Below are 53,009 nucleotides of genomic sequence, written 5' to 3'. Positions count from 1 at the left end.
GTCGCCGGCGGCCGCGGTCGGGAAGCGTACGTCGTGCACCTTGGCGTCGATGATTTTCATGACTGTCCTACTCGGAAGATCTTCTTGGGCAGGTGCTCGCGGGCGGCGCTGGTGGTGAAGTGGCCGTTGCGGCCGGCGCGCCACAGGCCCCACAGCGCGAGCAGCGCCGCGACCAGCAGCGGGCCGCCGTCGCGCACCAGGCCGTCCGTGCCCAGCAGCAGCGCGCACAGGGACAGGTGCACCAGCAGCACGGCCAGCGTCAGGCCGACCAGCAGCACCCGGGCCCAGCGCTTGCCCTTGACCAGGAAGATGCTCAGGAACAGGGACATGTAGCTGACCACGAGCGCGAACACGAACCACGCGGCGATCACCGGCAGCAGCACCGGGCGGCCGTCGAACACCAGCCCCAGCGCCACCACGCAGGCGACCAGCATCAGTGCGCTGTAGCTGAACGTCGCGACCCGCGTCGTCAGCACCCAGCCGGGCACCTGCGGCTTCGGATCGACCTGGCGGCGCCTGATCCCGTCCCGCCCGATCCACCACCGCATGCGCGGGCGCGTCAGGTACTCCCGCACGCTCGCGGACCGGTACAGCAGCAGCACGACGCTCAGGCACAGCGCGGCCACCACGGCGAAGCCGACGATCCCGGGCAGCGCCGGATACCCCTGCTTGGGCACCACCAGGCGGGCCAGCGCGAACACCGTCGTCACGGCCAGGATCAGCCCGAACGGCGCCGCGCCGTGGCGCCCCCGCCACAGGTGGAAGATCAGCACCAGGAACAGCAGCGAGCGCAGCAGCGCCCAGGCGGTGCGCACGGACAGCGCGTACCCGCCGTCCTCGGCGTAGAACCAGTTCAGCCACTCGACCGCGGCGGTGGCCAGCGCGGTCACCCCGAGCAGCGCCGTCAGCAGATGTACGGCGGCGGGCCGGGTCTCGGTCGTCGGGGCGGCAGCGGACACCAGTCAATGATGCCCACGGAGCACAATGGCAACCATGTGCCGGAGCATCAAGACCCTTCGCCCGCCGTTCCAGGAGATCGTGACCGAGGAGGACATGCGGGCCGCCGCCCTGCAGTACGTCCGCAAGATCTCGGGTTTCCGCGCCCCCGCGGCGCACAACGCCGAGGCGTTCGACCAGGCTGTCGAGGCCGTGTACGCGGCTACCGCGCAGCTGCTCGCCACGCTGCAGGTGCGCCGCTGACCGGTGCGCCGTCGATCCGTGCCCCGGGTCGCCCGTTCTCGGTTTGCCGACGGCGTACGCGGGGATGATGGGAGGCATGGTTCTGCGGCGCATCCTGAGCAGCCTCGGCTTCGGCGGCCTCGAGGTCGACACCGTGCTGTCCACCCCGGCCGCCCGGCCGGGCGGCGCGTTCTCGGGGCAGGTGCGCCTGCACGCCAAGGGCGACGTCGAGATCACCTCGGTGCAGGCGCTGCTCGTGGCGAGCGCGAACGGCGCCGAGACCGAGCTGGCCCGCTACCCGGTCGCCGACCGGTTCGCGCTGCGCGGCGGCACCGGCCACGCGGTCGGGTTCCACCTGGCCATGCCGTACTTCGCACCCGTCACCCTGGTCTACGGGCACCCGATGCCGGGAGTGACGGTCGGCGTGCGCACGGAGGTCAGCGTCGCCGCGGGCTCGGCGAAGACCGACTTCGACCCGCTCGGCGTCGAGCCGACCGAGATCCACCAGCATGTGCTGGACGCGCTCGGCACGATCGGCTGCCGCTTCGTACGAAGCGAGCTGCGCCCCGGCAGCCCGCCCGCCCAGGCGATCACGTTCTACGCGCCGGTGCCGCAGGGCCAGGCACTCGGGCCGAACATCCCGCAGCTGGTGTTCACGCTCGCCGCCGATCCGCAGGGCGTCACCGTGTCGGCCGGGCTCTCCGGCCGCGGCGGGCCCGGTGACGTGCACCGCGTCACCGCAGAGCAGTCCCGCGAGCTGTCGGCGGACCCGGCGCGCTGGATCGAGCTGGTCGACGGCTGGGTACGCAAGGCGCTGGACCAGCTGACCGCCGCGCCGCAGCAGGACCCGGGCGCGTTCATGCGCCCGCCCGTGCACGCCCCCGGCCCGCCGCACCACTCCGGCCACCCGAACAGGCCGTACGCGTACCCGGGCCAGGGGTTCGGCGGCTACCGGTACGGCGGGTACCGCGGCACCGGGTCGATGATCGGCGCGGGGCTGGGCGGCGCGGCGCTGGGCTTCCTCGGCGGCATGGTGATCAGCGACATGATCCACGACGCGCTCACACCCGACGTCGCCCCCGACACCGGCGCCGCGGACGCTGCCGGCGCGGACACCGCAAGCGCGGACACCGCCGGCGCGGACGCCGGAAGCGGCGCGGACGGGGCGGCCGCCGATGCGCAGCCCGACCCGGCCGCCGACGGAGCGGGCGTCGCCGACACCGGCTACGACCAGGGCTATCAGGACGCCGGCGCCCAGGACGGCGGCTACGACGCGGGCGGCTGGGACCCCGGCGGGTACGACTCCGGCGGCTTCGACTCCGGCTTCGGCGACTTCGGCGGCGACTTCTGAGCGTCACCCGATTCCGACCACCACCCGGTTCCCGGCGCACCCGATTTCTGAGCTTCACCCGATTTCTGAGCGCCGCGTCACCCGATTTCTGACTACGACCCGTTGAAGATCGCTGTCTGCGGTCAGAACCTTTAGCCGGACCACACCTTCTGACCGCAGACAGCGATCTTCGCCCGGCGCCGCACCGAACCGGGCGCCGCGGTGGGGCGCGGGGGTGGCGCCGTCCATCCGATCAGGAACTTTTGGCCACGACACGCCGCCGAACCGTGCCATAAGTTCATGATCAACCAGCGTGGGGGCTGGGGGTGGGGGTGCCGGGGAGGGGGGCGCGGGGGTGCGGGATGGCGGTGAGGGCGGCGGGGCGGTACTGGGCGAGGGTGCGGCCGGCCAGGTCGTTGACGGACGAGGAGTTGGCCCAGGCGCCGAAGATGATGGAGGCGAACGGGATCGCCTTCGCGGCGAGTTTGCGGACCGCGCGCATGCCGGCCATCTGGGCCAGCTTCCAGCTCAGGCGGCCCAGCGCCCGGCCGACGGGGGCGCGGCGGCCCGCGGTGCCCGACGCCCTGGCCAGCGCGCTGCCCACGCCCTCGCGGCCCTGCGCGACGCCGAGCGCCAGCCGGGCCGCTTCGGTGGCCTTGTGCACGCGCTGGAGCACCAGCAGCTCGGTGGCGCGGTCGGGGTGGGTCGGGTCGACGCCGTACACCGCGGCCAGGTGCAGCACCAGGCGGGACTGCGTCCAGGCCAGGGTCGCCAGGTCGACCACGGCACCGGGCAGGCCGATCGAGCCGGACACCGCGCCGGTGAACCGGGCGTGCCGGCGGAACCGCTTGATCGCGAGCTGGGCCAGGCCGTCGGGGTGCATGTGCGGGTACGTCGCGCGCATGCGGGCGGCCCAGGCCGCGGCCTGCGGGCCGATGCGGCGCACCGCCTCCAGCGCCAGGTGCTCGGGCGCGTACTGGGGGTCGGCCTTCATCTGCCGCCAGAGGCTCGCGGGCGGCGCCTCCCGCACGTCGAGCTCGATCCCGCTCGGGGTGATCGCACCGGGCTCCGTCATCGCAGGACCTCCGCAAGCTCCAGCAGGGACTCGTCGGTGCCGGGGGCGCCGACGAGGCACAACCCGACCGGCAGGCCGTCGACGTGGGCGCCCGGCACGGTGAGTGCGGGCAGCCCGGCGACGCTGGCGATGCCGGTCAGGCCGAGGATGGGGGCGCGCAGCGGGCCGGTGTCGGCGCCGCGCGCGGGCGCCGGGGCGGGCGCGGTGGGGATGGCCAGCACCGTGCCGTCGAGCACCCGGGCCATGGTGGACTTCACCGCGTTGATCTCGCGGTCGGCCGTGCCGAGCTCGTCGAGGGTGCGCCGGGACGCGATGCGCACCCGCTCGCCGACGCCGGGGCCGAAGTGCGGGTTCTCGGCGCGTACCCACTCGCCGTGGCGCTGCCAGAACTCCCAGCCGGTGCGGATCGCGTAGGCGAGGCGGTAGTCGGGCGCGGGGGCGGCGCCCCACAGCGGCTTCTCCTCGGTCGGCAGCACGCCCGCGAGGGTGGCCAGCGCGGGCGCCAGCGCGTCGCGCACCGCCGGGTCGGCGAGCTCCCACAGGTCGGCGGGGGCGTGCACACCGCGCAGCGGCTTGGTCTCGGGGCCGCTGGTCAGCAACACCCCGGTCGCGGTACGCAGCAGCGCGAGGTCGCGGGTGAGCAGGCCGGGCACGTCGAAGGAGCCGCACAGCGGCACGACGCCGGACCGGCTGACCCGGCTGTGGCTGGGGCGCAGCCCGTAGAGGCCGCACCAGCCGGCGGGGATGCGCACCGAGCCGCCGGTGTCGGTGCCGAGGCCCAGGTCGGCCGAGCCCTCGGCGACCGCGGCGGCGGTGCCGTTGGACGAGCCGCCGGTGATGTGGCCGGGCGCGGCCGGGTTGTCCGGCGCGCCGTAGTGCTCGTTCGTGCCGAACAGGCTGTATGCCATCTCGTCGGTGTGCGTCTTGCCGACGATGCTCGCGCCCGCGCCGGTCAGCACCGCGACCGCGGCGGCGTCGCGCAGCGCGACCGGGTGGGTCGCGAGCCAGGTCGGGTTGCCCGCGCCGGTCGGCAGACCGGCCACATCGAACAGATCCTTGACGGCCAGGCGTACGCCGCGCAGCGGCCCGTCGGACTCCGGGCGCGCCGGGACGGCCGTCACCCAGGGCACGTAGGGTCCGGGGGTCGCGAGCTCGGTCATCAAACACTCCTACCACGAGCGCCCACCGGGGAGAGCGGACGCACCACGTAGCTTAGAGCCCTATGACCGCCGTGCTCAGTCGCCAAACACTCAACCGGGCGCTGCTGGCGCGCCAACTGCTGCTCCGACGTGCGGACATGCCCGTGTACGAGGCCGTGGCGCACCTCTACGGCCTGCAGGCGCAGGCCCCGAACCCGCCGTACCTGGCGCTGTGGAACCGGCTCGCGGGCTTCGACCCGGCCGCGCTGTCGCAGCTGATCACCGACCGGCGGGTGGTCCGCATCTCGCTGATGCGCTCGACGATCCACCTGGTCACCGCCGAGGACTGCCTGGCGCTGCGGCCGGTGCTGCAGCCGATGCACGACCGCGGGCTCGCCGCCGGCTACGCCAAGCAGCTGCCCGGCCTGGACCTCGACCACGTCGCGGCGTACGGCCGTGAGCTGGTGGAGCAGCAGCCGCGCACCTTCGCCGAGCTGCGCACGCTGCTGGCCGAGCGCTTCCCGGGCCACGACGCCGAGGCGCTCGCGCCGGTGGTGCGAACGCGGGTCCCGCTGGTGCAGGTGCCGCCGCGCGGGCTGTGGGGCTCCGGCGGCCAGGCGGCGCACACCTCGGCCGAGGCGTGGCTGTCGGCGGCGCTGCCCGAGCCGGACCCGGCGGCGATGGTGCTGCGCTACCTGGCCGCGTACGGCCCGGCGAGCGTGCCGGACGTGCAGGCCTGGTCCGGGCTGACCCGGCTGAAGGAGGTCGTGCAGCGGCTGCGCCCGCAGCTGGTGACCTTCCGCGACGAGCGCGGCGTCGAGCTGTTCGACCTGCCCGACGCGCCCCGGCCCGGCGCGGACGTGCCCGCCCCGCTGCGGCTGCTCGGCGAGTTCGACTCGGTGCTGCTGTCGTACGCCGACCGCAGCCGGATCATCTCCGACGACGGCCGCAAGCGGGTGTTCACGGTGAACGGGATCATCAAGGCGACGGTGCTGGCGGACGGGTTCGTGGCGGGCACCTGGCGGGTCGAGCGCACCCGTGCCCGCGCCGTGCTGACCGTGCAGCCCTTCACCGAGCTCACCGACGCGCAGCGTGCGGAGCTGGTCGAGGAGGGCATGCGGCTGCTGCCGTTCGTCGCGCCGGACGCGCAGGCGTACGACGTCGATCCGGGCTGAACCAGAGACGCTGTTCGGGATCGGACACCGGCTTGACGGGCAGCGATCGATCGCGAAGGATTCTGGCGTGCTTGACCCGGGGATGACGCTCGGCGGCCGTTACGAACTCGTGGATCTGATCGCCCGCGGCGGGATGGGCGAGGTGTGGCGCGCCGACGACCTGGTGCTCGGCCGCCGGGTCGCGGTGAAGGCGCTGCTGCCCAACCTCGCCGCCGACCCCGGCTTCGCCGCCCGGTTCCGGGCCGAGGCGCGGGCGATGGCGGCGCTCAGCCATCCCGGCATCGTCGAGATCTACGACTACGGCCACGCCGACGAGGTCGCGTACCTGGTGATGCAGTTCGTCGAGGGCGAGTCGCTGAGCTCGCTGATCGGCCGGGACGGGGCGCTGGCGCCCGGCCCCGCGATGCGGCTGCTGGCCCAGGCCGCCGACGCCATCCACGCCGCGCACGTGCGGGGCATCGTCCACCGCGACGTCAAGCCCTCGAACCTGCTGCTGCGCCCGGACGGGCGGCTGGCGCTCACCGACTTCGGCATCGCCCGCATCGTCGCCGCCGACCGCCTCACCGCCGCCGACGAGATCCTCGGCACCGCGTCCTACCTGGCCCCGGAGCAGGTCACCGGCGACCCGGTCGGTCCGGCCACCGACGTGTACGCGCTCGGCGTGGTCGCGTACGAGCTGGTGACCGGCGACCGGCCGTTCACCGGGGACACCCCGCTCGCGGTCGCGCTCCAGCACGTCAACGACGACCCGCCGGAGCTGCCGCCGGGCGTGCCCGCGCCGGTCCGGGCGCTGATCGTGCGGGCGCTGGCCAAGGAGCCCGACCACCGCTGGCCCACCGCCGCCGCGCTCGCGCGGGCGGCCAGGGCGGCGGCGCACGCACCCGCCGAGCCGCTCTCGGCGACCGGGCGGTCCGGCGGCGGCGCGACGGTCCCCGGCACGTCTTCCGACGAGGCACGCATAACGTCGGCCCACGGCAGGACACCTGCCCCGCCCGGTGGCACGGAAAGCGGGCCCCGCGGCACGAAGGAGGTGCCGCCTGCGGGCAGCCGGGCGCTCGCCCGCGCCGGTCTGGCCGGCACGCGTCGGCGCGGGGCGCTCGCCGGGGCCGCGGCGGTGCTGGTGCTCGCGGCGGTCGCCGGCTATGCCCTCACCTCGGGCACGGACCAGGATCCGCCCGCGGCGGGCTCCGACCGTCCCACCCCGACGGCCACCGCCGCCGCGACCGACGCCCCCGCCACGGGGGCGGCCGCCCCGAGCGCGACGCGGGCACCGCGCGCCACGCCGACCGCGTCCGGCCGGGCCGGGACGCCCAGGCCGTCGTCGACGGCGGCCGCGAACCCCGCCGCGACCAGCCCCGCCGCCCCGGCCAGCCCCGCCGCGTCGACGCGGAAGGTGCCCGGCATGTACGGCTGGCGGGAGGTCGAGGTGACGGCGGAGCTCAAGCGCCTCGGCCTGATCGGGCGGATCACGTACCGGGCCACGCCCGACCAGTGCTACGCCATCGAGCAGACCCCGGCCGGCGGCACCGTCGTGGCCCCGGGGACCACCGTGGATGTCGTGATCGCGACCGCGACCGACATCTGCAAGCAGGTCTGACCACACGGCCCGGCCACGGCTGCTGGGCCGACGGCCGCACCGGCCGGTCCTTCCGCAGGATCCAGCAGGTCCGGGGGGTGCGGGCCGGGGGTCGCGCCCCGGCCCGCACCGCTGCGCCGGTCAGTGGTGCCCGGCGTGGGCCAGGTGCGCGCCGTGGTCGATCACGCCCGGCTTCCCGCCCGGCGGCACCACCACGAACTGCCCCATCATCCCGGCGTCCTCGTGGAACAGGACGTGGCAGTGGAACATGTACGGCGTGTCCGCGTCCGCGTAGTCGGTGAACTTCATGATCAGCTCGAAGGTCTCGTTCGGCGGCAGGTAGACGGTGTCCTTCCAGCCCGCCAGCTGCGGCGGCGGCGCGGCGCCGTTCCTGGTGAGCACCTGGAACTGCACGTCGTGCACGTGGAAGTTGTGCGGCTGGCCGTCGTTGTTGACCACCTTCCAGATCTCCGTGGTGTCCTTCTCCGGCGCGAAGTCGACCCGCGTCATGTCCATCTGCGAGCCGTTGATGTTGTGGCCGCTGAGCTTGAACGCGCGCTGCTGCGCCGCGTCGGCGCGCGCCAGCCGGGGCACCGCGACCAGCCGCTGCGGCACCTCCGGCCGCGCGGCCAGCGTGCCCGCCGCGCGCAGCTGCAGCACGTCGAACGTGTCCTCGCCGCCGGTGAACCGCCCGAACACCCCCGTGCCCAGGTCCGGCGGGTAGCTGCGCAGCACCGTGCGCTCGCCCGGCCGCACCGTCACCACGATCTCGGCCCGCTCCCCGGGCGACAGCATCACCCGGTCGGTCTCGTACGCCGACTCCAGCAGCCCGCCGTCCGTGCCCACCAGCGCGAACCGGCGGCCGTCGGCGAACCCGAAGTCGTAGGCGCGGGCGTTGGACCCGTTGAGCAGGCGCAGCCGCACCCGCTGCGTAGTGACCTGAAGGTACGGCCCGACCGTGCCGTTGACCGCGATCGTGTCGCCGAGGATGCCCACCCCGCCGAAGACGCCCGGGGCGTCGTCCAGCTTGCCGTCGCCGTCGAAGTTCTTGTCCTGCACGATCACCGGGATGTCGTCGACGCCGTACTCGTGCGGCAGCGCGGCCGCCGACGTGGCCGGGTCGTCGATCAGGAACATGCCCGCCAGCCCCTGGTACACGTGCTTGGCGGTCTCGCCGTGCAGGTGCGGGTGGTACCACAGCGACGCGGCCGGCTGCTCGATCCGCCAGCTCGGCGACCAGGTCTTCCCGGCGGCGACCAGCTGGTGCGGGCCGCCGTCCATGTCCGGCGGCAGGTGCATGCCGTGCCAGTGCACCGTGGTCGTCTGGTCCAGGGCGTTGGTCACGTTGACCACGACCTGCTCGCCGCGGGCGGCCCGCAGCGTCGGGCCGAGCAGGTCGCCGTTGAAGCCCCAGGTCGGCGTCGCACCGCGGCCGAAGTCGTGCGTGCCCGCCTGCGCCCTCAGGTCGAACACCCGCTTGCCGTCCTCCATCCGCGACGGCGCCAGCGGCGGCACCGCCAGCGGACGGGTGAAGTCGACCTCGCCGGTGGTGTCGACCACCTGGATGTTCCAGATCCACACCCCGGCGCCCGCGCACACCGTGCACAGCAGCGCCACCACGATCCCGAAGACCGCCAGCACCCTCCTGAGGCGCACCCTGATCCTCCCCCTTCCACAGGTCCCGTTGAGCGCAGACAGGGTGCCGGGGCGCACGCGGGCCCGTCGAGGGATCGACGCGGATACCCGGGGCGGGCCAGGGGATTCCCCCCGGTTGTGGGCGAGTTCACCGGGGAAACCCTGACGGGTTCTCCCGTGCGAGCGCTTACCGTCGAACGGTGAGCGCCACGACCCACCCCGCCACCGCCCGCCGCGAGCCCTGGCCGCTGGCGGGCTTGCTCGTCGTGGCGGCGGGCACGTTCCTGTCGGTGACCACCGAGATGGTGCCGATGGGCCTGCTCAGCTCGATCAGCCGCGGCCTGGGGGTGTCCGAGCCCACCGTGGGCCTGCTCGTCACCGGGTACGCCCTGATGGTGGCGCTGTTCGCCGCCCCGCTCGGCCGGCTCACCGCCCGCTTTTCGCGCCGCAACCTGCTGGTCGGCACGCTGCTGGCGTACTCCGCCAGCAACGTGCTCATGTCGCTCAGCACCGCGTACCCGATGGCCGCCGCGGCGCGGCTGCTCGGCGGGCTCGCCCACGGCGCGTACTGGGCCATGTGCGCCGGGTACGTCGCCCGCATGGTCTCCCCCGACCGGGTCGGCCGTGCGGTGACCCTGGTGTTCAGCGGCGGCACGGTCGCCATCCTGGTCGGCGTGCCGGTCGGCACCGCGCTGGGCGTGGCCGTCGGCTGGCGGGCCGCGTTCGTGGTGCTCGCCGTGGTCGGCGTGGTGCTGGCGCTGGTCGGCTGGCGGATGCTGCCCGACTTCCCCGGCGAGCAGGCCGGCAACGGCATGAGCCTGCTGCACGTGCTGCGTACGCCGTCGGTCGCGATCGTCGTGGTCACCACGGCGGTGACCATGCTCGGCTACTTCAGCTTCTACACCTACATCTCGCCGTTCCTGCAGTCCACGGGCCTGGCCGAGGAGCAGCTGAGCCCGGCGCTGCTCGGCTACGGCGCGGCGGGCGCGGTCGGCCTGCTCGCCGCCGGGATGCTGGTGGACCGGCGGCCCCGGCTCGCGGCGCTGGGCGGGGTCGTCATCCTGACCGCCGCGCTGGGCGTGCTGAGCCTGTCCGGGCACTCCCCCGCGCTGGCGGTCGCGGCCGCCGCGCTGGCCGGGCTCGCGCTCAACGCGCTGGCCACGCTGGTGCAGGCGGCGATCCTACGGGCCGCCCCCGCGGGCGCCGCCGACACCGCGGCCGCGCTCAACGCGTCGGCGTTCAACGTCGGCATCGGCGGCGGCGCGCTGCTCGGCGGCCTGGTCCTCACCGGCTGGGGCCTCGCCGCGCTGCCGCTGGTCGCGGGCGTGCTGACCCTGGCCGTCGCCTGCGGCGTGGTGTACGGCCGCCGGGAGGGTTTTCCCGCCACGGTGCCCCTGTGAACTGCGGCGGCCTGCGAACGGGCAGAATGGCGGCGTGACGACGTCCATTGCGCAGCGCATCGCCGAGGAGCTCGGCGTACGGCAGAACCAGGTGAACGCGGCGGTCGAGCTGCTCGACGGCGGGGCGACGGTCCCGTTCATCGCCCGCTATCGCAAGGAGGTCACCGGCGCGCTGGACGACGAGCAGCTGCGCAACCTCGAGGAGCGACTGCGCTACCTGCGCGAGCTGGAGGAGCGCCGCGCCACGATCATCGAGTCGATCCGGTCGCAGGGCAAGCTCGACGACGCGCTGCTGGCGCAGATCATGGCGGCCGACGCGAAGGCCCGGCTGGAGGACATCTACCTGCCGTACAAGCCGAAGCGGCGCACCAAGGCCATGATCGCCCGCGAGGCGGGGCTGGAGCCGCTCGCGGACCTGCTGCTCGGCGACCCCTCGCACGACCCGCAGACCGCCGCCGCGGCCTACGTCGACGCCGACAAGGGCGTCGCCGACACCGCCGCCGCGCTGGAGGGCGCGCGCTCGATCCTGGTCGAGCGCTTCGGCGAGAACGCCGACCTGATCGGCGGGCTGCGCGAGCTGATGTGGACCCGCGGCCGCATCGTCTCGAAGATGCGCGACGGCAAGGCCGAGGAGGGCGCGAAGTTCTCCGACTACTTCGACTTCTCCGAGCCGTACGCCAAGCTGCCCAGCCACCGCATCCTCGCCATGTTCCGGGGCGAGAAGGAGGAGGTGCTCGACCTGGTCATGGAGCCGGACGAGCCGCAGCCCGAGGGTGCCCCGGCCGGCCCGACCGTGTTCGAGCAGCGCATCGCCGCCGCGTTCGGCATCGGCGACCGCGGCCGCCCGGCCGACAAGTGGCTGAACGACACCGTGCGCTGGGCCTGGCGCACCCGCATCCTGGTGCACCTGGGCCTCGACCTGCGCAACCGGCTGTGGCAGGCCGCCGAGGAGGAGGCCGTCCGGGTCTTCGCGATGAACCTGCGCGACCTGCTGCTGGCGGCCCCGGCCGGCACCCGCGCCACGATGGGCCTGGACCCGGGCTACCGCACCGGCGTGAAGGTCGCCGTCGTCGACGCCACCGGCAAGGTCGTCGCCACCGACACGATCTACCCGCACGTGCCGCACAACCGCTGGAACGAGTCGCTGGCCAGCCTCGCCAAGCTGTGCGCGGCACACCAGGTCGAGCTGATCGCCATCGGCAACGGCACCGCCTCGCGGGAGACCGACAAGCTCGCCATCGACCTGATCAAGCTCGCGCCCCAGCTCAACCTGACGAAGATCGTCGTCTCCGAGGCGGGCGCGTCGGTGTACTCGGCCTCGGCGTACGCCTCGCAGGAGCTGCCCAGCCTCGACGTGTCGCTGCGCGGCGCGGTGTCCATCGCCCGCCGCCTGCAGGACCCGCTCGCCGAGCTGGTGAAGATCGACCCGAAGTCCATCGGCGTCGGGCAGTACCAGCACGACCTGTCCGAGGTGAAGCTGTCGCGCTCGCTGGACGCCGTGGTCGAGGACTGCGTGAACGGCGTCGGCGTCGACGTGAACACCGCGTCCGCGCCGCTGCTGGCCCGGGTCTCCGGCATCAGCGCGGGCCTGGCCGAGAACATCGTGCTGCACCGCGACGCCAACGGCCCGTTCCGCTCGCGCACCGCCCTCAAGGAGGTGCCGCGTCTCGGGCCCAAGGCGTTCGAGCAGTGCGCGGGCTTCCTGCGCATTCCCAACGGCGACAACCCGCTCGACGCGTCCAGCGTGCACCCCGAGGCGTACCCGGTGGTGCAGCGCATCCTGAAGAACAACGGCGTCGAGATGGCCAAGCTCATCGGCAACGGCTCGCTGCTGCGCACCCTCAAGCCGGCCGAGTACGCCGACGACGTGTTCGGCCTGCCGACCGTCACCGACATCATCAAGGAGCTGGAGAAGCCCGGCCGCGACCCGCGCCCGGCCTTCAAGACCGCGTCCTTCAAGGACGGCGTCGAAAAGATCTCCGACCTGCAGCCCGGCATGCTGCTGGAGGGCGTGGTCACCAACGTGGCCGCGTTCGGCGCGTTCGTCGACGTCGGCGTGCACCAGGACGGACTGGTCCACGTGTCGGCGATGTCGCGCAACTTCGTCAGCGACCCGCGCGAGGTGGTCAAGTCCGGTGACGTGGTCAAGGTCAAGGTGCTGGACGTGGACATCCCGCGCAAGCGCATCTCGCTGACCCTGCGCCTGGAGGACGAGGCCGCCCCGGCGGGCGGCGACCGCGGCCAGCGCGGCAGCGTCGGTGGCGGCGGTGACCGCGGCCAGCGTGGCGGTGGCGGTGGCCAGCGCGGGGGCGGCGGTGGCGGCCAGCGTGGTGGTCAGGGTGGCGGCCAGGGTGGCCAGCGCGGGGGCGGTCAGCCGCGCCAGCGCAACGAGCCGATCGCGAACAGCGCGATGGCCGACGCCCTGCGCCGCGCGGGCCTCGACAAGCTGCGCTGACGCCGGGGCCGGCGAGTCCGTCCTTTTCATAGACGTTGGCCTATCTGGATGACTTCGATCGACGAATCGTCATTCAGATAGGCCAACGTCTATTTGGGCCGGCCCTGCCGCGCCGGGTGCGGTGGGCGCCGTCCGGTGTAGAGCACGTCACAACCGAGGGGTGTCACACGGGGGTGCGGGCGGACGTCAGGCAGGTGAGCGCACACATCCCCCGCCCGTGAAGGAGCGCACACCGTGTACACCGCCCACATCGTCGTCACCGTCCTCGCCGCCCTCTGGGTCGGCTTCTCGTCGATCTCCCTGTTCCGCCGCGCGGACTTCGTGACCGCGCCGCTGGTCGGCTACGGCGTCCCCCGCTCCTGGTGGCCCTGGCTTGCCGCGGCCAAGGGCGCGGGCGCCGTGGGCCTGCTCGCCGGCCTGCTCGTCCCCGCCGTCGGCACGCTGGCCGCCATCGGCCTGATCCTGTACTTCACCGGCGCCGTGATCACGGTGCTCCGCGCCCGCTCCTACCGGACCGTCGCCTTTCCCGTCCTGTACCTGGCCCCCGTCGCAGCGGCCCTCGCGCTCGGGATGGCCGCCTGACCACGGTCCCGACCTCGGCCGCCCTAGCTCGGCACGCTGACGCGGCGACGGCGGCGGGTGACGACGACCAGGGCCGTGCCGCCCACGGCCATGGCGAGGCCGCCGAGGGCCACGACCACGTTGCTGCCCTTGTCATCCTCGATCTCGGCGATGTACACCTGCCGCCACCGCATCTCCTCCTCGCCGGCCGCCTCGGCCAGCAGCCGCTCGGCCCGGGTCTGGTCGGCGTCGAGCTGCGTGTAGCCGTACACGCTGCCCACTGCCAGGAACAGACCCAGCCCGACGATCAACACACCCACGACGTACGACACTCTCCACATCGCGCCTCCCGGCCTAGCGTTCCGCTGACACGCGGAACCTAGGCGCGGCCGGGTGCCCCACCCGCTGCCGGCTTCCATAGCCGCAGGTCGGTGGCGTGCGAACGTTCCCGGAGCGGGCCGGTGCGGGGCGTCACCGGCGGGCGTGCCGGTTGCCGTCCTCCTTGACCACCCGGTGCTGCACCACCTGCGCGTTCGGGGAGGTGCGGCTGTGGGAAGGAGCACGGGTGTGCGGAGGACTCCCCCGGCGGCATACGGTCGGCGGTATGCGTGACTTCCGGTTCTCGTCCAACGTCTTCGCCGTCGCGTCGCAGGAGTCCTTCGCGGACCGGTGCCGGCTGGCCGAGCGCCTCGGGTACGACACCGTGTTCGCCGCCGACCACCTGGGCGCGCCCGCGCCGTTCCCGGTGCTGGTCGCGGCCGCGGCGGCGACCGAGCGGCTGCGGGTCGGCACGCTGGTGCTCAACGTGCCGTTCTGGAACCCGGCCCTGCTGGCCCGCGAGATCGCCACGACGGACCTGCTCACCGGCGGGCGGCTGGAGGTCGGCCTCGGCGCGGGCCACATGAAGTGGGAGTTCGACGCGGCCGGGATCCCGTTCGCGCCGTTCGGCGCCCGCACCGCGCAGCTCGCCGCGACGATCGGCGAGCTGGGCCGGTGGTTCCGGGCCGAGGACACCAGGCCGCTGCCGGGCGGCGCACCACCGCTGCCGGTGCAGAAGGCGGGCTTCGGCGGGTACGGGCCGCCGCTGATCGTCGGCGGCACCGGTGACCGCGTCCTGCGCATCGCCGCCGAGCACGCCGACATCATCTCGGTGGCCGGGGCGTACCAGGTCAAGGGCGCGCAGCCGGGCACCTTCCGGCTGGGGACGGCCGCCGAGGCGGACGAGCGGGTCGCGTTCGCGCGGGCGCACGCCGGGGACCGGGCCGACCGCATCGAGTGGCACGCGCTGATCCAGCTGGTGGTCGAGACCGCCGACCGAGCGGCCACCGCGGCCGAGCTGTCCACGCGGGCGGGCATGTCCGCGCAGGACGTGCTGGAGTCGCCGTTCCTGCTGCTCGGCACGGTCGATGAGATGGCCGCGCAGCTGGTCCGGCACCGCGCGCGCTACGGCTTCTCCTACCTGACCGTGCACGACCCGTACCTGGAGGCGTTCGCGCCGGTCATCGCGGCGCTTCGCGGCTGACTGCACCGCGTGCCACCATGGACGGGTATGCGCATCGCGGAGAACGTCGAGGGCGTTCCGGCGCCGCAGCTCCGGCCGTACGTCAAGCGGTACGTCGGCTACCACTACCGGGGCTTCGCGCCCGGAGTCCATCTCGGCCTGCCGTCGTCCGAGCTGACGGTCGTGATCAGCTTCGAGGAGCCGACGCTGGTCGCGCTCACCCCCGGTGCGCCGCCGACCGGGTACGCCGCGCTGGCCAGCGGGCTGACCCTGGCGCCGGCCTTCATCCACCACGACGGCACCCAGTTCGGAGTGCAGCTCGGGCTGACCCCGGCGGGCGCCCGCGCCCTGTTCGGCATGCCGGCCGCGGCACTGGCGGCGGCGGTGCTGCCGCTGTCGCTGGACGCGCTGACGGACCGCCTGCGCACCGGGACGTGGCGCGAGCGGTTCGCGCTGCTCGACGCGGCGCTCACCCGGCGGCTCGACCCGGCCGAGCCCGCTGCCGAGCTGGCGTACGCCTGGCAGCGGATCCTGTGCTCCGGCGGCGGGCTGCGCGTGGGCGACCTGGCCGCGGAGACCGGCTGGAGCCGCCGCACCCTGTGCGCCCGGTTCACCGCCGAGTTCGGCGTCGGCCCGAAGGACGCGCTGCGCATCGCCCGCTTCGACCGGTCCCAGCGGCTGATGCGGCAGCCGCACCGTCCGGCGCTGGCCGAGATCGCCGCGACCTGCGGGTACTACGACCAGGCGCATCTGGCCCGGGAGTGGCGCGAGTTCGCCGGGGTGGCGCCGTCGCGCTGGCCGCAGGTCGAGGAGCTTCCCATTCTTCCAAGCCACGAGGCCGCCGCGGCCGCGACGCTGGAGGCATGACCGATAACCGCGCCATGGTGTGGCCCTGCCTGACCTACCCCGACGCCCGTGCCGCCATCGCGTTCCTGGAGGACGCGTTCGGGTTCACCGCCACCGCCGTGCACGGCTCCGGCGACACCGTCGACCACGCCGAGCTGCGCTGGCCGCCCGGCGGCGGCGTCATGCTGGGCAGCCCGCGCCCCGACAACGTGCACGACATCCCGGCCGGTCAGGGCCTCGTCTACGTCGTCACCGACGAGCCCGACGCGCTGTTCGCCCGCGCGACCGCCGCCGGGGCGACGGTGATCCGCGAGCTGCGCGACGAGGACTACGGCTCCCGCGGGTTCAGCGTCCGCGACCCGCAGGGCGTCATCTGGAGCTTCGGCACGTACGCCGGGGAGTGACACCCCGCGCGGCCCAGGGGCGTGGGCCGCGCGGGCAGGGCCGGGGCGTGCTGCGGACCGGGTCACGCCGCGGGCGGCGGACGCTGCGGCGGGTCACGCCGCGGACCGGCCCGGCCGGACGGGGGGGCGCGGCGGGTACGCAGGTGCGGACCCCGCCGCGGACAGGCTGCCGACGTGACCGGCCGCGCCTGTTCCCGAGTCCCCCACCGCCGGCCCTAGCCGACGCTGACCGGTTCCGCTGCGGCCGGGAGGGGCTCGGGCGCGCGCCGCGACTGCCGCCAGGCGGGCAGGTAGAGCGGGGCGGCCACGGCGAGCACCGCGGCGCCGACCAGCATCGCGGTGCTGATGCTGGTCGCGGCGGCGAGGCTGGTGAGCGCGACCCCGCCGACGGCGCTCGCGGGTTGGCCCATCATCGAGTTCAGCGAGATCACGCTGGTCCGGTACGGCCCGTCGACCTGGCGGTGCAGCAGCGCCGTGTGCAGCGGGTTGGACGCGCCGTGCACGGCGTAGCAGCACAGGTACGCGGCCAGCAGGCCGGCGGGGCCGGCGAGCAGGCCCATCGCCACGACGGTCACGCCCTGCAGGATCCGCAGCAGCGCGGCCGACGGCGCGGCGCCCGGCCAGCGCAGCAGCAGGGGTGTCAGCGCGGCGCCGGCCGCCGAGACGAGCCAGGCCGCCGAGTTCGCCGGGCCGAGCAGCGCACCGGCGCGGTCGGCGTCGCCGACCACCTCGGCGAGCCGGACCGGCAGCAGCGTCTCGAAGGTGACCATGCCGAATCCCCAGAACAGCTCCACCGCCACCAGCGCCAGCAGCACCCGCGAGCGGCGCAGCAGCCCGAACGCCTGGCCGATCATGCGGGGGGCCTCGCGGACCGAGGCGCGCAGGGCGGCGACGCCGCGCGCGGGCCGGGTCTCGGCCAGCAGTCGCAGCAGGACGATCAGGGCGACGGCCTGCAGCGCCGTGGCGGCGAGCACCGGCACGGTGAGCGCGCTGACGCCGCCGAGCGGGCCGAGCGCGACCAGACCGCCGCTGAGCAGCGCACCGGCGGAGATCGCCACGCCGATGACGGTGCCCGCGTGGCCGAGCCCTGCCTCGTACTTCGCGTCGGGGTCGGCGGCGAGCGTGGCGTCGACGTACCAGGACTCCAGCGGGCCGCTGTCGAGCGCGCGATGGATGCCCTGCAGCGCCCAGGCGGCGACGAACATCGCGAACGAGTCCGCCACCATGAGCAGCGCCAGGGAGAGCAGGTTGACCGTCCACGACGCCGCCAGCACGGGCTTGCGGCCGAGCGCGTCGGCCAGGCCGCCGGTCGGCAGCTCCAGTGCGAGCACGATCAGGCCCTGCGCGGTGGCGGCCAGCCCGATCTGCGGCAGGGTCAGCCCGCGCTCCTGCATGAGCAGGATCAGGACCGGGATCAGGAGGCCGGTCGGCAGCCAGCGCAGGCCGTGCAGCAGCAGGTATCGCCGGTGCACCTGGCGGACGGTCAGCGTGCTCACCGGATCTCCTCCGCCCGGGGGAAGCTCGCGAGGAACACGTGGATCTGCGCGGCCTCGGGCTCCTCGCGGAGCGCGGGGTCCTGGCGGTACCGCTCGATGAGGTCCCAGAGCTCGTCGTTCAGCGCGCGCAGGCGGGTAGGCGAGAGGGTCAGCGTCGCGTCGCCGATCATCGCGGCCTCGCGCCAGGCGAGCGGGGCCGTCTGCTGCGCCGCGACCCAGCTCTCCGCCTGCTCGGCGAGGAACCGCAGCTGGTGGGTCTCGATCCACTCGGCGGCGGCGCGGGCGTCCGGGTCGTCGTCGAAGTCGGTGGGCCGCCAGGTGCTGGCGTCGTGCGCGGCGCGCCAGAAGCGCTGCCGGCCGGTGCCCAGGTCCGTCTCCTCGGCCACCAGCCCCACGTCGGCGAGCTGGCGCAGGTGGTAGCTGGTCGCGCCGGTGTTGGTGGCGAGCAGCCGGGCGAGGGTGGTCGCGGTGGCCGGACCGTCGACCCGCAGCAGGCCCAGCAGGCGTGCTCGCAGGGGGTGGGCCAGCGTGCGGATCTGCGGCCCGTTCAGGTGTACGACGCGGTGCGGGATCGGCTCCTCCATGAATGCACGATAACTGTGCACATAACTTATGCACAATAGTTGTGCAACGCACTGGGCTGAGCTGGGTCAGCGGCGGGCGAGCAGGTCGGCCGCGAGGCGGGCGGCGCCCACCTCGCCCGGCCCGGCGGTCGGCGCCGCGACGGCGGGCAGTCTTCCCGCGAGCAGCCGGATAACCGCCTCCCGCACCGGCCGCGAGCCCAGCAGCACGCTGCCGGCGAGCACCACCGGCCCGTCCCGGTGCACCTCGGCGACGGCGTCGACCAGGTGCGCGGCGGCCCGCTCGACGAGCGCGGCGGCCGCCGGGTCCCCCGCCTCGGCGGCCTCGGTGACCAGCGGCGCGAGGCGGGAGAGGTGGCGCGGCTCCTGGGCGTGCAGCGCGCCGATGAGGTCGTCGGCGGCCTGCCGGGACGCGGCGGCGGGCACCGCGCCGAGCACGGCCGTCGCGACGGCGCGGGTCAGGTGCCCGTCGGGGACGCGGGTGTACAGCTCGCGGGCGGTCAGCGCGGCGGCCTCGCGGCCCAGCCAGAAGCCGGAGCCCAGGTCGCCGAGCAGCCAGCCGATGCCGTCGGCGGTCGTGGTCATCACGCCGTGCTCGATGCGCGCGGCGATCGCCCCGGTGCCCGAGATCAGCACCGTGCCGCGCGGTTCCGCCGTGCCCGCGGCGTACGCCACCTCGACGTCGCCGACCGGCCGCACCGGCACGGTCAGCCCCAGCTCCGCGAACGCCCGCCCGAAAGCGGCCGCCACCATGGGGTCGGCGAACCGGCCGGTGCCGGCGATGCCCATCACCGCCGACCGCACCGCGGCAGGGTCCAGGCCGGACAGTGCCGCCCGCACGGCCGCCGCGACCGAGGTCACGGCGTCGGCGAGCGGCACGGACACCGGGTTGCCGGCACCCGCCCGGCCGGAGCCGAGGCGGGTGCCGTCGCGGGTGGTGATCAGCGCCCGGGACGACGTGCCGCCGACGTCGAGGCCGAGGACGAGGGTCACGGGCGCTGATCCTTTCACTTCATCCGAACCTGGGGAACCCGCTCAGCAGCGGCCCAGGTCCTCCCACTGGACGGTCCAGCCGGGCTCGGAGCCCTGCGTCCACCACTTGGCGCGCCACAGGTGCACGCCGTCACCGGACTTCGGGCCGCTGGGGTTGCCGTTGGCGCTGCGCTCCCACTTGACCTGGTTGCCGGTGGTGTAGACGCCGTTGACGGTCCACGTCGCGGCGTTGGCGCAGCCGGTGCCGCCGGTCGGCGGGGCCGACGGGGAGGGCGACGGCGGGCGCGGGGACGCCGAGGGCGAGGACGACGGCGGGGTGCTCGGGCCGGTCGACGGCGAGGCGGTGGGGCAGGTGCCGCCGCCGGTGCCGACGGTGTCGGTGTGCGCCACGTTCTGCGCCCGGTACGACCCGACGCGGGCGTTGACCTGCGCCGGGGTGAGCACCTCGTGCTGCGAGTACAGCACGTAGTCGACCTGCTGGCGGTAGGTCGACATGCCGCCGGTGTGCGCGGCCGCGTCGATGAACCACAGGTTGAAGTTGATCGACATGTTGGTCTCGGGGCAGTAGATGCCGCTGTGGTCGGCGACCAGGTTCCCGTCGATGTAGTACTTCACGTGCCCGGCCGAGACCGTGAACACGAGGTCGTGCCAGCCCGCGTAGGACTGCCGCTGCTCACCGTGGGCGTTGACCGCCTCCCACGGGTCGGGGCGGTAGGTCTCCCACGTGGTCTCGTACATGATGTTCGACGGCTCGCCCCACCCGCCGTTGGGCAGGTACTCGAAGTCGATCTCGCCGTAGTTCGGGTCCATCGGGGCGGCCAGCGGGGTGATGGTGAAGAACGTCTCCACCAGGTGGTCGCCGTCGTTGCCGGAGACCGGCGCGTCGGTGAACTTGACCCGCGAGGCGTACGTGCCCTCGAAGAACTTCTGCTGGTGGTACAGCTCCGCCTGGCTGGTGCCGCCGGCCGTGCCGTCGGTGGACGCCTGCAGCTGCAGGGACTTGGCGCCGTCCACGGTCGGGAACGAGACGTTGGTGGTCGGCCAGGAGGCGCCGGGGATGCCGGGGCCGCCGGAGTAGGTGCGCACGGTCCAGCCGCGCTGGCTGATCAGCGGGTCGCTCGGCCCGCTGTAGCTGAAGTCGTCGAACAGGGCGTTGCAGGTCGCCGCCGCGGCGACCGCGGTGGTGCCCGCGGTCAGCGCGACCAGCGTGCCGGCGGTCAGCGCCAGTGCGGTGGCGCCGATCGCGGCGACGATGGGACGTCGGAGGGACACTTGTTTCTCCTTTCGGGGTGGCGGACTACGGTGGGTGGCACCCCCGGGCGCGCCGCGTGAGAGGCGGCGCGCCCGGGGCCTTGGTGCCCTGTAGGTTCCGTGCGGAGGTGCCTTCTTGCGGGCACGGTCGAGCACGCCGAAGAGCGCACTCTCCCCGAGTTCGGCGTGGGCGCTCGCCCGTGCGGTCTGTGGTGTTACTTGAGGGCGCCGGAGGTCAGCCCGGCGCGGATCTGCCGTTGGAAGAACACGTACGCGAGCAGGACCGGCAGGATCGCGATGATCAGCCCGGCGAACAGGCCGCTCCAGTCGCTGCCGTAGCCGCGGCTGACCGCCAGCTCGGCCAGGCCCTGGGCCAGCACGTAGTGGTCCGGGTCGGGGTTGAGCACCTTGGGCAGCAGGTACTGGTTCCACAGGCCGAGGAAGTTGAAGATGCCCACGCTGACCATGCCGGGCCGGGCCATGGGCAGCATGACCCGGAAGAACACCCCGGCGTGCGAGGCGCCGTCGATGAACGCGGCCTCGGCGACCGCGCCCGGCAGCGACCGGAAGAACCCGTGCAGGAAGAACACGGTGAACGGCAGGGCGTACGCGGCGTACACGAGGGTCAGCCCGTGGTACGTGCCGAGCATGCCGAGGTTGTCGACCACGAAGAACAGCGGGACCAGCGCGAGGAACACCGGGAACAGCATCCCCGCGACCAGCGTGTAGTACAGCAACCGGTTGCCCGGGAACTCGTAGCGGGCCAGGCAGTACGCCGTGAGCGCGCCGAGCAGCATGGTCAGCGCCAGCGCGCCGCCCACCACGATCACGGTGTTGAACAGGTACTGCCCGATCGAGGCCTGCTCCCAGGCCCGCGACCAGTTGTCGAACCGCGGGGTCGCGGGCGGCGTCCACGGGCTGTCGAAGATCTCCGCGTCGGTCTTGAACGACGACATGAAGGCCCACAGCAGCGGCAGCGTCACCAGCGCGGCCCACAGCGTCAGTACGGCGTGCTTGATCCTCATGCCAGCTCCACCCGCTCGCGCCGGGTCACCCGCAGCAGCAGCACCGCGATCGACAGGGTGAGGAAGAAGATCGTCACGCCCATGGCCGAGGCGTAGCCGAACTTGGCGAAGTTGAACGCCGACCGGTACAGGCCCAGCCCCATCACCTCGGTGCTGTTGTCCGGCCCGCCCGGCCCGACCGTCATGATCTGCACCAGGGCGAACCCGTCGAGCGCCGCGATGCCCAGGTAGATCCAGCCGACCTGCACGCTCTCCCAGATCAGCGGCAGCGTGATCCGCCGGAACACGGTCACCGGGCCGGCCCCGTCGATCGCCGCGGCCTCGGTGATGTCCTCCGGCACCGACTCCATCGCGGCCGAGAACAGCACCACGTAGAAGCCGACCGACGACCAGATCATCACCACGATCACGCACCACAGCGCCAGGTCCGGCTCGGCCAGCCAGGAGCGCCGCCACGAGTCGAGGCCCAGGGCCGACAGCGCGCCGTTGAGCAGCCCGCTGTTCGGGGTGTACACGAACTGCCAGAGCACCGCGATGATCGCGACGCTGAGCAGCTGGGGGAAGAAGTACACCACCCGGTACACCCGGGTGCCCTTGGTGGCGGCGGCCAGCGCCAGCGCCACCGCGATGACGGCCAGCGGCACGACAAGCAGCATCAGCCCGTTGTGGCGCAGCCCCGCCAGGAACAGCGGGTCACTCCACAGCCTGCTGAAGTTCTCCAGCCCGATGAACTCCGGGGCGCTGTCCACGCCGTTCCAGTTCGTGAGCGAGAGCTGGAAGGCCTGGACGTACGGCGACAGCACGAACACGCCGTACAGCGCCAGGGGCACGATCAGCGCCCCCACCAGGAACCGGTACTTGCCGTGCCGCATGGCCGATCACCGCTTGTGCTTGACGACGGACGAGTCCTTGGCGACCGCGTCGGCGGCCTTCTGCACGCGCTCGGCCCACTGCTGCGGGTTGATCCGCTTGGTGGCCAGCTCGCCCGTGGCGTCGTCGACCGCCTTGGACAGCGGCGCGTACCAGGTGCGGAACTTGTAGCTGAACATGTTCGGCCCGGCCGCCTTGGCCGCCTCCGCCACCGACCCCAGGCCGCTGGTCAGGGTGAGGCCGTCGGTCGCACCGGCGACCACCGGCAGCGCCTTGGCGCTCTCCACGAACCCCCGCGCGACCTGCTTGGAGAACAGGAAGCGCAGGAACTCCAGGCCGCCCTGGGGGTTCTTCGCCTTGGCGGGCACCAGGTAGGACTCGCTGCTGGCCGCCATCACGGCGCCGTCGGCGAGCTTGTCCGAGCCGGTCAGCGCCGGCACCGGCGCCATCACCATGTCGAACCCGGCCGGGGTGACCTTCTGCTGCTCACCCTCCAGCCAGGAGCCGCACGGGATGAACGCGACCTGGCCCTTGCACCAGGCGTTCTGCGCCTCGGTGTGGGACAGGCCCTCCGAACCGGGCAGGATGTGGCCGCGCACCGCGAGCTGGTGGATCGCCTCGGCGGCGGCCAGCATCGCCGGGCTCTGCCACGCCCCGGAGTCCAGGTTGTCGACGGCCTTGACCAGGTCGAAGCCGCCGGCCTTGGCCGCCATCGACAGCAGCGGGTCGTTGAGGTACTCCGGGTACTTGCCCTGCCAGGTCCACGGGGCCAGGCCGGCCTTCCTGATCTCGTCGTTGAGGGTGAGCATCTCGTCCCACGTCTTCGGGAACGTCCACCCGTGCCTGTCGAACAGCGTTTTGCTGTACCAGACGCCCCACAGCACCGACGAGTAGTTGAGCACCAGCGGCTTGCCGTCGAAGGTGCCGTCCTCGATCACGCCCGGCAGGAGCGTGTCGCGGACCTTCTTGCCCGGGTCGTCCACGGCCGGGGCGTCGAGCAGCTCGGACAGGTCCTTCAGCTTGCCCGAGGCGACCAGGGTGGCCAGGTCGAGGCGGCCCGCGCCGCTGTTGTCGACCACGTCCGGCGGGCTGTCGGCCACGAAGCGCGGCTGCAGCACCTCGCCGACGCCCTGGATGCCCTTGTGGTCGATGGCGACCTTCGGGTGCTTCTCCTTCAGCCGGGTGCCCGCGTCGATCGCGTACTGGTCGCCGTACCCGCCCTTGAAGACCACGACCTCCAGGCCGGCGTCGGCCGGCACGCCCAGCGGGTTCTCCGCGCTGACGTCGCCCTTGCCCGCGCCCTCGTCGTTGCCGCCACCGGAGGTGGCGCAGGCGGCCAGCGAGGTGGCTGCCGCCGCGGCAGCCGCGCTGAGCAGCGCGCCGCGTCTTGTAAGGTTCATGATGTCGCCCTTCGGTTGCACACAGGGGTTGATGGGTTAGGCGATACGCCGGATGCGCCCGGCGTATCGCGCTTCCAACTGCTGGTTGTGCTCATAGCCGCCGGCGATGTTGGCGGACAGGTAGATCGGCGGGGTCTGCCCCGCCTCCTGCAGGCGCCGGACCACCTCGGTGACCACCATCTGGGCCAGCACGGCCGCGGTCACCGACGACACGGCGCCGGTCTGGTTGGCGAGAATGACGTCGCCGTACGGTGCGCCGTTGTCGAGCACCACGTCGGCGATCTCGGACAGTCGCTTGCCGGACGGGTGGCGCGGCTGCGACTGCGCGGTGTGCTCCAGGGACGTCACCGCGATCAGCCCGTGCCCGCGCTCCTTGATGAGCAGGGCCAGCTCGACCACCACCCCGTTGATGCCGGAGTTGGAGGCCAGCACGAACACGTCCGCGGGCTGGATCGGGGCCAGCTCGTAGAGCCGGTGCGCCACCTCGGTGCGCCGTTCGAGCAGCTGGTCCTCCAGCACCGTGCGGGGCTCGCCGCCCCACAGCACGATGTCGCGCAGCGCGATGCGGTTGGTCGGCACCAGGCCCCCAGCGCGGCCCGCGATCTCCATCGCGAGCGCCTCGGAGTGCCCGCTGCCGAAGGCCTGCACCACGCCGCCCGCGTTGAGGCTGTCTGTGATCAGGTCGGCGGCCCGCTGCACGTTGGCCGCCTGCCCGGTGCCCACCTTGCCCACCAGCTCGGTGATGGCTTCCAGGTACGTCTGCGCGTTCATCTCGCTCCTCGTGTTGCTCGGCCGTGGTCCGGCCTCGGTGTCGTCGCCGCCGGTGCGGCAGCCCGGCCGGTCACTCCGCCGCGCCGCGCGGCGGGGCGACCGGCTGCACAGCGGCCTCCCGCACCGTTCGGCGCCGGTGCGAGGTGGGCTCGTCGTGCAGCCGGTGGGCCTCCACCGCCCGCGCGGTGACCTCGAACGCCTCGGTGGTCCGCGCGTACGTCCGCTGCGCCACCGCGACGTAGATCAGGTCGACGGCGACCAGCTGGCCGTGCAGCGCCGACAGCGCCGCGAGCCGGAACGTCGTCTCGTGCACGGCCGTGGTCAGCACCACGGCGGCGGCCTCGGCCAGCGGCGACTTGTCGAACGAGGTCACCGCGACGGTCAGCGCGCCCTGCTCGGCCGCCTCGGCCAGCACCTCGATCACCTCGCGGGTGCGGCCGCTGTGCGAGAAGCCGATCGCGACGTCGCCGGGGCCGAGCAGCGCGGCGTTGGTGAGCGCCTTGTGCGCGTCCTCGCGGTGCCAGCAGGGCACCCGGATGCGCTCCAGCCGGAACTGCATCTCCCGCGCCGTGGTGCCGCTGCTGCCCAGCCCGAACAGCTCGACCCGGCCCGCCCCCGCGATCGCGTCGGCGACCCGCGCCACCTGGGCGAGGTCGAGCCGGGCCGCGGTCTCCTGGATGGCGCGCGCGTCGGCGCTGGCGATCACGCCGAGCACCCGGTCCATCGGGTCGCCGGGCTCGATCTCCCGGTCGATGTCGGTCTCCCAGCGCGCCTGCGCCTCGCGCCCGCTCTCGGTCGCGATGGCCACCCGCAGCGCCGCGTATCCCCGGAAGCCCAGCACCCGGCAGAACCGGGTCACCGTCGCGGTGGAGGTGCCGGCCCGCTCGGCGAGGTCCACGATGGACGCCTGCGCGGCCAGCGCCGGGTCCTCCAGGATCTGCTCGGCCACCCGCTGCAACGCGTCGGGCAGGTTGGGCAGCTCCATCCGCATACGACCGATGACACCCTGCACGAGAATTCCCTTCACCACGATCCGTTGATGAAGAAAATTACGATCGATCGTCCACAGTGTCAATGCCATCCAACAAAAATTTTGACGCCAAACTCCCCCACACCCCAGCAATAATTATGATCACCAGGTCGCGAGTGGACGAAGATCGTCCGACTTGCCGGGCAGATGGGCGTATCTTGGCGGCGTATACGCCCAGGTGCCAGGCAAGTCGGACGATCATGGACGGCCGGCGGGCGCGTCAGATGCGGACGAAGCCGATCATCGCGAGGCCGATGCCGGCCTGGACCACGGAGGAGGCCACCACGAGGGCGACCGGCCAGAAGCGCTCCGTGCGGGCGCACAGCCAGGCCGCGCCGATCTGCAGGAACACCGCCAGGAAGATCCACAGCCGGACGGTCTCGCCCCGGTTGATGCCCCACAGGTCGAGCACCACCAGCACCGCCAGCCCGGACAGGGTCAGCACCGCGGCGGGGTGGGCGCCGCGGCGGCGGACCGCGTCGACCGCCGCCACGGCCAGCAGCACACAGGACGCGAACCCGGCGGCGATCGCGAGGTACCACAGGTTCCGGGTCACCCACATCCCGTACGGCCGGTGCCGGGCGTTGAAGTCGTTGGCGTCGGCGAGCACGTACCCGAAGTTGTCGAACAGGTCGTAGCCGAAGCCCAGCCGCAGCGCGGCGTGGCAGGCGGCGAACCCGGCCACGGTCCAGCCGACCAGGCGCAGCGCGTCCCGCCAGGACACCGCCCGCCGCCACAGCGCCGCCCCGAGCACCGCCGCGAACACCAGCCCCATCACCAGCGGCAGCGCCTCGAAGAAGACCACCAGGAAGAGCGCGCCGCCCAGGCCCAGCGCCCAGCCCGCCCGGCGGGTACGCAGGAACCGCACGTGCAGCCACAGCGCGAGCAGGATCGGCACCGGCGCGACCGCGTTGAGCACCGGCGTGAAGTACAGCGCGCCCGGCAGGAACAGGCCCAGGACCAGGGCGTACAGCGCGATCCGGCGGTCGCCGGTGAGCTCGCGCACGATCAGCCACAGCAGCACGGCGGACAGGTTGGCCAGCACCAGCACCGCCACGCCCATCGCGGCCGGGCTCAGGCCCAGCGCGTCGAGGCCGAAGTAGAGCAGCGTCTTGCCGGGCATGTTGGTGCGCGCATGCGGCGGCAGCTGCTCGACCAGCCCCATGTAGTCGCCGAGGAACTCGCCGAACCCCCACCGCTGGGACGGGGAGTAGAACGAGTTCGCGCGGTCGCTGACCACGATCTGGCCGAGCGACGGCAGCGCGTACGTCCGCAGCAGCAGCTGCACCGGGACGGCGGCGACGAACCAGCCCGCCACCACGGCGCCGTCGAGGCGCTCGGGCAGCCGGCGCGACACCCACAGCAGGCCCAGCACCACCGGCACCGCCACCGCGACCGGCCACACCACGTGCCACTGCCCGGCCAGGCGGTCGTAGGGATAGGTCCAGCCGGCCGCCCGCGACCCCGTCGGCAGCAGGCGCAGCAGCATCGCCAGCACGACCAGCGCCGTCAGCCCGGCCCCGGCGAGCGCCGCCCACGCCACGGCCCGGGGCACGCGCGGCCCGTCCGCCGCCGCGGGAGCGGCCGCCGCCCGCTCCTCGAGGAGTACCTCGTTCACCTGTCGCCCTCCGTCACGCGTCCGTCCGGTCCGCAGAAGCTAACGAGCCAGGACGCGAAGAAGGCCCCGGCGCGTGGCCGGGGCCTTCTCGAACGGTGTGCGGTTCAGGCGGCGGTGGTACGGGTCTCGCTCATGATCGCGAGAATCTCCTCGACCGAGACGTTGGCCCGGCACGCCACATGCTCGATCGGAACGTTGCTCGCGATGGCCTCGCGGATGGCGGACCGCCAGACCTTGTCGTCGTCGTCGCGATCAGCGGCCACCCGGTCCACCAGGCACAGCGCCAGGTCGGATGTGTCGAACACGGCTCTCCCCTCCAGGGACGCCCGCTCCGGGGCGCCACGAGACCGCCCGGTGAACCGGGTCGAACTCGCAGGGACAACACTGCGCCATCCACGCACCCGAAACATCCGCCACCAAGCGGAAAGCCGCCCGCGAACAACCGGATAAATCTCCCGTTAAGGCACCATATGCCCCCAACAGGTGCGTCTGCCGGCGCGCCGGTGCTCCTTCTGCACGCGCCGGGCTCCTCCCTCAAGGGCGCCGACGCGCTCCTTCTCCGAGCGCGCCCACGCCGAGTGGATCGAGGCGGGGTCGACGGCCAACATCGCATCGCACCATTCACCGGGCGACACGAAAATGAGCGTGAGAGCGCTCTCACGCGCATCCGCAAAGCGCGGATGCCGGGTGCCGCGCCGACTTAAGGTAAGCCGCTCAAGGATTAACTCTCACGCCATCGTAGCGAAACATTGACGTATTGAGCGGTTGCCGCTAACTTCGGCGCTCAGAGAGCGCTCTCACATGCGCCCGGCACCACCGCTCCACCGCTCCTCCGTTCTCCCTGCCATGACAGCTCCAGCCCCGGAGGCCATGCACATGGAAATGACGATCCGGTCGATGACACCGGGTGGCGCGTCCCGCCGCCCAGGTCACCACCGCCGCAGCTGGGCGCACCGGCGCGCCCTCGTCCTCGGCGCGGTCGCCGTCCTGACCGCCGCCACGTTCGGGCTCGCCGTGGCCCGCACCGCCGAAGCCGGCACGGTCGGCGCCGGCAGCTACGCCGATACGCTGCCCGCCGGCCGTGCCCTGCCCGTGGGCTGCGGCAACCTGACCAACAACCCGCGGCAGTACGTCACCGCCAACGCCCCGGCCGGCGGCGTGCCCACCAACGACTGGTGGTCGTCGCTGCTGTTCAAGAAGTTCGACTGCTCCTACAGCGAGCCGCTGCACGCGCACCCGACGTCGTACGACACGTTCGCGGGCGGGCTCGGGTTCTCCTACAACACCACCGCGGCGATCAGCGGCTCCGCGACCGGCCCGGGCGAGTTCCACTACCCGTACGTGCAGGACATCCTGGTCGGCGTGGCGGGCCTGAACTCCCCCGACACCAAGGTCGACGGCTGGAGCGACTGGACCGTCACGCCGTACTGGAGTGACGGCGCGCGGACCATGAAGGCGACCATCGGGCACGGCCTGCCGTTCTCGTACTTCCAGATCACCGGCGGCAACGCGCAGATCACCGCGGTCGCCACCCCGACGGTGTGGTCGAACACCGGCGGCCAGCTCGGTTTCAACGTCAACGGCCGTGACTACGTCGCGTACGCGCCCAGCGGCTCGACCTGGACCGTCAGCGGCACGACGATCAGCTCGACGCTCAACGGCCAGGGCTTCTTCTCCGTCGCGGTGCTGCCCGCCGGCGCCGACCGTGCCGCGCTGGCCACCACGTACGGCCAGTACGCGCACGCCCACGTCACCGGCACCCGCGTGTCCTACAGCTACAACCAGGCCGCGAGCACGCTGAACACGACCTACACCTACCTCACCACGGCGCGCCAGGGCTCGCAGACCGCCACGGTCGCCGCGCTCTACCCGCACCAGTGGAACCACCTGACGGGTGCGAGCCCGCTGGCGGCCACGTACACGTCCGCCCGCGGCCAGATGAAGATCCTCACCGGCATCGGCTCGTTCACGACCTCGATGAAGTACACCGGCGTGCTGCCGGAGATCCCGGCGGTCGCGGACAGCTCCGGCGGCGACCTGACCACGATCACGAACTACCTGAACGCGGTCGCGGGCAACCCGGCCGACTTCCGCGGCGACGACACCTACTGGACCGGCAAGGGCCTGGGCCGCGCCGCCCGCATCGCCGAGATCGCCGACCAGCTCGGCCTGACCTCGGTGCGCGACACCGCGCTGTCCACGATCCGCACCCGGCTCAACGACTGGTTCACCGCCTCGGCGGGCAAGACCAGCCGCGTCTTCTACTACAACAGCGCGTGGGGCACCCTGATCGGCTACCCGGCCTCGTACGGGTCCGACCAGGAGCTCAACGACCACCACTTCCACTACGGCTACTACGTGGCCGCCGCCGCGACGCTGGCCAAGTTCGACCCGACCTGGGCCACCAACAGCCAGTACGGCGGCATGGTGGACCTGCTGATCCGCGACGCCAACAACTACGACCGCAACGACACCCGGTTCCCGTACCTGCGTGACTTCGACATCTTCGCCGGTCACGACTGGGCGGCCGGGCACGGCGCGTTCGGTGCGGGCAACAACCAGGAGTCCTCGTCGGAGGGCATGAACTTCGCCAACGCCCTGATCCAGTGGGGCCAGGCGACCGGCAACACCACCGTGCGCGACGCGGGCATCTTCATCTACACCACCCAGTCCGCGGCGATCGCCGAGTACTGGTTCGACGTGCGCAACCAGAACTTCCCGGCCGCCTTCGGGCACAACACGGTCGGCATGGTCTGGGGCGACGGCGGCGCGTACGCGACCTGGTTCTCCGGCGAGCCGGAGATGATCCAGGGCATCAACATGCTGCCCATCACCGGCGGCCACTTCTACCTCGGCGACAACCCCGCCTACGTGCAGACCAACTACAACGAGCTGGTCACCAACAACGGCGGCGCGCCGACGGTCTGGCAGGACATCCTGTGGGAGTTCCTCGCCCTGGGCAACGGCCAGACCGCGCTGAACAACTTCAACGCCAACCCCGGGTTCACCTCGGAGGAGGGCGAGAGCAAGGCGCACACCTACCACTGGATCCGCAACCTGGCCGCACTCGGCAACGTCGACACCACGGTCACCGCGAACCACCCGCTGGCCAAGGTGTTCACCAAGTCGGGCGTACGCACCTACGTCGCGTCCAACATCGGCAACAGCGCGATCACGGTGACCTTCTCCAACGGCACCACGCTCAACGTGCCCGCCTGCAAGACGGTCACCTCGGGCGCGTTCACCTGGAGCGGCGGCGGCGCCTGCGGCGGCACCAACCCGTCGCCGTCGAACCCGCCGTCCTCGCCGCCCGCCTCGCCGAGCCCGTCGCCGTCGGCCCCGCCGTCGCCGAGCCCGTCGACCTCGCCCAACCCGCCCGGCAACTTCGCCGCGACCCGCTACCTCACCTCCGGTGGCGGCCTGCCCGGCACCGCGGGCGCGGCCGGCTCGGTCACCGTGGCCGCGGCCAACGGCAACTGGGACGGCAACCCGCACAGCCAGCAGACGTTCACCGCGACGGGCCTGTCCGCCAACCACAACGGCGGCGCCACGAACTTCGACATGTTCGTGGACGCGGGCACCGGCGTCGGCAACGCCACGCAGGTCCGGGTGTCGTACGACTTCACCGGCAACGGCAGCTGGGACCGGCTGGAGACGTACAACTACTTCCCGACCGACCCGGTCGCCGGGTACGAGCACTACACCCAGGCGTCCGGCGTGAAGACCACCAGCGGCGCGTTCGCGAACCTGGCGAACGGCTCGGTGCGGGTCGAGGTGTGGAGCGCGATCGGCAGCACGTCGACCACGCTCGGCATCGGCAACCAGTCCCGCGTGGTGCTGCCGTACACCGGCACCACCAGCCAGCCCTCGGTGAACGTGGCGCTGAACAAGCCGACGCTGACCTCCAGCAACGAGTCGGCGACGTACGGCGGCCCGCAGGCGGTGGACGGCAACGCCACCACCACCCGCTGGTCCAGCACGTTCAGCGACCCGCAGTGGCTGCGCGTCGACCTCGGCCAGACCTACTCGATCAGCCGCGTGCGGCTGGTCTGGGAGGCGGCCTACGGCTCGGCGTACCAGATCCAGACGTCACCCGACGGCAACACCTGGACCACCATCCGGTCGGTCACCGGCGGTGACGGCGGCGTCGACGACCTCACCGGCCTGTCCGGCAGCGGCCGCTACGTCCGCGTCAACGGCACCACCCGCGCCACCGCCTGGGGCTACTCCCTCTTCGAGTTCGAGGTCTACGCCCCGTAGCAAATGAAAGGAAGGGCACCTTCTTAACGCTATGCGTGGTAGAAGGTGCCCTTCTTAACGCTCCCGGTCAGGTCGCGCAGATGGCGTACGCCGTGGCCGTCCAGTTCTCGGCGAACCCCGTCTGGTCCTCGATGACCGCGACGTCCGAGCCGGAGACCGCGCCCGGCCCCCACAGCCCGATCCGGTCGAAGTGCGCCTGGCCCCCGGCCGTGTGCGAGCCGCCCGTGCCGTGCAGCTTCTTGCCCGCCGGGCACGCCACGCTGATCCCCTTGCTGATCGAGTTCTCGGCGGTGGTCGCCGACACCCGCTGCTGCCCGGCGACCGGGTTCACGCAGATCGCGTACGCGTACGCCGAGTACGCCCCCGACGACACCTCGTCCCCGCCGACCTCGACCGACAGGCCGGTCAGGTCCGCCGACGGCACGATGCTCCGGATCAGGAAGTGGGCGCCGCCGACCGCCGCGCCGCCGGTGCCGATCACCTTCTTGCCCGACGGGCAGGACAGGTGCACCCCGACGACGTTCGTGCCCGCGCTGGCGGTGTACGAGCCGCTGACCAGCTGCCAGCCGGTGACGCCGGTGCCGCAGATCGCCCAGGCGTACATGGTCCAGTTGCCGGCGAAGCCGCCGTCCTCGCGCGCGACGGCGTAGTACGAGTGCGTCGGGTAGCCGGCCGCGGCCGGGATCATCGACGAGATGTGCACCTCGGCGCCGCCGTCGACGATGTCCGCGCCGCCGCCGAGCAGCACCTTGCCGGCCGGGCACACGGCGTTGGCGGTCTTGAACGACTCCGACCCGGTCAGATCGCTCCAGTCGATGGTGACGATCAGCCCGGTCACGGCCTGGGCCGGGGCCGCCGCGACCAGGGACGCCGCCGCGCCGAGCAGTACGGCGGCCAGACCGGCCAGGAGTTTCGAGCTTCGGGTGAGGGACATGGCGCACCTCGACTCTCGGGCGGCCTGTCGCGGCCGCGGGCCCTCACCGTAGGAGCCGTGCCGGGCCACGGCACGGCTCCCGCGCCAACCCGACAGCGGCTCGGGATCGCAGCCGGCAGGACGCGTCAGGAAGGGCACCTTCCTCCACGGAAAACGATAAGAAGGTGCCCTTCCTTCGTCAGATGACGTCAGGCGGCTGGGATGCGGAACAGCGTGGTGTCTCCGAAGTGGTCGCAGCGCGCCTGGGGGTAGCGGCGGCGCAGCAGCGCGGCGAAGAAGTCCGGGCCGGTCAGCACGGGCAGATCCGCGGGCAGGGCCTTCACCCCCGGCCCACGGGTGTACGCCAGCACGACCTCGCCCGCCTGGCGCAGCCCCAGCCGCAGGAACCGGGACAACTCGCGCTGCTCGAAGAAGCGCCACACGTCCACGCTGACCACGGCGTCGAACGCGCCGTCGGGGAACGGCGACCACACCCCGAGCAGGTGCAGGTTGCGCTCGGACAGCGGCCGCCCGTGGTCGTAGGTGACGGCCCGCTCCCCCAGCGGCACCTCGTCGGTGCCGAACGCCTGCCACAGCACCGGCCGATCGCCGCCGAACTCGGCGGCCAGCAGCGGCCACACCTCGGGCAGCCGGCCCACCCCGTGCTCGGCGCAGCCGGCCAGGGTTTGGCGGTAGTGCCTGATCTTGCGGGTGACGTCGGTCGGCGCGGGCAGGTCGACCAGCTCCGCCTCCAGGCTGCGGTGCCGTTCGCGGAACAGCTCCAGGTTGACGGTGTAGTCCTGCTGCAGGTTGGTCAGGTCGCGCACCGCGGGCACGTGGAACCCCGCCGCGAGCGGGTCGTAGCCGAACCCCGCGTCGCCCAGCAGCCGGTGGATCCGGTACGCCAGGTCGGTGTCCTCGAAGCCCCAGCGGGTGCCGTACGCCTCGTCGAACCCGCCCGCGTCGAGCACGGTCCGGCGCGGCAGCGACACGTTGTTGGTCAGCGCGAACACCCACGGCGCGCCCGCCAGCCACTGCTCCGGCGACTCGTCGCGGCCCGGCACCCGGAACCGGAAGTCCTCGTGCCGCGGACCGGCCAGCTCGTGTGTCAGCGGCGCGCCGTCCAGCGCGGCGGCCAGCACCGCCCAGTCCCCCTCGTACCGCTTGCCGATCAGCACCGCGGGCGTGCCCCGCTCGTCATGGAAGGCCAGGTGCCGCTCCAGCAGGTGCGGCTCCGCCAGCACGTCGCTGTCCAGGAAGCAGAGCAGCTCACCCCGGGCCAGGGCCACCGCCCGGTTGCGCGCCGCCGACCGGCCACGGTTCTCGGGCAGGCTGTCGAACTGGAACGCGAACGGGTACACCGCCTCGGTGAGCCGCGCGTACGGCGCCGGATCCGAGCCGTCGTTGACGACGACGACCTCGAACAGCGCCGGGTCGAGCGTCTGGCGGCGCAGCGCGGCCAGGGTCAGCGCGAGCGTGTGCGCGTCGCCGTACGTCGGGATGAGCACGCTCAAGCGCGGGGACATGGCCACTCCGTTCCAGCGGCGGGGCCGCGTCCATTGCCTACCGCCCGATCCTGAAAGCTCCGGAGAGCGCGTTCAAGCGCTGCCCATCAAGTGGAACATGTCTATCTTCGCCAGGGCGGTGCGCGGCGACCTCGACCTGCGCGGCACGCCGCGAACTGTCGCCGACGCGACCCGCCCACGGATCCGGCACGACGCAAACGCATCGCCCCCGCCCCGCGCCCGGTGCTACCGTGTCGGCGTGATCTTCTCGTCGTGTCAGGTGATGATGCCCCGCTCCCGGGGCTGCTGACACGCGCGTGAAACCGCAGGCCCCGCGTCCGGGGCCTCGGCGACGGGTCGACGCTCCGGCTTGTTTCGAGCAGGAGGAGTCCCATGACCCGCGTCTATCTCACCACCACCATCCCGTACGTCAACGCCGCCCCGCACCTCGGCTTCGCGCTGGAAGCGGTGCAGGCCGACGTGCTCGCCCGGCACCATCGCGCCCTCGGGCACCAGGTGCGGCTGCTCACCGGCACCGACGACAACTCGCTGAAGAACGTGCTCGCCGCCGAGCAGGCCGGGCTGCCCGTGCAGGACTTCGTCGACGCCAACGCGGCCGCGTTCGCCGCGCTGCGCGGACCGCTCGCGCTGTCGTACGACGACTTCATCCGCACCAGCCGCGACCCGCGCCACCGCCCAGGCGTCGAGCGGTTCTGGCACGCCTGCGCCGACGATCTCTACACCGACACCTACGAGGGCCTGTACTGCGTCGGCTGCGAGCACTACCTGACCCCCGACGAGCTCGACGCCTCCGCGCACTGCCCCGAGCACCGCACCGCGCCGCAGCGCATCGCCGAGCAGAACTGGTTCTTCCGGCTGTCGCGCTACGCGCAGCCGCTGCGCGAGGCGATCGTCGGCGGGCGGCTGCGCATCGCACCGGAGTCGCGGCGCAACGAGGTGCTCGCGTTCATCGACGCCGGGCTGCGCGACTTCTCCATCTCGCGCTCCCAGCAGCGCGCCCGCGGCTGGGGCATCACCGTGCCCGGCGACCCCGACCAGGTCGTCTACGTCTGGTGGGACGCCCTGGGCAACTACCTCACCGCCCTGGACTACGGCACCGGCGGCGAGGCGTACCGCACCTGGTGGGAGGAGTCCGACCGGCGCGTCCACGTGATCGGCAAGGGCGTGCTGCGCTTCCACGCCGTGTACTGGCCCGCGATGCTGCTGTCCGCCGGGCTGCCGCTGCCCACCGACATCCTGGTGCACGACTACCTCACCGCCGGCGGCCAGAAGATCAGCAAATCATCGGGTACGCCGGTGGACCCGGTCGCGCTCGCCCGGTGCTACGGCACCGACGCGGTGCGGTGCTGGCTGCTGCGCGAGGTGCCCCGGGTCGGCGACGCCGACTTCACCGTCGAGCGGCTGGTCGAGCGCGCCGACGCCGACCTCGCCGGCGGCGCGGGCAACCTGGTCAACCGCGTGGTCACCATGGCCCACCGCTACCGCGCGGGCCGGGTGCCCGGCGATGCGGCACCGCTGCCCGAGGCGAAGGAGCTGGTCGAGGCGATCGCCGAGGCGCCCTGGATCATCAGGGCCGGGCTGGCCGACTTCGACTTCCGGCGCGCCGCGGCGGCGGTGTGGACGGTCGTCGACGAGGCCAACGGGTTCGTCGAGCGGTCCCGCCCGTGGGAGCTGGCGAAGGCCGAGCGGTCCGGCGACCCCGACGCCGGGGTACGCCTGGACGCCGCGCTCGCCTCCCTGCTGGCCGCCTGCCGCGCGGTCGGCGACCTGCTGACCCCGTTCCTGCCCGGCGCCGCCGCCCTCATCACCACCCAGTGCACCCCCGACCCCGACGGCGCCCTACCCCCACCCACCCCCCTCTTCCCCCGCCTGGCCACCGCCTGACCCGAGACGTCTCCGCCCCGAACACACCACCTCGGGGGCCGGGGCCGCCACGCGCGGCGCGGACCGCCGCGCGCGGCGCGGGCATGATCGCCGTTTCGGGTCAAAAGCTGGAGTCCGACCACACTTCTTGACCCGAAACAGCGATCACCAGCCGTTCCCCGCGCGCTTGGCGTAGACGTTGGCCTATCTGGATGACGAAACGTCGATCGAGTTCATCCAGATAGGCCAACGTCCATGACGGGACCGGACGGGACGGGACGGGACGGGGCGTGCGGCGTTCTCGCGGGTGGGGTGCTAGTGCCACAGCCCGCCGAGGCCCTTGCCGAGCAGCACCGCGCCGATGACGGTCAGCAGCACGGTCATCACCGCGGCGTGGTGCTCGACCAGCCAGGCCTTGAGCCGGTCCAGCCAGGGCGAGATCCGGTCGTGGGCGATCTCGTGGCCGATGACCGGGATGGCGACCGTGCTCACCGCGATCACCGCGAAGATCAGCACGGCGAGCGCGGCCCCGCCGCCGCTGAGCCCGGCCGTACCGACGATAAGACCCGCCGCGGCCAGCAACGGCAGATTCTTGACGTTGAGGGCGGAGAGCACGAAGCCCAGCCCGATCGCCTTGCCGGGGGTGACCTTGTCGATGGCGGCGAGCCAGCCCGGCAGCCGGGCCTGCTCCCCCGGCTGGGGCCGGGACCGCCACTGCAGCACGGCGAGGACCAGCAGCAGTACCCCGAGCAGCAGCTTGATCACGGACGCGGCGGTGGTCGGCTCGCCGCCGGTGCCGATGGCGGTGCGGCCGGCCAGGGCGATGAAGACGATGACGGCGAGCATGATGCCGATGACCCAGCCGAGCAGGAAGCCGGCCGCAGCGGCGCCGGCGCGGGGCGCGAGGAGCATCAGGATCACGGCGATGACCGGGATCGGGCTGATCGCCACTCCGAGCGCCAGCGGCAGCAGTTCCCCGATCACCTCACCCATGGCAAGCAGCGTATGGCGTGCAACGGGCTCGTCCGGGGTAAACGCCCAGGTATGGGCGAGATACTGGTGGGCACGGCCTCGTGGACCGACAGCACACTGCTGGCGTCGGGGTGGTACCCGGAGTCGGCCAAGACGCCCGAGCAGCGCCTGAAGTACTACGCGTCGCAGTTCCCGCTGGTCGAGGTCGACGCCACCTACTACGCCAGCCCGGCCGAGAGCACGGTCGCGCTGTGGGCGTCGCGTACGCCGAAGCACTTCACGTTCAACATCAAGGCGTTCAGCATGCTGACGGGCCACCCGACGAAGGTGAGCGCGCTGCCGAAGGAGCTGCGGCCGGAGACCGACAAGCGCAACGTGTACCCGGACGGCCTGGACCCGCAGGCGTACGAGGACGTGTGGAGCCGCTTCCTGTCCGCGCTGGACCCGCTGGTCGAGGCGGGCAAGCTGGGCATGCTGCTGTTCCAGTTCCCGCCGTGGTTCACCATCCGCCGCGACAACAAGCAGTACCTGCTGGAGGTCGCCAAGCGCTGCGCGCCGCTGCGGGTCGGCATCGAGCTGCGCCACGAGTCGTGGTTCGCCGGCGACAACGCGGCCGAGACGCTGGAGTTCCTGCGCAAGCACGAGCTGCCCTACGTCTGCGTGGACATGCCGCAGGGCCACAAGAACTCGGTGCCGCCGGTGCTCGCCGCGACCGCGGACCTGGCCGCCGTACGCTTCCACGGGCACAGCGACAAGTGGACGAGCAAGGACATCCACGAGAAGTTCGGCTACCTCTACTCCCCGCGCGAGCTGAAGGACTGGGCGCCGAAGCTGCGCGAGCTGTCCGGCGAGGCCGGGCAGACGCACGTGCTGATGAACAACTGCTACTCCGACTACGCCCAGCGCAACGCCGCCCAGCTGATCGACCTGCTCGGCGCGGACTGATGCCGTGCAAGTTGTAGACGAGATTCAGTCAAGAACATGATGTTGATTGTGCAAGCAGTGTGATAGACAGTCGTGCATGGACATCGCCTTCGCCTTCGACGAGGCATACGCCGAGCACGTCCAGATCGCCGTCGAGTCGGTGCTCGACTCCCACCCGGGCCCGCACGAGCCGACGTTCTGGCTGCTCACGACGGCGGCGGTGGCCAAGGAGCGGGAGCCCTCGCTGCGCCGGCAGCTCGCCGGCCGGGCGCGGCTGCGGCTGCTCACCACCGGCGACGAGTTCCGCGCCCTGCCGGTGGTCGACGAGGAGTGGCTCGCCTACGTCAGCGCCGGCATGTACCTGCGGCTGCTGCTGCCCGACCTGGTCGGCCCCGAGGTGTCCCGGCTGCTGTACCTCGACGTCGACGTGCAGGTCTGCGGCGACCTGTCCCCGCTGTGGCAGGTCGCGCTCGGCGAAGCGCCGCTGGCCGCCGTGCGCGACGCGTTCACCGCCACGTTCGCCACGCACGGCGGCGTGCCCGGAGCCGGGCCGGAGCACGACCCGGCCGCGCCGTACTTCAACTCCGGGGTGCTGCTCATGAACCTGCCGGTGTGGCGGCGCGAGCGGATCACCGCGCGCTGCCTGGCCTACCTGGCCGCGCACGCGGGACGGCTGCGCTTCCCGGACCAGGACGCGCTCAACCTGGTGGCGTACGGCCAGTGGCTGCGGCTGCCGCACCGCTGGAACAACATGCGCAGCTTCGCGCTGGAGGAGTCCGCCGACACCGGGCACGACACGCGGATCATGCACTTCGCCGGCCCCCGCAAACCCTGGACCGAAGGCTTCCGCCCCGGCTTCCGGTACGAGCGCCACCAGGCGCTCGCCGCCCGCGTCGCCCCCTACGCCTGAACGCGGGCGGCGGCCGGTCGAACGCGGCAGCAGCAGGGCGGCTGCACGCGGCAGCGGCCGAGCGGTTGAAGGCGGCGGCGGGCGGGCGCAGGCCGCTGCCGCGGATGCCGACGCGGTGGTCAGTGGCCGAGGAAGCTGCGCGAGCCGTGGCTGATCAGCAGCACCCCGAAGACCAGCAGCAGTCCCGCCATGACAAGCAGGTGGTGGCGCGACAGCCAGCCCCGGCAGCGCTCCAGGTGGACCGCGGCGCGATCCCCGCCCGCGAGGAATAGGCCGACCAGCACGATCACCGGCAGGCAGGCGATCAGCGAGAACACCCCGAGCGCCACCGTCGCCACCCAGGTCGGCACCCCGGCCAGGCCACGGGCCGCGCCCGCGCACAGGGCCAGGTTCTTCGGGTCCACGCCGTACATCAGCAGCGCCAGCACGGCCGCCTTGACCGGCGACCAGCGGTCGATGCCCGCCATCCACTTCGGCATCACGTGCTGCCCGTTGGCCCGCCGGTGCCGCAGGAAGTGCAGGTAGGCCACCACGACCAGCGCGACGCCGAGCGCGATGCGCACCACCCCGGCCACGGTGCCCGTGCCGTCACCCTCCCGCAGCAGGCCGTGATCGGCGAGCAGGTAGACCGAGGAGCTGACCGCGACCACCCCCACCAGCGCCCCGGCCAGGAACGCGGGCCCGCCGACGCGCGCCCGCGCCGAGAACAGCACCAGGATCACCGCGATGATCGGCAACGGGCTCGCCGCCACCCCCAGCGCGTACGGCACCACCCCCGCGACCGCCTCACCCACGATCACATCGTGCAGCCTGCGGACCGCCGGCGTGCCCGGTTCACCCCGAGACCGTCCGAGATCGTGTGCAGTCGATGCTGCTCAGGCGACACGAACCGTACAAGATCGAGCTTGCTGTGACGCGGAGCGGCCCACCCCCGCGGCGTGGCGGGGGTGGGCCGGTCGTCGCGCCGCGACGGATCAGGGACAGCTGACCACGCCGTCGAGCGGGTCGGCGCTGCACAGGTCGAAGCCGGGGCCGCCGTCTGCGGTGTCGTTGCCGCGCACCCGGTCCGAGACCGAGATGATGTCGTTGCCGTCCTCGCCGTACACCGTGTCGAAGCCGGAACCGCCGCTGATCAGGTCGCGGCCGGGGCCGCCGTAGACGGTGTCGTTGCCGCCCTGGCCGTTGATGATGTCGTTGCCGCCGAGGCCGCAGATGACGTCGGCGCCGGGCGTGCCGTTGAGCACGTCGTTGCGCTGCGTGCCGGTGATCGTGCACCGCGGCCCGGCCGCCGCGATCGTGGTGGTCTCGCGGTCGCCGTTGTTCGACGTGTTCGGGTCGGGTGTCGTGCTGGTGACGCCGCTGATGTTGGTGATCGTGCCGGTCGCGCCCGCGTTCACGATGACGGCCAGGGTGAACGTCGTCGTCGCATCGCCGCCGGTGGCGGGCATGCTCGCCCGCCTCGCGGTCACCGTGCCCGTGCCGCCGACCGGCGGCGTGCTCACCGTCCAGCCGGTCGAGCCGACGGTGAGCGAGGCGAACGTGGTGTTGGCCGGGATCGCGTCGGTGAACGTGACGTTCTGCGCGGCGGCGGGGCCGCCGTTGCTGACGGTGATGTCGTACTCCAGCCGGCCCCCGGCGATCACCGGGTCCGGCCGGTCCGCCTTCGTGATGGCGAGGTCGGCCGACTGCTGCTGGACGGTGGTCGTCGCGGTGGCGGCGTTGTTGGTCAGGTCCGGGTCGAAGGTCGTGCTGCTGACCTTGGCGGTGTTCGACAGCGGCCCGGTGGCGCCCGCGTCGACGAGCACGACCAGTTCGAACGTCGCGTCCTCGCCGTCGGCGACGGAGCTCTTGGCCGCCGAGATCTCGCCGGTGCCGCCGACCGCCGGCGTGGTCAGCGCCCAGCCGGGCTCCGCCGTCGCCGACACGAACGTGGTGCCCGCCGGGACGGCGTCGACCAGCTCGACGCCCTGGGCCGCGTCCGGACCGTTGCTCTCCAGCTCGATCGTGTACGTGACCTGCTGACCGGACGCCACCGGGTCGGGCCGGTCGCTCTTGGTCACCACGAGGTCGGCCTCGCTCACGAAGGCGCTGTTGCGCGGGCGCGGACCGTCGGCGTAGAAGTCGGTGCTGTTGTTGTCGGTGTCGACCGAGCCCTGCCCGACCCGGAAGGCGGCCGTGGTGTTGCTCAGGCCGGGCGCGGGGGCCGCCTCGAAGGAGTTGGCGGCACCGTAGCCGACGAAGTCGCGCACCCCGGCGGCGGTGTCGCAGCCGGTCGAGCAGGTGAGCGCGATGGTGGTGGTGACCAGCGCGACCTTGCCCGAGCTGGCGCTCATCGCCGTCGCGCCCGACGCGTCGGGGGTCGGCAGCGGCGTCGAGCCGCCCGCGCCCTGCGCCTGCGCGACCAGGTAGTACCGCCCCGGCTCGATCGTCCCGGTCAGCGAGGTCACGGCCCACGAGCTGCCCGCGGCGCCGGCGTACTGCACCGACCAGCCGGTCACGCTCACGGCCGTCGTGCCGCGGTTGTAGAGCTCGATGAAGTCCCGGGTGTACGTCGCTTCGTCGTTGCCGCCTCCGCCGTACACCTGGCTGATGACGATGTCGGGCGAGACGGCCTGGGCGGGCGAGGACAGCCCCAGCCCCAGCACCGACGCCGACATGCCGACCAGGGCAGGCAGGGCCGCCCTTCGTACCCAGTGACGCATGCGTTCCTCCTCGAGCCCGGACCGGGCCTGCTACACCTGGTCCGATCAACTGAGCGGCTTCGAGTTGGTTACGTAACGTCGTCGTATGACTACCTAACGTTCGGTTCCGGGACACGGCATCGGGGGTTTCCCTCGCCCGGCGCAGCACACCGGCTCCCCGGCGCCAGCGGAACCCACATCGCCCTGCAGGCGCTGGGCAGCGGCCGCTGGGGCTACCCTTCGACTCGGGGTCTGCCCGCGGTGTGCAGGTACGGCTCAAGCATCTGCCTGACGAGGTCTCGCACGTCGTCCGCCGGAACTCCGTTCTCGATCATCTGGGATCCGGCCCGCACCACCGCCTGGATCAGCTCGGCCATGTGCTGCGGCTGCGCCGTTCCCGACCGGGCGAGCGCGTCGATGAGCGGCACGCGCAACTGCTCGTGCAGCACCCTGCTGGACTCGGCCAGGGCGGCCCCAGGTGCCGCCATCGCCAGTCCGCGCATGACGGCGTGCTCGCCTTGGGCGACCAGCTCCAGGTTGGCGTCCACGTATGCCAGGACCTGGTCGGCGGCGGTCGCCGCACCGTCCATGCGCTCAGTGACGAAGCCCGACCAGCGGGGGAACATGTCCGCGATGACGGCTTCGAGCAGGTCTTCGCGCGATCTGAAGTATTGGTAGACGCTGGAACGCGCCAAGCCTGCCCGCTGCGCGACAGCGGACAGACTCGGCGATTCGGGTTCTCCCGAGGCCAGGAGGTCACGGGCAGCGTCGAGCAGAGCGCGGCGCTGCAGCGAGCGGTGCTCGGCGACCGTGGCCGCCTGAATCTTCGGCACGCACCCTCCCGGCGGTCATCTCCTGCTCAATGCGCCGTCCATCATCTCGTAGACGGAGTCGCAGTACTGCAGCACCTCGGTGTCGTGGGTGACCATCACCGTGGCGACCCCGTGCCGGCGGGTCTCCCGCGCGAGCATCTGCACGATGTCGCGGCTGCGCGCCTGGTCGAGGGCGGCGGTGGGCTCGTCGACCAGCAGCAGCCGCGGCCCGGTGACCAGCGCGCGGGCTATGCCGATTCGCTGGCGCTCGCCGCCGGAGAGCTGGTGGGGCCGCCGGTCGGCTTTGCCCGCCATGCCGACCTCGGCCAGCAGTTCCATCGGATCACGGTGGACCGCGCCGGGTGACGCGAACCGGGCCGGCAGGCGCAACTGGTCGAGGGCGGTCAGCGCGGGCAGCAGGTTGCCGGACTGGAAGACGAAGCCGACCAGGTCCCGCCGCAGCGCGGTCCGGGCCCGGCGGGAAGCCGCCGTCATCGACCGCCCGGCGATGGTCACCGTCCCCGAGTCCGGCACGGCCAGCCCACCGGCCACCGCCAGCAGGCTGGACTTGCCGGATCCCGACGGGCCGACGATGGCCGCGAACTCGCCCGCGGTCACGGTGAGGCGCACGCCGTCGAGTGCGCGTACGGTGTCGTCGCCGTCGCCGAGCAGCATGGTCACGTCCTGCATGACGAGGCCGTCCTGCCCCGCGGGGTCCTGGGGGACCGTGGTGGAGGTCTTCCGGCCGGTCTCGGGGTGCGCGTTCATCGGTTTCCTCCCAGTGCGGTCGCCGGGTCGACGGCAGCGATGCGGGCGATGGCCACCGCTGCCCCGGCCAGGCCCAGGCCCACCAGCAGTGCGGCGGCCAACGCCACGGCTTGGACGTCCAGCGCGAACGGCACGCCGCCGCCCACCAGGGAACCCAGCCCGACCCCGGCACCGATGCCGACAGCGGCCGCGGCCAGCAGCAGCACCAGTGCCTGCGCCAGCCCGTCGCGCAGCAGGTAGCCGGTGGGCGCGCCGAGCGCGCGCAGCACGGCGAGCTCGTGTCTGCGCTGGATGGTCCAGACGGTGAAGAACGCGCCCGCGACGAGTGCGCAGATCAGGTACAGGAACACCTGGATGAGAGTGAGCGTCGACGTTTCGGCGGTGTAGCCAGGAGAGGCGCCGTACGACTCGGACAGGGTCATGCTCTCGGTGCCCGCGGCGGCATCACCTGCGGCGAGGTCGACGTCGGTGCCCCGGACCGCGACCGCGGTGATCTCCTGAAGGGCGCGGTCGGGGACGGAGTCGCCCGGCCCGGCGCCCGCGTGGATTGCCTGCCATGCGGCCAGCGGCAGGTACGCGACGTCGACGTGGCCGAAGGTGTGCTGCTCGGCCAGCACCCCGACGACGGTGAACCGGGTGCCGAGCCGGTCCACGGTCACGGTGTCACCGAGCCGCAGGCCCGCGGCGGCGGCGGTGCTGCTGACCACGATGCCGTCCGGGGCTGCCAGCGGTGACCCGGTGGCGACCTTCGGCGCGAGGAAGGAGCCGGGCTCGACCCCGAACAGCGCCAGGTCGATCTCCACACCCGAGCTGCTGCGGGCGTTGATGAGGGCGCAGCCGAACGGGGCGGCCTGGGTCACCCCCGGGCGGCGGGACCAGGTGTCCACCGTGTCGAGGCCGATGACGCTGCGGGTGAACGCGGCGTCGCGCGCGACGCCGTGGCTGAAGGCGAACGAGGTGACGGGCAGTCGCTGCAGCCCGGACACACCGTCGCGGACCAGGCCCTGGGACAGGCCGGAGAGCAGGACCATGAGCACCGCGATGAGCGCGATGACCGCTCCCATCAGCGCGAAACGGGCGCGGGCGAAGCGGAGCTCGCGGACGGCTAGGAACACGGGCACCGCCCGACGTATTTTGCTGACATCATGTCGGCATCTTATCGACACGGTGTCAGCAAAAGAGCGGGCGGGTGGCATGGACCACCCGCCCAGCACGGTCGACGTGTCGGAGCGCACTCCACCCGGCGGACACCCCGACCGAGGTGACCGCGGGCGACCCAGCCCCAGCAGCTGTTCCTACGGCTGGTGCTGCCGGCGCACCATCTCGTTGATCCAGGTGGGCGCGAACGGAGAGGTGCAGCCGGGCGACGTCGGGTAGTCCTTGAGGACCTCAAGGCGCTCGCCGATGTCGAGGGCACGGGCGCGGTGCTCGGGGTGCTCGATGCCGATCTGGGCCAGGCAGTGGTTCATCGCCCACTGCAGGCGGTCCGGGGCGCCCTTCATCTCCGCCTCGACGACGTCGAGCAGGCCGGGCAGGTCGAGGCCCGCGGGCTGCTTGGCCACGCGCTCGGTGGTCAGCGCCCAGCCGGCGCTCGCGACCACCGGATCCGGGTCGGCGAACCAGGCCAGGCGCAGCTCCTCGGCGTGCGGGTTCTTCTTCACCACGTAGTTCACGAGCCAGTCGTGCACCTTGGGGGCACGCGCCTCGCGCAGCATGGCGTCCAGCTCGTCGCGCGCGAAGGCCTTCGGGCGGCAGATCAGCAGCGCCAGCAGCCGTGCCGCGGTGTCGCCGGTCGCCCAGAGCCCGCGCGCGAGTTCCTGCTGCGTCTTCAGCCGCTTGGCGACCGCGCGCAGCTTGCCGAGGTTCACCCCGTGATCGTCGCCGTGCCGCTCGTTCACCACGCGTGCCTTCGGGTCCTCCAGCGCGGCCAGCTCGGCCATCACCTCGGCCACCGTCGTCTCGGCCACCTCAGCCCCCTGTCCCTCACGTATGCGACTCAGCCTTAGAGGAAAGCACGGCGGACCCGTTGCCCGGCAGCCGCCCGGCCTGCCCGGACCCGGTACGCGAGCCGCGAGGTCAGGCCGGGCCGCGGGCCCGGACGCCCTGCGCCGCCAGTTCACGGCGCAGGAGAGCCCGCCCGAGGCCGGCCGCGTACGCCATGGCGCCGACCAGGTGGATGAGCGCCCAAGCGCGGCCTCCGGCAAGCAGGTTGACGGCGGCGATGCCGCCGAACAGCGCGGCACCGAGCGGCCACGTCCAGAACGGCGCTTTGTCGATCGACTTCATGGCAGGTTTATAGCCGCAGGCACGACGGGGTTCAAGTGCCCGCCGCCAGGCGACGCCGACGGATCAGGGAGTCGGGGCGCTCACTTCGGGTTCGGCTGGAAACTGGCCGTGATCAGAGCGAACTCGTCGAGGTTGTCCTGCCACTTCGACTCCGGCGTGGACCAGTAGATGGCGTGCGCCTGCTTCGGCCCGGTGACGAACCCGCGGTTGATCACGTGGTTGCGCCCGGAGCGGCCCTGGTAGGTGAACTCCCAGTCGGCACAGGCCAGGAAGTAGTCGACCTTCTCGATGCGGACCCGGCGGTAGTCGTTCCAGTCGCCCGCGGCGACCCGCCGTGCCTCCTGCCGCTTCCAGTCCGCGACCGGGTCCTTCTTCGGGCTGTCCGACTGGTCGATCAGCAGCAGCCGCCCGCCGCTGGGCTCCTCGAAGCGCACGATGGTGCGCTGCCGGGACACCCGCCAGGTCTTCGGCACGGCCACCGCGAAACCGGTGCGGTCGCGGTAGAGGTGCCAGCCCGCGGGCAGCACCAGCCCGGCGGGCGACGGGGCGGCGCTCGGCGAGGCGGACGGGCTCGCGCTCGCCGACGCGGAGCTGGGGGCCGCGCCGGCGCTCTGCTCCGGGGCCGTCTTGTCGCCCAGCCGCGGCAGCAGGAACACGACGGCCACCACGAGCACCGCAAGCCCTGCGGCGACCAGCACCGCGACGCGCCTGCGGCCGGGCCGCGACGGCGCGACACCGTCCGGAGCGGACGGAGACGGGCCGCCGGGCGGGTTACCGCCGGCGTCCGGGGTGGCCTGCTCGTCGGCAGCGGGCCGGCGCGTGGCGGCGGTCTGCGGGCCTGCGGCACCGGCCGGGGCCGCTGCGGCCGGAGCCGGGACGCCGGTCTGTGGGCTCGCGTCGGCGGCGGGCTGGTCGGCGGCCGGGCCGCTCGGCAGGGCGGCGGCGGGCGCGACGTCCCCGGAGTCGGTTCGCCTGGCGCGCGGCACGTAGGCCGGTGCGGACTGCCGCTGGGCGGGCACGGACTTGCCGCGTACCCCCGGCAGGAAGCCCTGGCCGCCGCGGCGGCCGACGGCCACCCGCAGCAGCGTCTGCTCGGCCTCGGCGGCCTTCATCCGCACCGACGGGTCCTTGCGCAGCAGCCCGGCCAGCAGCGGTTTGAGCGGCCCGGCCAGACGCGGCGGGGTCGGCTCCTCGGTGGCCAGCGCGGCCAGCGTCGCCATGGCGTTGGGCCGGGCGTACGGCGGCTGGCCCTCGACGGCGGCGTAGAGCGTCGCGCCCAGCGACCACAGGTCGGCGGCAGGGCCGACGTCGCCGCCGTCGACGCGCTCCGGGGCGATGTAGGACGGCGAGCCGAGGATGAAGCCGGTGCGCGTGACGGCGGGGTCGCCGGGCAGCGTGGCCAGGCCGAAGTCGGTGAGCACGACGCGGCCGTCGTCGCCGACCATCACGTTGCCGGGCTTGACGTCGCGGTGCAGCATCCCGGCGCCGTGCGCGGCGCGCAGCGCGGCGAGCACGCCGAGTCCGATGTCGGCGACGCGCTCGGGCGGCAGCGGGCCCTCCTCGGCCATGACCGCCGACAGCGAGCGGCCGGTCAGGCGCTCCATCACGATCCAGGGCCGGCCGTCGACGGTGACCACGTCGAAGATGCGCACCACGTTGGGGTGGCTGACGCGGGCGATGGCGCGGGCCTCGCGCATGGAGCGGGCGTACATCTCGTCGCGCTCTTCGGTGGTGAGGCCGGCCGGGGGCACGACCTCCTTCACCGCGACGTCGCGGTGCAGGCTCTCGTCGGTGGCGAGCCAGACCATGCCCATCCCACCCTGACCGAGGGGTTCACGAAGCCGGTATCGGTCAGCGAGGACATGCGGCGGCACAACGGGCACGGAAGGACGGTACCCAACGGGTTTCGGGTTACACGCGCCCGGGAACCGGAGTGTGATCTGGATCTGACAACCCCTTCGGGCGACCCCTGTCAACCGTTCAGCGCACAACGCCTGCCGCTCGGCGCGTGTCCGGAGCCGAAAGGGCAAGTCGGCTGACGCGAGCTGCGTATCCTCCCCGCACCGTTGATCCATTCCCTTCGTGCGAGGAGGCACGTGCCATGGGTGATCCGACCCCCGCACGGCGGCCCGGCGATCGCAGCCCCTGGAACTGGCTGCTGCTGATCCCCATCGTCCTGCCGCTGATCACCACCTTCTTCAACGCCGAGAGCCCGGACCTGCTGGGTTTCCCGCGTTTCTACTGGCAGCAGCTGGCGTACATCGTGGTCGGCGTCTGCACCACCACGCTGGTCTACCAGCTGACCAAGCGGCGCGGGGAGGGCTGACCGATGTGGCGTGACCATCTCACCGAGATCATCATCTTCGCCGTGCTGTTCGTCGGCGTGAGCGCGATGGGCTTCGTCGCCTCGCGCTGGCGCCGTCCGGACAACATGGAGCACCTCGACGAGTGGGGCCTGGGCGGCCGCAACTTCGGCTCGTGGATCACCTGGTTCCTCGTCGGCGGCGACCTGTACACCGCGTACACCTTCGTGGCCGTGCCGGCCCTGGTCTTCGGCGCGGGCGCGATGGGCTTCTTCGCGGTGCCGTACACCATCGTGATCTACCCGCTGTTCTTCCTGGTCCTGGTGCGGCTGTGGTCGGTGGCGCACAAGCACCGCATGGTCACCCCGGCCGACTTCGTGCGCGCCCGGTTCGGCTCGCCGACGCTGGCGCTGCTGGTGGCGATCACCGGCATCGTGGCGACCATGCCGTACATCGCGCTGCAGCTGGTCGGCATCGAGGCCGTGCTCAAGACGATGGGCGTGACCGGCGACTCGGCACTGGCCCGGCACGCGCCGATCATCATCGCGTTCGCCATCCTGGCCGCGTACACGTACCAGTCCGGCCTGCGCGCGCCCGCGCTGATCGCGTTCGTCAAGGACACGCTGATCTACATCGTCATCCTGGTCGCGGTCTTCTGGCTGCCCGCGCAGCTCGGCGGCTGGGGCGCGATCTTCGGGGCGGCCGCGGACAAGTTCGAAGCCAGTCCGGCCGCGAGCGACGGGCTGCTGCTCAACGCCAACAACCAGCTGCAGTACATCACCCTGGCGTTCGGCTCGGCGCTGGCGCTGTTCCTCTACCCGCACTCGGTCACCGGCGTGCTCGCCTCCCGCAACCGCGACGTCATCAAGCGGAACATGTCCGCGCTGCCGGCGTACTCGCTGCTGCTGGGCCTGCTCGCGATGCTGGGCTTCGCCGCGATCGCGGCCGGGGTCAAGCCGCTGCCCGGGGCCAAGGAGGGCTCGGTCGACACCAACACCATCATCCCGGTGCTGTTCGACAAGCAGTTCCCGGACTGGTTCGCGGGCGTCGCGTTCGCCGCGATCGGCATCGGCGCGCTGGTCCCCGCCGCGATCATGTCGATCGCCGCGGCGAACCTGTTCACCCGCAACATCTACAAGGAGTACCTCAACCGCGACGCGAGCCCGGCCCAGGAGGCCAAGGTCAGCAAGGTCACCTCGCTGGTGGTCAAGGTCGGCGCGCTGCTGTGCATCGTGCTGCTCGACCCGCAGTTCTCCATCGACCTGCAGCTCATCGGCGGTGTGATCATCCTGCAGACGCTGCCGTCGGTGGCGCTGGGCCTGTTCACCCGCTGGTTCCACAAGGGTGCGCTGATCGCCGGGTGGGTCGCCGGCATGGGCTTCGGCATGTGGATGCTCTACCAGATCGCCAACCCGGCGACCGGCCGCATGCACTTCGCCGGCTCGGCGTTCCCGCTGGAGAAGCTGGGCTTCGACACCAAGATGACCATCTACGCCGGGTTCGTCGCGGTGCTGGTCAACCTGATCGTCGCGCTGCTCGGCACGCTGGTGCTGCGGGCCGCGAAGGTGGCCGACGGCCCCGACGCCACCGAGCACGACGACTACTTCGTCGACGAGGACACGCCGCGTCGCGAGGACAAGGACCTCGACTCCGAGGGGGAGCCGGTCGCCGTCGCCTAGCGCGGCAGCCCGGCACGAGGTGGGTGCGGAGGTCCCCCGCACCCACCTTCTTCACGCGGTGACAACTTCCGGGTTGTCGCGACATCCCAGAAGTTGTCACCGCGTGGCAGACGTCTACTGCAGGTAGCCCTCGACCTGTGCGACGTCGGCGGTGCGGGCGTCGTCGGGGTTCTCCCCCGCGTCACGCAACGCTCGGCGCCGGCGCAGCAGGTCCCAGCACTGGTCGAGGGTCTCCTCCAGGTCGCGCAGCCGCGCGGACTCCGTATCGGGGTCGATCGCACCCTGCAGGCGCCTGGTCCGCAGCTCGTGCTCCTCGGCGACCAGCGCGTCGATCCGCCCGAATATCTGCTTCTCGTCCATGCTTCCAGCCTTCCACGCCGCCGCGCCCCGCGCCCGGCGATCGGGCCCACGCGCGCCACGGCGTCAGCCGAGCCAGCCGTAGAGGCGGTCGACGCGGATGCGGACCACCAAGCGCGCGTCGGCGACCATCGCGGCGCGGTACTCGGCCCAGTCGGGGTGCTCGCCGCGGATCTCCCGGTACACCTCGACCAGCTCCTCGACCGCCGCGTCGTGCGGGTCGGCGGCGACCGCGGACAGCTCGGCCACGCCCTCCGCGACCGCGTACGACCCGCCGCCCGGCACCGTCACGTAGAAGCTGGCGCGGGGGTCGCGGCGCAGGTTGCGCACCTTGGCCCGGCCGTCGGTGCTGGAGAACCGGATCACCCCGTCGCGCACCAGGTAGTCGACGTTGGACAGCTGCGGCCGCCCGTCGCGCTTGACGGTGGCCAGCACACCCCGGCCGGTGCGCCCGATCACGCGCCACAGCTCGTCCTGCTCGGTCATCTCGGCTCCCCTCAGGCCGCGACGCGCGTCGCGGTCAGCACCTCGGTCAACAGGCGCAGCTCGTCCAGCATGCCCCGGGCGGCGCCGGTCATGGCCGGCGTGGGCGCGAGCGCGCCGTCGGCGGTGACGGCCTGGCGCAGGTGGATGTTGACGGCCTCGGCGACCGGCACCATCCGCAGCGCGGACACCACCGGCTTGAGCTGCTCGACGGCGCGCATCCCGGCCGAGGACATGCCGTAGCTGACGAACCCGGCGGGCTTGCGGTGCCACTCGCGGTAGAGGTAGTCCAGCGCGTTCTTCAGCGGCGCGCTGTAGCCGCGGTTGTACTCCGGCATGACGAAGACGAACGCGTCGGCGGCCTCGGTGAGCGTGCTCCAGCGCCGGGTGTGCTCGTGGGCGTACGGCCCGCCCTCGACCGGCTGGCCGGGCTCGTCGTGGAAGGGCAGGTCCAGCTCGGCGAGGTCGACCACGTGCACGTCGAACCCGCCGTGCGCGGTGGCGGTGGCCGCGAACCAGTCGCCGATGACGTGCCCGATCCGGCCGGGGCGGGTCGAGGCGACGATGACGTTGAGGCGGGGCATGTCGGTTCTCCTTGCCTAGCTCTTGTTGACGTGTCACCAACATAGGCGGCGTGTTGGTGACGTGTCAACAAGCGAGTAGTGTGACCGCTGTGACCGAACCCCGCTGGCTCGACGAACGGCAGGCGCGCGCCTGGCGCGGATACCGGCGCATGCGCGCCCTGCTCGACCTGCAGATCACCCGCGACCTGGCCGCCGACAGCGGCCTGTCCGACGCGGACTACGACGTGCTGTCCAACCTGTCCGAGGTGTCGCCGCACCGGCTGCGCCTGACCGAGCTGGCCGCGACGATGCTGTGGTCCAAGAGCCGCCTGTCGCACCACATCACCCGCATGCAGCAGCGCGGCCTGGTCGACCGGGAGGACTGCCCCGGCGACGCGCGCGGCTCGATCGTCGTGCTGACCGGCGCGGGCCTGCGCGCCATCGAGCAGGCCGCGCCACACCACGTCGAGTCGGTGCGCCGCAACATGATCGACCTGCTCACCGACGAGGAGATAGCCGCGCTCGACGCCCTCGCCCACCGCGTCGTCGCCCACCTGAGCGGCCAGGGTTAAGAAGGTGCCCTTCCTCTACGCGGAGCGTTAAGAAGGTGCCCTTGCTTTCCTTTAGCCTGGGGCGGTCAGGCGGGTTGTGGGAGGAGCCGGGGATGAGCGGGACGGTGCTGGTCACGGGAGGCACGGGCGGGCTGGGTGCGGCGGTCGTGGCGCGGCTGCTCGACGAGGCCTGGCGGGTGGTGGTGCCGTGGCGGTCCGAGGAGCACGTCGCGCGGCTGCCCAGCGGGGTCGCGGCGCTGGTGCCGGTGCAGGCGGACCTGACCGACGCGGCTTCGGTGGGGTCGGTGGTCGCGCGGGCGGCGGATGATCCGGAGCGGCCGTTGCGGGCGGTGGTGAACCTGGTCGGCGGGTTCGCGATGGGCGGGCGGGTGCACGAGACGCCCGTCGAGGAGTTCGAGGCGCAGCTGCGGCTCAACCTGCGCCCGGCGTACCTGGTCTGCCAGGCCGCGCTGCCGCATCTGGTGGCGGCGGGCGGCGGCAGCGTGGTGCTGGTGTCCAGCCAGGCCGTGCGCAAGCCGTTCGGCGGCGCGGCGGGCTACCTGACCGCGAAGACCGCCGTGCTGGGCCTGGCCGCCGCGCTGCACGCCGAGTACGCCAAGGACGGCGTACGCGTGAACACCGTGCTGCCCGGGGTCATCGACACGCCAACCAACCGCGCGTCGATGCCGGACTCCGACCGCAAGGGCTGGACGCCGCCGGAGGACATCGCGCAGACGATCGCGTTCCTCTGCTCCGACGCCGCGCACGCGGTCCGCGACTCGCAACTGCTGGTCTGAGTACCGCAACGGCGACCGTCGACGCTGAGTACCGGGCGGCGACGACCGTCCACGCTGAGTGCGGGGCAGGCGACGACCGTCAGCGCTAGTGCCGGGACGGCGGCGGCCGTCCACGGCGACCCGGCGCGGGAGCAGTGAGCGCCGCCACGCGGTCCGGACCGGCGGTGACCGGCCCGGACCGCTGCGGGCGCCGCTCAGCCGAGCTGCTCGGTGCGCCCGTAGTCCAGGAACAGCAGGTACGCCAGCACCTCTCCCCGGGCCAGGTCGAGGTGTTCGTACGCGAGCAGGTCACCGGTCTGCGGGTCGAAGACCAGCAGGAGCTGGATCCGATGCTGCGGGTCGTCGGCGGTGACGGCCACCCCGTTCCGGCCGGCGCGGTCGCGGACCTCGCCGCGCCAGCTCACGGCGGGGACGGCCGCCAGCTCGCGCAGGATCTCGGCGCGGTGGGCCAGCGGGAGCACATGGCCACCGAAGAGGTCCATCACCGCCCGCAACGGGTCCGCGGCACGGCCGCCGCGGTGCAGCCGTTCCCGCAGGGCCGGCCCGGTCGGCGGCGGTCCGGCCGGCCCGGCCAGCCCGGGGCCGAGGTCGTCGACGGTGTCCGCTGAGCCCGCGGCCGTCTGCTCCGCGAGCTTCGGCAGCCAGTACTCCCGCGAGCGGGCGCTGGGGAACTCCGGCGGCAGCTGGACCGTGTGCAACCGGCCGGAGCCGTCGGCGGCGACCCAGCTCTGCTCGTCGAGCACGTAGCTCATCTCCAGGCCCTCCGGGGAGGTCTGGCGCACCGCCCCCCAGGACTTGACCCGGTGGTAGCCGTACTTGCCGGACTCGCCGTCGTGGTCGGCGGCGGTGATGCGCCCGGCCAGCGCCCGCAGCCGCGTGCCTGCCTCGGGGGCGTCGTCGGGGTACTGGTAGGCGACCGGCGCGAGCACCGGACCGGCCTCGACCGGGGGCCGCGGCGGCGCGGCGCCCCGGGGCCAGGCCGCCACGCCCGCGCCGCCCGCGACGGTCAGCGCCGCGGCGACGAGCACCGCAACGCCCGCCTGCGCGGCG

The 53,009-nt window shown here is 72.7% G+C and carries 49 protein-coding genes; 18 read left to right on the top strand and 31 right to left on the bottom strand.

Annotation, left to right across the window (positions count from 1 at the left end; translation table 11 throughout):
• Window positions 1-56 precede the first annotated feature (56 nt).
• Window positions 57-959, bottom strand: coding sequence for a hypothetical protein (locus AB0J67_RS14130; protein WP_363481311.1), 903 nt, complete (start codon window positions 957-959; stop codon window positions 57-59).
• 34 nt (window positions 960-993) lie between these two features.
• Between AB0J67_RS14130 and AB0J67_RS14125 the strand changes: the two genes are divergently transcribed.
• The gene (locus tag AB0J67_RS14125; RefSeq protein ID WP_363481308.1) at window positions 994-1,200 is read left to right on the top strand and encodes a DUF2277 domain-containing protein; all 207 of its coding nucleotides are present in this window, start codon (window positions 994-996) and stop codon (window positions 1,198-1,200) included.
• A 76-nt stretch (window positions 1,201-1,276) separates the two neighbouring features.
• Window positions 1,277-2,530, top strand: a complete 1,254-nt coding sequence (locus tag AB0J67_RS14120) for a sporulation protein (protein WP_363481305.1) — start codon at window positions 1,277-1,279, stop codon at window positions 2,528-2,530.
• A gap of 283 nt (window positions 2,531-2,813) precedes the next feature.
• Here the strand turns inward: AB0J67_RS14120 and AB0J67_RS14115 are convergent, their stop codons facing one another.
• Together AB0J67_RS14115 and AB0J67_RS14110 are read right to left on the bottom strand one after the other, a co-directional pair.
• Window positions 2,814-3,584 (bottom strand): EcsC family protein, encoded by a 771-nt coding sequence (locus AB0J67_RS14115; RefSeq protein WP_363481302.1) that lies wholly within the window; start codon window positions 3,582-3,584, stop codon window positions 2,814-2,816.
• The gene (locus tag AB0J67_RS14110; protein WP_363481299.1) at window positions 3,581-4,744 is read right to left on the bottom strand and encodes an amidase; all 1,164 of its coding nucleotides are present in this window, start codon (window positions 4,742-4,744) and stop codon (window positions 3,581-3,583) included. The genes AB0J67_RS14115 and AB0J67_RS14110 overlap by 4 nt, the downstream gene beginning before the upstream one ends.
• A 62-nt stretch (window positions 4,745-4,806) precedes the next feature.
• Here AB0J67_RS14110 and AB0J67_RS14105 point away from each other — a divergent pair, with 62 nt between their 5' ends.
• Together AB0J67_RS14105 and AB0J67_RS14100 are read left to right on the top strand one after the other, a co-directional pair.
• On the top strand, window positions 4,807-5,898 hold the full coding sequence (locus AB0J67_RS14105) for a winged helix DNA-binding domain-containing protein (protein WP_363481296.1): 1,092 nt from the start codon (window positions 4,807-4,809) through the stop codon (window positions 5,896-5,898).
• Window positions 5,899-5,965: 67 nt separating this feature from the next.
• The gene (locus AB0J67_RS14100; RefSeq protein ID WP_363481293.1) at window positions 5,966-7,495 is read left to right on the top strand and encodes a serine/threonine-protein kinase; all 1,530 of its coding nucleotides are present in this window, start codon (window positions 5,966-5,968) and stop codon (window positions 7,493-7,495) included.
• A 120-nt stretch (window positions 7,496-7,615) separates the two neighbouring features.
• Here AB0J67_RS14100 and AB0J67_RS14095 read toward each other — a convergent pair whose 3' ends face one another.
• Window positions 7,616-9,130, bottom strand: coding sequence for a multicopper oxidase domain-containing protein (locus AB0J67_RS14095; protein ID WP_363481290.1), 1,515 nt, complete (start codon window positions 9,128-9,130; stop codon window positions 7,616-7,618).
• Between the two features lie 179 nt (window positions 9,131-9,309).
• Between AB0J67_RS14095 and AB0J67_RS14090 the strand changes: the two genes are divergently transcribed.
• The 3 genes from AB0J67_RS14090 (at window position 9,310) to AB0J67_RS14080 (ending at window position 13,546) form a co-directional block, all read left to right on the top strand.
• Complete coding sequence (locus AB0J67_RS14090; RefSeq protein WP_363481287.1) at window positions 9,310-10,509, top strand: MFS transporter; 1,200 nt, start codon at window positions 9,310-9,312, stop codon at window positions 10,507-10,509.
• Window positions 10,510-10,543: 34 nt separating this feature from the next.
• Window positions 10,544-12,964 (top strand): Tex family protein, encoded by a 2,421-nt coding sequence (locus AB0J67_RS14085; RefSeq protein WP_363481284.1) that lies wholly within the window; start codon window positions 10,544-10,546, stop codon window positions 12,962-12,964.
• Window positions 12,965-13,198: 234 nt separating this feature from the next.
• Window positions 13,199-13,546 (top strand): DoxX family protein, encoded by a 348-nt coding sequence (locus tag AB0J67_RS14080; protein WP_363481281.1) that lies wholly within the window; start codon window positions 13,199-13,201, stop codon window positions 13,544-13,546.
• A 23-nt stretch (window positions 13,547-13,569) separates the two neighbouring features.
• Here the strand turns inward: AB0J67_RS14080 and AB0J67_RS14075 are convergent, their stop codons facing one another.
• Window positions 13,570-13,866: a hypothetical protein gene (locus tag AB0J67_RS14075; RefSeq protein ID WP_363481279.1), complete on the bottom strand. Its 297-nt coding sequence runs from the start codon at window positions 13,864-13,866 to the stop codon at window positions 13,570-13,572.
• Between the two features lie 263 nt (window positions 13,867-14,129).
• Between AB0J67_RS14075 and AB0J67_RS14070 the strand changes: the two genes are divergently transcribed.
• Genes AB0J67_RS14070 through AB0J67_RS14060 form a run of 3 tightly spaced genes read left to right on the top strand, consistent with a single transcriptional unit; the run spans window position 14,130 to window position 16,276 of the window.
• Window positions 14,130-15,047: an LLM class F420-dependent oxidoreductase gene (locus tag AB0J67_RS14070; protein WP_363481277.1), complete on the top strand. Its 918-nt coding sequence runs from the start codon at window positions 14,130-14,132 to the stop codon at window positions 15,045-15,047.
• A 27-nt stretch (window positions 15,048-15,074) separates the two neighbouring features.
• Window positions 15,075-15,893, top strand: coding sequence for a helix-turn-helix transcriptional regulator (locus tag AB0J67_RS14065; RefSeq protein ID WP_363481275.1), 819 nt, complete (start codon window positions 15,075-15,077; stop codon window positions 15,891-15,893).
• Window positions 15,890-16,276: a VOC family protein gene (locus AB0J67_RS14060; RefSeq protein ID WP_363481273.1), complete on the top strand. Its 387-nt coding sequence runs from the start codon at window positions 15,890-15,892 to the stop codon at window positions 16,274-16,276. The genes AB0J67_RS14065 and AB0J67_RS14060 overlap by 4 nt, the downstream gene beginning before the upstream one ends.
• A 215-nt stretch (window positions 16,277-16,491) precedes the next feature.
• On the opposite strand, the gene AB0J67_RS14055 is transcribed toward AB0J67_RS14060, so the two are convergent.
• The 11 genes from AB0J67_RS14055 to AB0J67_RS14005 form a co-directional block, all read right to left on the bottom strand.
• Entirely contained in the window at window positions 16,492-17,772 is a 1,281-nt protein-coding gene (locus AB0J67_RS14055; RefSeq protein WP_363481271.1) for an MFS transporter, read from the bottom strand.
• Window positions 17,769-18,356, bottom strand: coding sequence for a winged helix-turn-helix domain-containing protein (locus AB0J67_RS14050; protein ID WP_363481269.1), 588 nt, complete (start codon window positions 18,354-18,356; stop codon window positions 17,769-17,771). The genes AB0J67_RS14055 and AB0J67_RS14050 overlap by 4 nt, the downstream gene beginning before the upstream one ends.
• A gap of 66 nt (window positions 18,357-18,422) precedes the next feature.
• Window positions 18,423-19,346, bottom strand: a complete 924-nt coding sequence (locus AB0J67_RS14045) for a BadF/BadG/BcrA/BcrD ATPase family protein (protein WP_363481267.1) — start codon at window positions 19,344-19,346, stop codon at window positions 18,423-18,425.
• 42 nt (window positions 19,347-19,388) lie between these two features.
• Window positions 19,389-20,618 carry a glycosyl hydrolase gene (locus tag AB0J67_RS14040; protein WP_363481265.1) on the bottom strand — a complete coding sequence of 410 codons (1,230 nt, stop codon included), beginning with the start codon at window positions 20,616-20,618 and terminating at the stop codon, window positions 19,389-19,391.
• 194 nt (window positions 20,619-20,812) lie between these two features.
• The gene (locus AB0J67_RS14035) at window positions 20,813-21,622 is read right to left on the bottom strand and encodes a carbohydrate ABC transporter permease (protein ID WP_363481263.1); all 810 of its coding nucleotides are present in this window, start codon (window positions 21,620-21,622) and stop codon (window positions 20,813-20,815) included.
• Window positions 21,619-22,494 carry a sugar ABC transporter permease gene (locus AB0J67_RS14030; protein WP_363481260.1) on the bottom strand — a complete coding sequence of 292 codons (876 nt, stop codon included), beginning with the start codon at window positions 22,492-22,494 and terminating at the stop codon, window positions 21,619-21,621. The genes AB0J67_RS14035 and AB0J67_RS14030 overlap by 4 nt, the downstream gene beginning before the upstream one ends.
• A 6-nt stretch (window positions 22,495-22,500) precedes the next feature.
• Entirely contained in the window at window positions 22,501-23,892 is a 1,392-nt protein-coding gene (gene ngcE, locus AB0J67_RS14025) for an N-acetylglucosamine/diacetylchitobiose ABC transporter substrate-binding protein (protein ID WP_363481257.1), read from the bottom strand.
• A gap of 36 nt (window positions 23,893-23,928) precedes the next feature.
• Window positions 23,929-24,663 (bottom strand): SIS domain-containing protein, encoded by a 735-nt coding sequence (locus AB0J67_RS14020; protein WP_363481254.1) that lies wholly within the window; start codon window positions 24,661-24,663, stop codon window positions 23,929-23,931.
• A gap of 70 nt (window positions 24,664-24,733) precedes the next feature.
• On the bottom strand, window positions 24,734-25,654 hold the full coding sequence (locus AB0J67_RS14015) for a MurR/RpiR family transcriptional regulator (RefSeq protein WP_363481251.1): 921 nt from the start codon (window positions 25,652-25,654) through the stop codon (window positions 24,734-24,736).
• Window positions 25,655-25,913: 259 nt separating this feature from the next.
• Window positions 25,914-27,311 (bottom strand): hypothetical protein, encoded by a 1,398-nt coding sequence (locus AB0J67_RS14010; protein ID WP_363481248.1) that lies wholly within the window; start codon window positions 27,309-27,311, stop codon window positions 25,914-25,916.
• Window positions 27,312-27,415: 104 nt separating this feature from the next.
• The gene (locus AB0J67_RS14005; protein ID WP_363481245.1) at window positions 27,416-27,616 is read right to left on the bottom strand and encodes a hypothetical protein; all 201 of its coding nucleotides are present in this window, start codon (window positions 27,614-27,616) and stop codon (window positions 27,416-27,418) included.
• A 592-nt stretch (window positions 27,617-28,208) separates the two neighbouring features.
• Here AB0J67_RS14005 and AB0J67_RS14000 point away from each other — a divergent pair.
• Entirely contained in the window at window positions 28,209-31,571 is a 3,363-nt protein-coding gene (locus tag AB0J67_RS14000; RefSeq protein ID WP_363481242.1) for a glycosyl hydrolase, read from the top strand.
• 67 nt (window positions 31,572-31,638) lie between these two features.
• On the opposite strand, the gene AB0J67_RS13995 is transcribed toward AB0J67_RS14000, so the two are convergent.
• Window positions 31,639-32,505 carry a hypothetical protein gene (locus AB0J67_RS13995; RefSeq protein ID WP_363481239.1) on the bottom strand — a complete coding sequence of 289 codons (867 nt, stop codon included), beginning with the start codon at window positions 32,503-32,505 and terminating at the stop codon, window positions 31,639-31,641.
• 188 nt (window positions 32,506-32,693) lie between these two features.
• Window positions 32,694-34,010 carry a glycosyltransferase family A protein gene (locus AB0J67_RS13990; RefSeq protein WP_363481236.1) on the bottom strand — a complete coding sequence of 439 codons (1,317 nt, stop codon included), beginning with the start codon at window positions 34,008-34,010 and terminating at the stop codon, window positions 32,694-32,696.
• A gap of 372 nt (window positions 34,011-34,382) precedes the next feature.
• Between AB0J67_RS13990 and AB0J67_RS13985 the strand changes: the two genes are divergently transcribed.
• Window positions 34,383-35,894, top strand: a complete 1,512-nt coding sequence (locus AB0J67_RS13985; RefSeq protein ID WP_363481233.1) for a methionine--tRNA ligase — start codon at window positions 34,383-34,385, stop codon at window positions 35,892-35,894.
• Between the two features lie 294 nt (window positions 35,895-36,188).
• On the opposite strand, the gene AB0J67_RS13980 is transcribed toward AB0J67_RS13985, so the two are convergent.
• Window positions 36,189-36,866, bottom strand: coding sequence for a GAP family protein (locus AB0J67_RS13980; RefSeq protein WP_363481230.1), 678 nt, complete (start codon window positions 36,864-36,866; stop codon window positions 36,189-36,191).
• Between the two features lie 51 nt (window positions 36,867-36,917).
• Between AB0J67_RS13980 and AB0J67_RS13975 the strand changes: the two genes are divergently transcribed.
• Window positions 36,918-37,790 (top strand): DUF72 domain-containing protein, encoded by an 873-nt coding sequence (locus tag AB0J67_RS13975; protein WP_363481227.1) that lies wholly within the window; start codon window positions 36,918-36,920, stop codon window positions 37,788-37,790.
• A gap of 76 nt (window positions 37,791-37,866) precedes the next feature.
• A complete protein-coding gene (locus AB0J67_RS13970) occupies window positions 37,867-38,679 on the top strand; it encodes a glycosyltransferase family 8 protein (RefSeq protein WP_363481224.1) in 813 nt (270 codons plus the stop codon).
• 119 nt (window positions 38,680-38,798) lie between these two features.
• Here the strand turns inward: AB0J67_RS13970 and AB0J67_RS13965 are convergent, their stop codons facing one another.
• From AB0J67_RS13965 to AB0J67_RS13930, 8 genes are all read right to left on the bottom strand, one after another.
• Complete coding sequence (locus tag AB0J67_RS13965) at window positions 38,799-39,473, bottom strand: GAP family protein (protein ID WP_363481221.1); 675 nt, start codon at window positions 39,471-39,473, stop codon at window positions 38,799-38,801.
• 180 nt (window positions 39,474-39,653) lie between these two features.
• Complete coding sequence (locus AB0J67_RS13960; RefSeq protein ID WP_363481218.1) at window positions 39,654-41,381, bottom strand: lamin tail domain-containing protein; 1,728 nt, start codon at window positions 41,379-41,381, stop codon at window positions 39,654-39,656.
• 212 nt (window positions 41,382-41,593) lie between these two features.
• Window positions 41,594-42,193 carry a helix-turn-helix domain-containing protein gene (locus AB0J67_RS13955; protein ID WP_363481215.1) on the bottom strand — a complete coding sequence of 200 codons (600 nt, stop codon included), beginning with the start codon at window positions 42,191-42,193 and terminating at the stop codon, window positions 41,594-41,596.
• 15 nt (window positions 42,194-42,208) lie between these two features.
• Window positions 42,209-42,940 carry an ABC transporter ATP-binding protein gene (locus AB0J67_RS13950; protein WP_363481212.1) on the bottom strand — a complete coding sequence of 244 codons (732 nt, stop codon included), beginning with the start codon at window positions 42,938-42,940 and terminating at the stop codon, window positions 42,209-42,211.
• On the bottom strand, window positions 42,937-44,061 hold the full coding sequence (locus AB0J67_RS13945) for an FtsX-like permease family protein (protein ID WP_363481209.1): 1,125 nt from the start codon (window positions 44,059-44,061) through the stop codon (window positions 42,937-42,939). The genes AB0J67_RS13950 and AB0J67_RS13945 overlap by 4 nt, the downstream gene beginning before the upstream one ends.
• A gap of 174 nt (window positions 44,062-44,235) precedes the next feature.
• Window positions 44,236-44,907, bottom strand: coding sequence for a DNA alkylation repair protein (locus AB0J67_RS13940; protein ID WP_363481206.1), 672 nt, complete (start codon window positions 44,905-44,907; stop codon window positions 44,236-44,238).
• 109 nt (window positions 44,908-45,016) lie between these two features.
• Window positions 45,017-45,226, bottom strand: coding sequence for a hypothetical protein (locus tag AB0J67_RS13935; protein ID WP_363481203.1), 210 nt, complete (start codon window positions 45,224-45,226; stop codon window positions 45,017-45,019).
• 80 nt (window positions 45,227-45,306) lie between these two features.
• Entirely contained in the window at window positions 45,307-47,100 is a 1,794-nt protein-coding gene (locus tag AB0J67_RS13930) for a serine/threonine-protein kinase (protein WP_363481314.1), read from the bottom strand.
• 227 nt (window positions 47,101-47,327) lie between these two features.
• On the opposite strand from AB0J67_RS13930, the gene AB0J67_RS13925 reads away from it, so the two are divergent.
• Entirely contained in the window at window positions 47,328-47,552 is a 225-nt protein-coding gene (locus AB0J67_RS13925) for a DUF3311 domain-containing protein (protein ID WP_363481200.1), read from the top strand.
• Between the two features lie 3 nt (window positions 47,553-47,555).
• Entirely contained in the window at window positions 47,556-49,208 is a 1,653-nt protein-coding gene (gene mctP / locus AB0J67_RS13920) for a monocarboxylate uptake permease MctP (protein ID WP_363481197.1), read from the top strand.
• Window positions 49,209-49,322: 114 nt separating this feature from the next.
• Here mctP and AB0J67_RS13915 read toward each other — a convergent pair whose 3' ends face one another.
• From AB0J67_RS13915 to AB0J67_RS13905, 3 genes are all read right to left on the bottom strand, one after another.
• Window positions 49,323-49,568, bottom strand: coding sequence for a DUF2630 family protein (locus AB0J67_RS13915; protein ID WP_363481194.1), 246 nt, complete (start codon window positions 49,566-49,568; stop codon window positions 49,323-49,325).
• Window positions 49,569-49,631: 63 nt separating this feature from the next.
• Window positions 49,632-50,051 (bottom strand): PPOX class F420-dependent oxidoreductase, encoded by a 420-nt coding sequence (locus AB0J67_RS13910; RefSeq protein WP_363481191.1) that lies wholly within the window; start codon window positions 50,049-50,051, stop codon window positions 49,632-49,634.
• Window positions 50,052-50,062: 11 nt separating this feature from the next.
• Window positions 50,063-50,632, bottom strand: a complete 570-nt coding sequence (locus AB0J67_RS13905; RefSeq protein ID WP_363481188.1) for an NAD(P)H-dependent oxidoreductase — start codon at window positions 50,630-50,632, stop codon at window positions 50,063-50,065.
• 89 nt (window positions 50,633-50,721) lie between these two features.
• Between AB0J67_RS13905 and AB0J67_RS13900 the strand changes: the two genes are divergently transcribed.
• Window positions 50,722-51,183 carry a MarR family winged helix-turn-helix transcriptional regulator gene (locus AB0J67_RS13900; RefSeq protein ID WP_363481185.1) on the top strand — a complete coding sequence of 154 codons (462 nt, stop codon included), beginning with the start codon at window positions 50,722-50,724 and terminating at the stop codon, window positions 51,181-51,183.
• 92 nt (window positions 51,184-51,275) lie between these two features.
• On the top strand, window positions 51,276-51,959 hold the full coding sequence (locus tag AB0J67_RS13895) for an SDR family oxidoreductase (protein WP_363481182.1): 684 nt from the start codon (window positions 51,276-51,278) through the stop codon (window positions 51,957-51,959).
• A gap of 194 nt (window positions 51,960-52,153) precedes the next feature.
• Here the strand turns inward: AB0J67_RS13895 and AB0J67_RS13890 are convergent.
• On the bottom strand, window positions 52,154-53,009 hold an 856-nt coding region (locus AB0J67_RS13890; RefSeq protein ID WP_363481179.1), incomplete at its 5' end, for a CU044_5270 family protein.

Source organism: Catellatospora sp. NPDC049609 (assembly GCF_040675365.1).
GTDB lineage: Bacteria > Actinomycetota > Actinomycetes > Mycobacteriales > Micromonosporaceae > Catellatospora.
The sequence above is the reverse complement of the archived record's forward strand: the minus strand, read 5'-3'. Positions and strand labels throughout refer to the sequence as shown.

Excerpts from the sequence above, each read along its gene's own strand:
- AB0J67_RS14125 (WP_363481308.1), top strand. The coding sequence starts at position 994 with ATGTGCCGGAGCATCAAGACCCTTCGCCCGCCGTTCCAGGAGATCGTG.
- AB0J67_RS14120 (WP_363481305.1), top strand. The coding sequence starts at position 1,277 with ATGGTTCTGCGGCGCATCCTGAGCAGCCTCGGCTTCGGCGGCCTCGAG.
- AB0J67_RS14115 (WP_363481302.1), bottom strand. The coding sequence starts at position 3,584 with ATGACGGAGCCCGGTGCGATCACCCCGAGCGGGATCGAGCTCGACGTG.
- AB0J67_RS14110 (WP_363481299.1), bottom strand. The coding sequence starts at position 4,744 with ATGACCGAGCTCGCGACCCCCGGACCCTACGTGCCCTGGGTGACGGCC.
- AB0J67_RS14105 (WP_363481296.1), top strand. The coding sequence starts at position 4,807 with ATGACCGCCGTGCTCAGTCGCCAAACACTCAACCGGGCGCTGCTGGCG.
- AB0J67_RS14075 (WP_363481279.1), bottom strand. The coding sequence starts at position 13,866 with ATGTGGAGAGTGTCGTACGTCGTGGGTGTGTTGATCGTCGGGCTGGGT.
- AB0J67_RS14070 (WP_363481277.1), top strand. The coding sequence starts at position 14,130 with ATGCGTGACTTCCGGTTCTCGTCCAACGTCTTCGCCGTCGCGTCGCAG.
- AB0J67_RS14065 (WP_363481275.1), top strand. The coding sequence starts at position 15,075 with ATGCGCATCGCGGAGAACGTCGAGGGCGTTCCGGCGCCGCAGCTCCGG.
- AB0J67_RS14060 (WP_363481273.1), top strand. The coding sequence starts at position 15,890 with ATGACCGATAACCGCGCCATGGTGTGGCCCTGCCTGACCTACCCCGAC.
- AB0J67_RS14050 (WP_363481269.1), bottom strand. The coding sequence starts at position 18,356 with ATGGAGGAGCCGATCCCGCACCGCGTCGTACACCTGAACGGGCCGCAG.
- AB0J67_RS14035 (WP_363481263.1), bottom strand. The coding sequence starts at position 21,622 with ATGAGGATCAAGCACGCCGTACTGACGCTGTGGGCCGCGCTGGTGACG.
- AB0J67_RS14030 (WP_363481260.1), bottom strand. The coding sequence starts at position 22,494 with ATGCGGCACGGCAAGTACCGGTTCCTGGTGGGGGCGCTGATCGTGCCC.
- ngcE (WP_363481257.1), bottom strand. The coding sequence starts at position 23,892 with ATGAACCTTACAAGACGCGGCGCGCTGCTCAGCGCGGCTGCCGCGGCG.
- AB0J67_RS14020 (WP_363481254.1), bottom strand. The coding sequence starts at position 24,663 with ATGAACGCGCAGACGTACCTGGAAGCCATCACCGAGCTGGTGGGCAAG.
- AB0J67_RS14015 (WP_363481251.1), bottom strand. The coding sequence starts at position 25,654 with ATGCGGATGGAGCTGCCCAACCTGCCCGACGCGTTGCAGCGGGTGGCC.
- AB0J67_RS14000 (WP_363481242.1), top strand. The coding sequence starts at position 28,209 with ATGACACCGGGTGGCGCGTCCCGCCGCCCAGGTCACCACCGCCGCAGC.
- AB0J67_RS13995 (WP_363481239.1), bottom strand. The coding sequence starts at position 32,505 with ATGTCCCTCACCCGAAGCTCGAAACTCCTGGCCGGTCTGGCCGCCGTA.
- AB0J67_RS13990 (WP_363481236.1), bottom strand. The coding sequence starts at position 34,010 with ATGTCCCCGCGCTTGAGCGTGCTCATCCCGACGTACGGCGACGCGCAC.
- AB0J67_RS13985 (WP_363481233.1), top strand. The coding sequence starts at position 34,383 with ATGACCCGCGTCTATCTCACCACCACCATCCCGTACGTCAACGCCGCC.
- AB0J67_RS13980 (WP_363481230.1), bottom strand. The coding sequence starts at position 36,866 with ATGGGTGAGGTGATCGGGGAACTGCTGCCGCTGGCGCTCGGAGTGGCG.
- AB0J67_RS13975 (WP_363481227.1), top strand. The coding sequence starts at position 36,918 with ATGGGCGAGATACTGGTGGGCACGGCCTCGTGGACCGACAGCACACTG.
- AB0J67_RS13970 (WP_363481224.1), top strand. The coding sequence starts at position 37,867 with ATGGACATCGCCTTCGCCTTCGACGAGGCATACGCCGAGCACGTCCAG.
- AB0J67_RS13960 (WP_363481218.1), bottom strand. The coding sequence starts at position 41,381 with ATGCGTCACTGGGTACGAAGGGCGGCCCTGCCTGCCCTGGTCGGCATG.
- AB0J67_RS13950 (WP_363481212.1), bottom strand. The coding sequence starts at position 42,940 with ATGAACGCGCACCCCGAGACCGGCCGGAAGACCTCCACCACGGTCCCC.
- AB0J67_RS13935 (WP_363481203.1), bottom strand. The coding sequence starts at position 45,226 with ATGAAGTCGATCGACAAAGCGCCGTTCTGGACGTGGCCGCTCGGTGCC.
- AB0J67_RS13925 (WP_363481200.1), top strand. The coding sequence starts at position 47,328 with ATGGGTGATCCGACCCCCGCACGGCGGCCCGGCGATCGCAGCCCCTGG.
- mctP (WP_363481197.1), top strand. The coding sequence starts at position 47,556 with ATGTGGCGTGACCATCTCACCGAGATCATCATCTTCGCCGTGCTGTTC.
- AB0J67_RS13915 (WP_363481194.1), bottom strand. The coding sequence starts at position 49,568 with ATGGACGAGAAGCAGATATTCGGGCGGATCGACGCGCTGGTCGCCGAG.
- AB0J67_RS13910 (WP_363481191.1), bottom strand. The coding sequence starts at position 50,051 with ATGACCGAGCAGGACGAGCTGTGGCGCGTGATCGGGCGCACCGGCCGG.
- AB0J67_RS13905 (WP_363481188.1), bottom strand. The coding sequence starts at position 50,632 with ATGCCCCGCCTCAACGTCATCGTCGCCTCGACCCGCCCCGGCCGGATC.
- AB0J67_RS13895 (WP_363481182.1), top strand. The coding sequence starts at position 51,276 with ATGAGCGGGACGGTGCTGGTCACGGGAGGCACGGGCGGGCTGGGTGCG.